The sequence below is a fragment of the Mycobacterium lehmannii genome, assembly GCF_001499925.1.
GTDB lineage: Bacteria > Actinomycetota > Actinomycetes > Mycobacteriales > Mycobacteriaceae > Mycobacterium > Mycobacterium lehmannii.
Genome location: NZ_LQIR01000001.1, coordinates 1 through 57302, shown reverse-complemented (window position 1 = coordinate 57302; position 57302 = coordinate 1). Strand labels below are relative to the sequence as shown.

The window sequence follows — 57302 nt, the reverse complement described above, 5'->3', positions numbered from 1 at the left end:
CGCGCATTCTCAGCGCGTTCGAGCAGGCGGAGCGGTCCAGTGACCCGGCGCGACGCGAGAAGCTGCTGACGTTCACCGTCGTGGGCGCGGGTCCGACCGGCGTCGAGATGGCCGGTCAGATCGCCGAACTGGCCGATCACACCCTCAAAGGTGCGTTCCGCCATATCGATTCGACCACCGCACGGGTGATCCTGCTCGACGCCGCACCCGCCGTCCTGCCCCCGATGGGCGAGAAGCTGGGCAAGAAGGCGCAGGCCCGGCTCGAGAAGATGGGCGTGGACATCCAGCTCGGCGCCATGGTGACCGACGTCGACCGCAACGGCATCACCGTCAAGGACTCCGACGGCACGATCCGGCGTATCGAGTCCGCGACGAAGGTGTGGTCGGCCGGTGTGCAGGCCAGCCCGCTGGGCCGGGACCTCGCAGAGCAGTCCGAAGGTGAGGTCGACCGGGCCGGGCGCGTGCTCGTGAACCCTGACCTGACGCTGCCCGGCCATCCGAACGTGTTCGTGGTCGGCGATATGGCCCATGTCGAAGGTGTGCCCGGCCAGGCGCAGGGCGCCATCCAGGGTGGACGGTATGCCGCCAACGCGATCCGGGCCGAGCTCAAGGGCGCGGACCCCACGCAGCGCGAACCGTTCCAGTACTTCGACAAGGGCTCGATGGCCACGGTGTCGCGGTTCTCCGCCGTCGCCAAGATCGGCCCGCTGGAGTTCGGCGGCTTCATCGCCTGGCTGGCCTGGTTGGTGCTGCACCTGGTGTATCTGGTCGGCTTCCGCCGCAAGCTCACCACGCTGGTGTCGTGGACGGTGACGTTCCTGTCGACGCAGCGCGGCAACCTCACGATCACCGAGCAGCAGGCCTACGCCCGCACCCGAATAGAGGAGCTTCAGGAGATCGCCGCGGGCGTGCGCGACACCGAGAAGGTCGCAGGCTAGAGCCGCGCGCCCTGCCAGGTCGCCAGGCAGCCACCGGCGGCAAGTGCCAGCGGTTCACCCGCCGTGTCGACGTCGGCGTCTGGATAGCTCAGTTCACTGATCGCGGCCATCTGTGCGCCGATCTCGTCGTCGGTGACCGAACCCCTGCCCAACTCGATGCGGTGCCGCAGCAGTGCCGTGCCGTCGACGTCGGCGTGCAGCGACCCTGACCAGAACCCTTGGTGCTCATGGGATCTGCCGATCTGCACCCGCTCGCGGAGCCTGACACGTCCATGTGCGCCGACATCCAGGCGGACCGAGGTGTGGTGACGCGAGTCGGCTGCCACGATCGTGGGTTCGGGGTCGAGGTCCAGCTCTCCGGCGATGTTGAGCTCCCAGATCGAGTGAGAGTCAAGGGTTTTCGCCCCGGGGAGGGCCACCGTCGCGGCGGCGGTGCGTATCCGCAGCCGAGCGTCCGGTTCGACGACGACGCGGAAGTGGAGGACGTCGCCACCCAGCGGGGTCGCCGCCGCCGACACCAGATGGACGGTATCGGGCCCGGTGAGCCGGGCGGCAAGACCGCCGGCGCACTCGAGGCGCGGCCGGCGGTCCCGCCGCGCGACGATCAGCACCTCGGACCGCATTAGACGGGTACCCGGAGTTGGGCACGCACCCAATTCAGCACCGCGGTGGCCGCGGGGTCCTCGGTCAGCGAGAGCATCACGAACGGGCGCGCACCGCGCACGGCCGTCGCGTCGCGCCGCATCACCTCGGGGTCGGCTCCGACCAGCGGAGCGAGGTCGGTCTTGTTGATCACCAACAGGTCTGAGTAGGTCACGCCGGGACCGCCCTTGCGGGGAACCTTGTCGCCGCCTGCGACATCGATGACGAAGATCTGGACATCGACCAGCCCCGAGGAGAACGTCGCCGTCAGATTGTCCCCGCCGGACTCGACCAGAATGAGGTCCAGCCGGTCGTTTGCGGCGATGAGGTCGTCGATCGCGTCGAGGTTGGCGGTGATGTCGTCGCGGATCGCGGTGTGCGGGCAGCCGCCGGTCTGCACCGCGGTGATCCGCTCGTCGGGCAGCACGGCGTGGCGCCGGAGGAAGTCCGCGTCTTCGGTGGTGTAGATGTCGTTGGTCAGCACGGCCAGCGACACCTCGTCGCGCAGCTGTCGGCACAACGCGGCGACCAGTGCGGTCTTCCCCGAACCGACCGGACCGCCGACGCCGATGCGCAACGGCTCCCCCTGGCGGCGCGCGCGCTTGGGTCGTTCGAGGTGGTGGTGTGGCTCGCCGTCGGTGAAATGCGGTGGCATGACGATCCTTTCGGGGCGGATTACGAGACGAAGAGGGGGCGCTCACGCCTGCTGTGGCGCTGGGCCAGCACGTCGAGCAACGGGTCGGACAGGTCGGCCAGTTCCTTTGCCGCGGTGGCCGCGGTCTGGTCACACAGCGCCGACAGCTCGAACGTGAGCGCGGCGACGTCGGCGGGATCGAGCGCGAGCAGGCGCTGCGCGGCGGTCGCCGAACCGGTCATCGTGGTGTAGACCATCGAGAGCGCGGTCTGCTCAGCGGTCAGCCCCGCCGCGCGTCCGGCCCATCCCGCCGCGACCGACAGGTGTGGGGTCGCGCCGAGCGCATCCCACTCCTCGTCGGGCCACACCCGGCGGCCCAGTCGCACAAGGCCTCGGCCCTGTCCTCGTGAGGCCTGGCGGGCTGCGGGCGCCGGTGTGCGGGCATCGGTTTCGCGGTCGGCCTGCGCGGGCCCGAGAGCCCCGGTGTGCACCGCCGCGGCCAGTGAGGCGGTCACGAGACCCTGGGTTCGAATGCGTCGCCGCAGGTATGCCCGCAGCGTGGGCACATCGGCGACCAGCCCGCTGGCGACCGCCTCCTCGACACCGCCGGAGTGCACATGCCCGCCGGTCGGCAACCGCGAGTCGGCCAGTGCGAGAAGCGTGGTCAGGTTCGTCATCGGGTTCAGAAGAGGAAATACCGTTGTGCCATCGGGAGTTCGGCCGCCGGTTGTTCCTGCCAGACGTCTCCGTCGATGCGGACCGTGAAGGTGTCGGGATCGACCTCGATGCGTGGCAGCGCGTCGTTGAGCGGCATATCGGCCTTGCCGACGCCGCGGACGTCCTTGACCGGTACGAGGCGACGCTTCACGTCGATCCGGTCGGCCAATCCGTCGTCGACGGCCTGCTGCGAGACGAAGTGCACCGACGTGGCGGCGGCGGCCGGCGGCGCCGCGCCGAACATGGGGCGCGGCAGCACCGGCTGCGGGGTCGGGATCGACGCGTTGGCGTCTCCCATTGCGGCCCAGGCGATCATGCCGCCCTTGAGTACCGAGTGGGGGCGCACACCGAAGAACGCGGGTTCCCACAGCACCAGGTCGGCGAGCTTACCCACCTCGATCGATCCGACCTCGGCGTCGAGACCGTGCGCGATCGCCGGGCAGATCGTGTACTTGGCGACGTAGCGTCGAGCGCGGTTGTTGTCGGCGGCCCTGGCCCCCGAGGTGTCGCCGTCCAGCGCACCGCGCCTGCGTTTCATGACGTGCGCGGTCTGCCACGTGCGGATGACCACTTCGCCGATGCGGCCCATTGCCTGCGCGTCGCTGCCGATCATCGAGATCGCGCCGATATCGTGCAGCAGGTCCTCGGCGGCGATGGTGGAGGGCCGAATGCGGCTCTCGGCGAACGCGAGATCCTCGGGGACACTGGGGTTGAGGTGGTGGCACACCATCAACATGTCGAGGTGCTCGTCGAGCGTGTTGACCGTGTGCGGGCGCGTCGGGTTGGTCGAACTGGGCAGCACGTGCGGTTGTGCGGCGACGGTGATGATGTCGGGAGCGTGCCCGCCGCCTGCACCCTCGGTGTGGTAGGCGTGGATCGACCGGCCCGCGATCGCGCCGACGGTGTCCTCGACGAAGCCGGCCTCGTTGAGGGTGTCCGAATGCAGTGCGACCTGTACGCCCGACGCGTCGGCAACGGTCAGGCAGGCGTCGATCGCGGCAGGGGTGCTACCCCAGTCCTCGTGCAGCTTGAATCCCGAAGCGCCACCGCGTAATTGCTCCCACATGGCCTCGGTGCTGACCGTGTTGCCCTTACCGAGCAGCGCGATGTTCATCGGCCAGGAGTCCAGCGACTCGAGCATGCGGGCCAGATGCCATGCCCCGGGGGTGACCGTGGTGGCCTTGCTGCCTTCCGCCGGGCCGGTTCCGCCCCCGATCATCGTGGTGATACCACCGCCGAGCGCTTCGGCCATCGTCTGCGGGCAGATCAGGTGCACATGGCAGTCGATGCCGCCTGCGGTGATGATGCGGCCGTTGCCCCCGATGATCTCCGTCGACGGCCCGACCACGAGGCCGGGATGGACGCCCGACATGATGTCGGGGTTGCCGGCCTTGCCGATCGCGACGATACGGCCATCACGAATGCCGATGTCCGCCTTGATGATTCCCCAGTAGTCGAGGATGACCACACCGGTGATGACGGTGTCGGGAGCCCCGTCGGCACGTGTTGCGCGTCCCTGCCCCATGGATTCGCGCAGCACCTTGCCCCCGCCGAAGACGGCCTCGTTCCCTGCGAGTTCGGGTCCGCCGCTGCGGTCCTCGGTGATCTCGATGAACAGGTCGGTGTCGGCCAGTCGGATCCGGTCGCCGGTGGTCGGCCCGAAGAGGGCGCCGTACCTGGCGCGTGGCAACCGGGTCATCGGGCTCCTCTGCTCTCGGCGGGCGTGCTCATCGGTTGTTCAGACGGCCGGGCGGGTCCAGCCGACCGGGCGGGTCCAGGTTCAGCCCGTGCACCTCGCGCGCGCCTCCCAGCGGGACGAGCGAGACGCTCTGGGCGACACCGGGTTCGAACCGCACCGCGGTCCCGGCGGGGATGTCGAGCCGGCGGCCGTGCGCGGCTGTGCGGTCGAAGGACAGCGCGGCATTGGCCTGCGGCAGGTGGACGTGGCTGCCGACCTGCACCGGCCGGTCTCCTGTGTTGACGATCTCCATCGCGAGCCGCTCGGCGCCCACGTTGATCTCGATGTCGCCGTCCCCGTACAGGATTTCGCCGGGCACCATCGGTCCGGTCACGGGATCGGGTGGTGGACGGTGACGAGCTTGGTGCCGTCGGGGAACGTCGCCTCGACCTGGACGTCCTCGAGCATTTCGGGCACGCCTTCCATGACGTCGTCGCGGCGCAGCACCTCGCGGCCACTGGCCATGAGCTCGGCGACCGTGCGGCCGTCGCGGGCACCTTCGAGGAGATGGTCGGTGATCAGCGCAACCGCTTCGGGGTGGTTGAGCTTCAGGCCACGGCCCTGTCGGCGCCGGGCGAGCTCGGCTGCGTAGGAGATCAGCAGGCGGTCCTGCTCATGCGGGGATAAACGCATAGTGGGCGATATTGCCACGGAGCGCGGCGATCAGCAGCGCACGCGAAGTCTTACGCCGCCGGCATGTTCTGCAGCCGCACCTGTCCGCGCGCGACGAGCTTGTCGTCCTCGGCGGTGATGGTGATCTGCCACAGCTGCTGACGCCGGCCGCGGTGGATCGGGGTGGACACCGCGGTGACTGTTCCCGAGGAGATGGCCCGCAAAAAGTCGGTGTTGTTGTTGACGCCGACGACGTTGCCGCCGCCGTTGTCGGCGAGCCAGACCGCGGCGGACACGCTCGCCAGACTCTCGACGACCGAGCAGTACACGCCGCCGTGCACGATGCCGTAGGGCTGAAGCAGCTTGTCCGTGACTGTCAGCTGTGCGCGGCCGCCGTCGGGACCGAGTTCGAGATAGGTCAGGCCGAGCTCGGTGTCGAAGCCCTTACCCAGGTCGGAAGGCAGGTCGGAAGTCACGGATCGTGTCTACACGCTGTCGAACACCGTGACCGCGCCGGGTGCGCGGAGTTAGGGTCAGCCATGGCCAAGACCGCGAAAGACCTCGTTGAAGCCGCCAACGCCGTGGTGCCCAAGATCTCCCACGGCGAGGCGAAGGAATTGATCGACAAGGGTGCGTTGGTCGTCGACGTCCGCGACGCACCCGAACTGGAGAAGAGCGGCAAGGTGGCGGGCGCTGTGCACGTGCCCCGCGGCATGCTCGAGTTCCGTGCCGACCCCGAGTCGCCGTATCACGATCAGAACTTCGCCAAGGACAAGCCGGTGATCGTGTACTGCGCATCCGGTGGGCGCTCGGCGCTCTCGGGGCAGGCGCTCAAAGAGCTCGGTTATCCGGACGTGTACAACCTCGGTGCGTTCGGCGACTGGGCCGACAGCGGTGGCGCCGTCGAAAATACCGCCGGCGAAAACGCCTGACGCCCAAGGCATTCGGTGCACACGCGGACGAGCCCCGCACCTATGGTGCGGGGCTCGTCCTCCGTGTGGACCGGGGGTCTCTGCAGCCCTCAGGACTCCGGCGCGGTCCGGTGGTTCATGTTGATCTCTGGTCGATAGAATAGGCAAGGCTTGCCTAATTTAGCAAGACTTTCCCCGCGATTGGTCGTGAAGTGCCCCGGACCGGAAGTCCGAAGCCGACGAGCGCGTCGAGCACGGCCTGCCCGCGCCGCATGCTCGTCCACTCGCTGGAGCCGGCGAGCAGCGGAACCTGCGTGGCGGCGCTGACGACCGCCCCGCCCACGACGTGCCACATCGAGGCGACCGACATCGCTCCCCCGCTGATCTCGACCAGCTTGGCGAACAGCGGCGCCAGCGCGCGGTGGCTGCGGTGCGCGACCCACGTCGTCAACGCCGCCTCGCTGGGCAGCGCCACGATGCCGTCGCGCGTCGAGCTTCCGGCGCGGTTGGACCTGTGGTCGAAGTGCGGATCGTCGGGAAGGGCCCGCAGTGTCGGGTCGACGACGCCGACCCAATCGATCGCACCTTCGGAATCCACGTGCACCCACAGGTTCTCCAGGCCGGTGTCCCATGCGCGGCCTTCGAGTACGACCAGCGGCACGACGCGGCCGACGACCACGTGGGCGAGGGTGGCCGCCAATTGGTGTGCCACGGCGGCGCGGCTGTCGGTCTCCTCGGCGGCCAGATCGAACATCGTCTGCAGGCGGTCCGTGCTCAGCGCGTCGGCCAGCGGCCACCACCGCCGCCGGGACAGGTCCCGCATGACCGCGACTCCGTAGACCCGCGGACACTCGGGATAGAGCTCACGGAGTCGTCGACTCGACTCATGCAGCGGCAACGTCCTGTGGATCGCCATGCTCGCGATGAGTGGATCGTCGACCAATACCGTCATAGGGCCTCCCATATTCAAGTTAGGTAAGGCTTACTATAGCTAGGCGCGTCACGACGACCAGACCCTGTGACTGCTTTCACACCACCCTTCGAGTGGGGGGTGACCACGGGCGGAGGTTCGGGCCGGGCGTCGGTGGGCCCTTGTCCGCCAGGCGAAATACGACGCACCGTAGTAAGACGTAGTACGCTGGATCAATAGCCTCTAGGAGATGAACGGACCATGGCGAAGTTGACGCGTCTGGGGGAACTGGAACGCGCGGTGATGGATCATTTGTGGTCCTCTCGCGAACCCCAAACCGTGCGCCAAGTTCACGAGGCGCTCGCCGCCCAACGCGACTTGGCGTACACCACGATCATGACCGTGCTGCAGCGGCTGGCGAAGAAGAACCTCGTCGTGCAGCACCGCGATGACCGCGCCCACCGCTACGCACCGACCCACGGCCGCGACGAACTCGTCGCGGGCCTGATGGTCGACGCGCTCGACCAGGCCGCCGACTCGGGCAGCCGGGAAGCCGCGCTGGTGCATTTTGTCGAGCGGGTCGGCGCAGACGAAGCCGCGGCGTTGCGTCGCGCGCTGACCGAACTGGAGAGCAAGGTTCGCGTTGCGCCGCCCGCTGGTAATTCGGGCACCGGCTGAGAGAGACTGACGGCGTGTCCGCGCTGGCCTTCACCGTCCTGGCGCTGGTCCTGTCGGGACCGGTGCCCGCCGTCCTGGCGCGCGCGTCGTGGCCGTTCCGCGCACCGCGAGCGGCCATCGTGCTGTGGCAGGCGATCGCGCTGGCCGCCGTCCTGTCGGCCTTCTCGGCTGGAATCGCCATTGCGAGCAGGCTTTTCGCGCCGGGTCCCGACGGTCGGCCGACCGCCACCATCACCAGCGAGATCGCCGTCATGGGCTGGCCGGTGTGGATCGCCTACGTCGTGGTCTTCGCGCTGACGCTGGTGATCGGTGCGCGGCTTATCGCGGCGGTCTTGCAGGTGGCCATCGCGACGCGGCGCCGTCGCGCCCACCACCGGATGGTCGTCGACCTCGTGGGCAAGTCGCAGAAGTGGGCGCACGCCCACGCCGGTGACGGGTTGCGCATCCTGAACGTGGACCAGCCGCTGGCGTACTGCCTGCCGGGCGTGCGCAGCCGCGTCGTGGTCAGCGAGGGCACGCTGACGACGTTGGCGGACAACGAAGTTGCGGCGATCCTCACCCACGAACGCGCGCACCTGCGCGCCCGGCACGATCTCGTGCTGGAGATGTTCACCGCGGTGAACGCGGCGTTCCCGCGCTTCGTTCGCAGCGGAAGCGCGCTGCACGCGGTGAGACTGCTGGTCGAGATGCTGGCCGACGACGCGGCGGTGCGCATCGCCGGTCCCACTCCGCTGGCCCGCGCGCTCGTCGCGTGCGCGGCCGGTCGTACGCCGTCGGGTGCGCTGGCCGCGGGCGGACCCACCACCGTGCTACGGGTACGTCGGCTCGGAGGCCGGCCCAACAGCCGCGTGCTGGCCGCAGGCGCGTACACCGCCGCGGCCGCGGTGCTCGTGGTGCCCACCTTTGCGGTGGTGCTTCCGTGGCTGACCGAACTGCAGCGGCTGTTCACCGCTTAGGGACAAGCCGCGCGAACGAGGCGTTCACAACAAAACAACGAAAGGCTGCCCGCATGAGCTCTGACGCATCTGCTTCCGCGACCACCGGTACCGCTCAGATCGGGGTGACCGGGCTTGCCGTCATGGGATCCAACATCGCGCGCAACTTCGCCCGGCACGGGTACACCGTCGCGCTGCACAACCGCTCGATCGCCAAGACCGACGCGCTGCTCGACCAGCACGGCTCGGAAGGCAAGTTCGTGCGCAGCGAGACCATCGCCGAATTCCTCGACGCCCTGGAGAAGCCGCGACGGGTGCTGATCATGGTCAAGGCCGGGGACCCCACCGACGCGGTGATCAACGAACTCGCCGACGCGATGGAGGAAGGCGACATCATCATCGACGGCGGCAACGCCCTCTACACCGACACGATCCGCCGCGAGAAGGCGATGCGCGAACGCGGGCTGCACTTCGTGGGCGCCGGCATCTCCGGCGGCGAGGAGGGTGCGCTGAACGGGCCGTCGATCATGCCCGGCGGCCCGGCCGAGTCCTACAAATCGCTGGGTCCGCTGCTCGAGGAGATCTCGGCGCATGTCGACGGTGTCCCCTGCTGCACCCATATCGGCCCCGACGGCGCGGGCCACTTCGTGAAGATGGTGCACAACGGCATCGAGTACTCCGACATGCAGCTGATCGGCGAGGCCTACCAACTGCTGCGCGACGGGCTGGGCAAGTCGGCCGGCGAGATCGCCGACGTCTTCGACGAATGGAATTCCGGCGATCTGGACAGCTTTCTGGTCGAGATCACCGCCAAGGTGTTGCGCCAGACCGACGCCAAGACCGGTGAGCCGCTCGTCGACGTCATCCTCGACGAGGCCGAGCAGAAGGGCACCGGACGTTGGACGGTGAAATCGGCGCTCGACCTCGGCGTCCCAGTGACCGGTATCGCCGAGGCCGTGTTCGCGCGCGCTCTGTCGGGATCGGTGGCCCAGCGCAAGGCCACCACCGGCCTGGCCTCCGGCGACCTCGGTGAAAAGCCCAGTGACGCCGAGAACTTCGTCGAGGACATCCGCCAAGCCCTGTACGCGTCGAAGATCATCGCCTACGCGCAGGGCTTCAACCAGATCCAGGCCGGCAGCGCCGAATACGACTGGGGCATCACCCCCGGCGACATGGCCACCATCTGGCGCGGCGGCTGCATCATCCGGGCCAAGTTCCTCAACCGGATCAAAGAGGCCTTCGACGAGAACCCCGACCTGCCGACGCTGATCGTCGCGCCCTACTTCCGCAGCGCGATCGAGGCGGCGATCGACAGCTGGCGCCGCGTCGTCATCACCGCCACCGAGCTGGGCATCCCGATCCCCGGTTTCTCCTCGGCACTGTCCTACTACGACGGACTGCGCCAGGAGCGCCTGCCCGCTGCGCTCACCCAGGGCCTGCGGGACTATTTCGGCGCGCACACCTACGGCCGCATCGACACCGACCCCGCCAAGCGGTTCCACACGCTGTGGAGCGGGGACCTCAGCGAGGTCGAGGCCTAGCGTTCTCTCGGCAGGGAACCGGGCGCCGTCGGGCCACTAGACTTGGACCGACATGCGATTTCTGGACGGCCACCGGCCCGCTTATGACCTGACCTACAACGACGTCTTCATCGTCCCTGGACGCTCGGATGTCCAGTCCCGGATGGACGTCGACCTGTCGACCGCCGACGGCTCGGGCACCACGATCCCGGTCGTCGTCGCGAACATGACCGCCGTCGCCGGCCGGCGGATGGCCGAGACGGTGGCCCGTCGCGGCGGCATCGTCGTGCTGCCGCAGGACTTGCCGATCTCCGCGGTGAAAGAGACCGTCGACTTCGTCAAGAGCCGCGACCTCGTCGTCGACACCCCCGTGGTGCTCTCCCCCGACGACTCGGTGTCCGATGCGACCGCGTTGATCCACAAACGTGCCCACGGCGTCGCGGTCGTCGCCTTCGAGGGCAGGCCGATCGGCCTGGTCACCGAGGCGAACTGCGAGGGCGTCGACCGGTTCACCCGCGTGCGCGACGTCGCGGTCTCCGACTTCGTCACCGCGCCGGTGGGCACCGAGCCGCGCAAGGTGTTCGACCTGCTCGAGCACGCACCGGTCGACGTGGCGGTGCTCACCGAGAGCGACGGGACGCTGGCAGGCGTGCTGACGCGCACCGGTGCGGTCCGGGCGGGCATCTACACGCCCGCGGTCGACGACAGGGGCCGCCTGCGGATCGCTGCCGCGGTTGGGATCAACGGCGATGTCGGCGCCAAGGCGCGCAGCCTGGCCGAGGTCGGGGTGGACCTGCTGGTGATCGACACGGCCCACGGACACCAGGTCAAGATGCTCGATGCGATCAAGGCGGTCTCGTCGTTGGATCTCGGGCTGCCGCTGGCTGCGGGCAACGTGGTCTCCGCCGAGGGCACCAGGGATCTGCTCAGCGCAGGCGCGTCGATCGTGAAGGTGGGTGTCGGGCCGGGCGCGATGTGCACCACCCGCATGATGACCGGCGTGGGGCGGCCTCAGTTCTCCGCGGTTGTCGAATGTGCGGCTGCAGCAAGGCAATTGGGCGCTCACGTATGGGCGGACGGTGGTATCCGGCATCCGCGCGATGTCGCATTGGCATTGGCCGCGGGCGCCGCCAACGTGATGATCGGCTCGTGGTTCGCGGGCACCTACGAGTCCCCCGGCGACCTGATGCGCGACCGCGACAACCAGCCGTTCAAAGAGAGTTACGGGATGGCGTCCAAACGCGCGGTGGCCGCGCGCACCGCCGGTGACGGGTCGTTCGACCGGGCCCGCAAGGCGCTGTTCGAGGAGGGCATCTCGACGTCGAGGATGGGCCTGGATCCGTCCCGTGGAGGTGTCGAGGACCTGCTCGACCACATCACATCCGGGGTGCGCAGCACCTGCACCTACGTGGGCGCGGCGAATCTGGCTGAACTGCACGAGAGGGTGGTGCTCGGCGTGCAGTCGGCGGCCGGCTTCGCCGAGGGGCATCCGCTGCCCACGGGTTGGTGATCCCTCCCCCGCAAGATCACCCGTTACCATGGGTTTCCTTCAGTCCTCTACGCGAAAGGGATCCCGTGCCGCAGGCACCCGTCGAGGCCCGGGTTGCAGAGGGGGCCCACCGGGCCGAGCGGCCCGAGCCTCCCGACGCCGAGCCCTCCTCTAGACGGCCGGACAACAGGTCCGGCACCAGCGCGAGGACACCCCGATGAGCATCGCCACGACGGTGCTGTCGCTGCTCGCAATCGTATTGCTGACGGCGGGCACCGCGGTTTTCGTCGCCGCCGAGTTCTCGCTGACCGCGCTCGAGCGCAGCACGGTGGACGCCAACGCACGCAGCGGGCACCGCCGCGACAAGATGGTCCAACGGGCGCACCGCACGCTGTCGTTCCAGCTGTCCGGGGCCCAGGTGGGCATCTCGATCACCACGCTCGCGACCGGCTACCTGGCCGAACCCGTTGTCGCGCGCTTGATCCACCCCGGCCTGGATGCGATCGGCATCCCCCCGGCCTACACCGGCGGGCTGGCGCTGGTGCTGGCGATCGCGATCGCCACCTCGATCTCGATGGTGTTCGGCGAGCTGGTGCCCAAGAACCTCGCAGTCGCCCGGCCCGTGCCGACGGCACGCTGGTCGGCCGGACCGCAGCTGCTGTTCTCCGCGCTGTTCACCCCGCTGATCCGGCTGACCAACGGGACCGCCAACATGATCCTGCGTCGCCTCGGTATCGAACCCGCCGAGGAGCTGCGCTCGGCGCGCTCCCCACAGGAACTGGTGTCGTTGGTGCGCAGCTCGGCTCGCAGTGGCGCACTGGATCCCGTCACCGCGGTCCTGGTCGACCGATCCCTGCGGTTCGGCGATCGCTCCGCCGAGGAGCTCATGACACCCCGACAGAAGATCGAGGCCCTCGACGCCGACGCGACCGTTGCCGAGCTCGTCACCGCCGCGATCAGGACCGGGTTCTCGCGGTTCCCGATCATCCGCGGAGACCTCGACGAGACGATCGGGATCGCGCACGTCAAGCAGGTTTTCGAGGTGCCGATCGACCAACGCGCGACCACCCGGCTGGCCACGCTGGCGCTGCCGGTCGCCAAGGTGCCCTCGACTCTGGACGGCGACACGGTGATGACCCAGATCCGCGCCAACGGCCTGCAGACAGCGCTGGTGGTCGACGAGTACGGCGGGACGGCGGGCATGGTGACCGTGGAGGACCTGATCGAGGAGATCGTCGGCGATGTCCGCGACGAGCATGACGACGAGGCCCCCGATGTGGTGCCCGCGGGACGCGGCTGGCGAATATCGGGCCTCTTGCGCATCGACGAGGTCGCAAGCGCTACCGCGTTCCGCGCCCCTGAGGGCGACTACGAGACGATCGGCGGCCTGGTCCTCGAGAAGCTCGGGCACATCCCCGACGAAGGCGAGTCGGTCGAGCTTGAGGCGTTCGACCCGGACGGTCCGCTCGAGGATCCGAACCGCTGGCTGGCCACCGTGCTGCGGATGGACGGCCGCCGCATCGACCTGCTGGAGCTGACCGAACTGGGCCGCAGCGGCGAGGCCGACGGGAGGAGCGTCGATGGGTGACCTCTTTGGCGTGCTGCTGACGGTGGTGCTGCTCGCCGTCAACGCGTTCTTCGTCGCCTCGGAGTTCGCGCTGATCTCCGCGCGGCGCGATCGCCTGGAGGCGTTGGCCGAACAAGGCAAGAAGAGCGCCGTCACCGTCATCCGCGCCGGTGAACACCTGTCGCTCATGCTCGCGGGCGCTCAGCTGGGCATCACGATCTGCTCGATCCTGCTCGGTCGCGTCGGCGAACCCGCCGTCGCGCATCTGCTGGAGAAGCCGTTTGACGCCGTCGGTGTGCCCGATGCCGTGCTGCACTCGGTGTCCTTCGTCGTCGCTCTGGCCATCGTGGTCGTCCTGCACGTGCTGCTCGGCGAGATGGTGCCGAAGAACATCGCGATCGCAGGCCCGGAGTCGGCGGCCATGCTGCTGATACCGACGTATCTGGTGTACATCCGCGTGGCACGCCCCTTGATCGCGTTCTACAACTGGTGCGCCAACGTGACCCTGCGAGTGTTCGGGGTGGAGCCCAAGGACGAACTCGACGTCACGGTGTCCACCGTCGAGTTGTCGGAGATGATCGCCGAATCGCTGTCCGAGGGGCTGCTCGACCCCGAGGAACACAGCAGGCTCACCCGCGCCCTACAGATCCGCGACCGCGCGGTCAAGGACGTCGCATTCCCGCTGCGCGACATTCGGACGGTGTCGGTGGCGCGCGAAGGGGCGGGGCCGACCGTCGGCGCCGTCGAAGAGGCGCTCGCCGAGACCGGTTACTCGCGCTTCCCGATCACCGACGCCTCCGGCACCTACCTGGGGTACCTGCACATCAAGGACGTGCTGGCGTTCGTCAACGACCCCGACGCCGTGCTGGACCTGTCGATGGTGCGCCCGCTGCCGGTGGTTCCGTCGTCGCTGCCGTTGCCCGACGCGTTGTCGCGGCTGCGGCGAACCAACAGCCACTTGGCGCTGGTGACCGCACCCGACGGCAGCGTGGAGGCGATGGTCGCGCTCGAGGATCTCGTCGAGGACCTGGTGGGCACCGTGCGCGACGGGACCCATCGTGTCTGACGTCGCAGTGTGCGCCGCTGCCGTGCTCGAGGAATCGGACTGGAGCACCCGCGAGCAGGCGCATCAGCGGCGCGCCGACGCGTTCTGCGCACCGCACCGTCGTCGGGCCCGTTGCGGCGAGAAGCACCCGGTCTGGGACTTTCTGTTCACCTACTACAGCCTGCGGCCCGCCAAGTTGCGGGTCTGGCACCCCGGCTTTGGCTTCGCTTTGGCCGGGGGCGCACAGCGCTTCCTGGGCCGGACGGGGTACGCGAGTGACCACCACGGTGTGACGGTGAGCCCGGAGTATCTGGCGGCGCGGATCGACACCGTGCGGTTCGTCGGCCGGCTGTTGCGGTCCACGGCGGCGCGCCCGGCCCGGCTGAACTGTTTCGGGCTGCACGAGTGGGCGATGGTCTATCGGTCGTCGACGGTGCGCCACGACCGGGTGCCGCTGCGGCTCGGCGCGGCCGGCACCGACGCGGTCGTCGAGTCGATGCCTCTGCGCTGCAGTCACTTCGACGCGTTCCGCTTTTTCACCGAACCGGCCGCCGGACGCAACGCCGAACAGCTGACCCGGCAGAGCCAGGTCGCCACCGAACAGCCTGGCTGTCTGCACGCCGCGATGGATCTCTACAAATGGTCGTTCAAGCTCGGCCCGCTGGTCAACTCGGAGTTCGTGATGGACTGCCTCGAGCTGGCCGCCCAAGCCCGCGAACTCGACATGCGGGCCAGCCCCTATGATCTCCGCGAATACGGATTCGAGCCGATCGCGATCGAGACACCGGCCGGTCGAGCCGAATACGTGCGGATCCAGCAGACCATTGCGGAGCGGGCCGCGCCGCTGCGGGACGACCTCGCCGATCGGTGCGAACGGCTTCTTACCGCAGCAGCCCGGGACGGCTGACCAGCCGGCTGCGGATAAGCCGGGTTACCGCTGGGTAAGCTGGGACGACAGTTCGAGGAGGAATGATGACCGATCGCGTGACGGTGGGAAACCTGCGCGTGGCCCGGGTGCTGTACGACTTCGTTAACAACGAGGCATTGCCCGGCACCGACATCGACCCCGACACCTTCTGGTCCGGCGTGGACAAGGTCGTCGCCGATCTGACGCCCAAGAACGAAGAACTGCTGGCCAGACGCGACGACCTGCAGGCCCGCATCGACAAGTGGCACCGGCAGCGGGTCATCGAACCGCTCGACCATGACGCGTACAAGGCGTTCCTCACCGAGATCGGCTACCTGCTCCCCGAGCCCGACGACTTCACGATCACCACCGCGGGCGTCGACGACGAGATCACCACGACCGCCGGACCTCAGCTGGTGGTGCCGATCCTCAACGCCCGGTTCGCGCTGAACGCCGCGAACGCCCGCTGGGGTTCGCTCTACGACGCGCTCTACGGCACCGACGTGATCTCCGAGGACGACGGCGCCGAGAAGGGTTCCAGCTACAACAAGGTTCGCGGCGACAAGGTCATCGCCTACGCCCGCCGATTCCTCGACCGAGCTGCGCCGTTGGCCTCCGGCAACTGGAGCGAGGCCACCGGTCTGCGCATCGACGACGGCCAGCTGCTTGTCGACCTGGGCGACGACAACGCTTCGTCTGCTGACTCCTCGCGCGAGCGCTCGTCGGTCGGGCTTGCCGAGCCCGAGCAGTTCGTCGGTTACACCGGAGACCTCGGCTCGCCCCAGTGGTCGGTACTGTTGCGCAACAACGGATTACACGTCGAGATCCTCGTCGACCCGGAATCGCCCATCGGTTCGACCGACGCCGCGGGCATCAAGGACGTCGTCCTGGAATCCGCGGTCACCACGATCATGGACTTCGAGGATTCGGTCGCCGCCGTCGACGCCGAGGACAAGGTGCTCGGTTACCGGAACTGGCTGGGCCTCAACCGCGGTGACCTCACCGAAGAGGTGAGCAAGGGCGGTAAGACCTTCACCCGCAAGCTCAACGAGGACCGCACCTACACCACCCCGGGCGGCGAGGGCGAGCTGACGCTGCCCGGACGCAGCCTGTTATTCGTGCGCAACGTCGGACACCTGATGACCAACGACGCGATCGTGAGAACCGACGGCAATGGCGAAGAAGTCGAAGTCTTCGAAGGCATCCAGGACGCGCTGTTCACCAGCCTGGTCGCGATCCACGGCCTGAAGTCCGGGGACGGCAACGGCCCGCTGGTCAACAGTCGCACCGGCTCGGTGTACATCGTCAAGCCCAAGATGCACGGCCCCGACGAGGTGGCCTACACCGTCGAGTTGTTCGGCCGCGTCGAGGATGTGCTCGGGTTGCCCGCCAACACCCTCAAGGTCGGCATCATGGACGAGGAGCGCCGCACCACCGTCAACCTGAAGGCCTGCATCAAGGCCGCCGCCGACCGGGTGGTGTTCATCAACACCGGCTTCCTCGACCGCACCGGCGACGAGATCCACACCTCGATGGAAGCCGGCCCGATGATCCGCAAGGGCGCGATGAAGAGCACCCAGTGGATCCAGGCCTACGAGGACCAGAACGTCGACATCGGGCTGGCGACCGGTTTCTCCGGCAAGGCCCAGATCGGCAAGGGCATGTGGGCGATGACCGACCTGATGGCCGACATGGTCGAGCAGAAGATCGGCCAGCCCAAGGCCGGCGCCACCACCGCGTGGGTGCCGTCGCCGACCGCGGCCACGCTGCACGCCATGCACTACCACGAGGTCGACGTTTACGCGGTGCACAAGGAGCTGGAAGGCGAAAAGCGCACCAGCGTCGAGCAGCTGCTGGCCGTGCCGCTGGCCAAGGAGCTCGCGTGGGCGCCCGAGGAGATCCGCGAAGAGGTCGACAACAACTGCCAGTCCATCCTCGGCTACGTGGTGCGCTGGATCGACGCGGGGGTCGGCTGCTCCAAGGTGCCCGACATCCACAACGTCGCGCTGATGGAAGACCGTGCGACGCTGCGCATTTCGAGTCAGCTGCTGGCGAACTGGCTGCGCCACGGCGTCATCACGCCCGACGATGTGGTGGCCAGCCTCAAGCGGATGGCCGCAATCGTCGACAAGCAGAATGAGCAGGATCCCGAATTCAAGCCGATGGCAACGGATCCGGACCACAACATCGCATTCCAGGCCGCGCAGGAATTGATCCTCTCGGGCGCCGAACAACCCAACGGCTACACCGAGCCGATCCTGCATCGCCGCCGCCGCGAGTACAAGGCCGAACACGGCGGTGCGTGATCCGGTGACCGGTCGGCGTCGCAAGTAGAGGGCGGAAGTGGGCAGGCACAGTAAACCGGATCCCGAAGATTCGGCAGGCGGGGAGTTCGGCGATCGTCACGACGACTCGGAGACTGAACGCTTCGGTTATCTTGGCGACCGTCCGGAACCGGGACCCGGGAGCTATGACGCGGGCTATGGCTCCGAGTACGGCGACGTCGACCGTCCCGATTATGCGGATGGGCCGGAAGACCCCGGTTACTCGGATTTCGAACGCAACTACTCGGAGCCCGAGACCGGCGCATCGACTCCCCCGCCGGGAGTCCCGCCGCGCTCGGGCCCGGCGCACAGCGGTGAGTGGGAGGGCGGCGAGTGGACCGGTAGCCATCGCGCGGTCACCCCGGGCAGGCGTGGTGTCAGCGTCGGCGTCATCGCTGCCCTGGTCGCGGTCGTGGTGCTCGTCGGCGCGGTCATCCTGTGGCGATTCTTCGGTGACGCCTTGTCCGACCGCACCGATCAGGCCGCCGCGCGGTGCGTCGACGGTGAGCTGTCCGTCGCGGTGGTGGTCGACCCGAACATTGCCGAGCCGATCCAGTCGCTGGCCAACCGGTACAACGAGACCGCCGCCCCGGTGGCCGACAAATGCGTGAAGGTCGGCGTCAAACCGGCCGAATCCGACCAGGTGGTCAACGGTTTCACCGAGGCGTGGCCTAAAGAGTTGGGCGATCGTCCCGCATTGTGGGTGCCGGGCAGCTCGGTCTCGGCGGCGCGGCTCGAGGCTTCGTCGGGTGCACAGGCGATCATCGACAGCCGGTCACTGGCCACGTCGCCGGTGGTGCTGGCCGTTCGGCCGGAGTTGAAGAACGCTCTGGCGCAACAGAACTGGTCGACCATTCCGGCATTACAGAGCAATCCGGCTTCATTGGACGGGCTGAATCTGGCCGGCTGGGGCGCGCTGCGGCTGGCGCTGCCACTGAGCGGCGACAGCGATGCGTCGTATCTCGCCGCGGAGGCGATCGCGGCCGCGTCGGTGCCCGCCGGTGCGCCGGCCAGTGAGGGCATACGCGCGGTGAACACCGTCGTGGCGGGCCAACCGCAGCTGCCGGACAAGAAGACCTCGACCGCGTTCGACGCGCTGGTCAACGCATCCGATCCGGCGGCGGCTCCCGTGCACGCCGTCGCCATCACCGAACAGCAGCTGTATCAGCGCAGCGCCAGTCTGCCCAATGCCGCGGGTGCGGTCTCGGGATGGCTGCCGCCCGGTCCCGCGGCGGTGGCCGATTACCCGGCCGTGTTGGTGTCGGGCGATTGGCTGTCGCAGGAACAGAAGAGCGCTGCCAGCGAATTCGCCCGGTTCATGCGCAAACCCGAACAGCTCGCGGAGTTGGGCAAGGCCGGTTTCCGCACAGAAGGCGGAACGCTGCCCGACAGCGACGTCGTGGACTTCGGGCCGGTGCCTGCTCCGATGTCGGTGGGCGACGACCAGACACGCGCGCAACTGGCCAACGCGCTGACCGCCCCGGCGGCCAACCCGGCGGTGACGATCATGCTTGACCAGTCGATGCCCACCGATGAGGGCGGACGGTCTCGGCTGCAGAACGTCGTTGCCGCGCTGAACGCCCGGTTGCAGGCGTTGCCGGCCTCGTCGGCGGTGGGCCTGTGGACGTTCGACGGCACCGCGGGCCGTTCGGAGGTGAGCACCGGACCGTTGAGCGACCAAGTCGACGGCCAGCCCCGCTCGGCGGCGTTGACGTCAGCACTGGACCAACAGTCCGCCTCCGGAGGGGGTGCGGTCTCGTTCACCACGCTGCGGCTGGTCTACACCGAAGCGATGGCGAACTTCCGTGAAGGACAAGAGAATTCGGTCCTGGTGATCACCACCGGGCCGCACACCGACCAGACCCTCAACGGAGAAGGCTTGCAGCAGTACATCCGCGGCGCCTTCGACGAAGCCAAGCCGGTGGCCGTCAACGTCATCGACTTCGGGTCGAACTCCGATCGCGCGACCTGGGAGGCCGTTGCCGACATCAGCGGCGGCACCTACCAGAACCTCGCCAGCTCCGACTCCCCGGAACTGACGGCGGCGATCGCGAACTTCCTCGGTTAGCGCCCGGCGAACACCCGACTCACACGCCGCGCCCCTAGTCGCCGAACGTGGGTTACCGGCACACTTTTCTCGCTCTGGCGTGCGGGTAACCCACGTTCGGCGGGCAGTTGAGTGGTTACGCGAACGCCTCGACTGGCGGGCACGAGCACACCAGGTTGCGGTCGCCGTACGCACCGTCGATGCGACGCACCGGCGGCCACACCTTCGGGCGGTAGTTCTTGCCCAGCGGATAGGCCGCCTGCTCGCGGGTGTAGGTGTGCTTCCAATCGTCGACCAGCAGGGACTCCGCGGTGTGCGGTGCGTTGCGCAGCGGGTTGTCCTCGGCGGGCCAGGTGCCGTCGCCGACCTTGTCGATCTCCGCGCGGATCGCGATCATCGCCTCGCAGAACGCGTCGACCTCGGCGAGGCTTTCGCTCTCGGTGGGCTCGACCATCAGCGTGCCCGCCACCGGGAAACTCATGGTGGGTGCGTGGAAACCGTAGTCCGCCAGTCGTTTTGCCACATCGTCGACGGTCACGCCGGTCTGCTTGGTGATGGTGCGCAGGTCGAGGATGCACTCGTGGGCGACCATGCCGTTCTCGCCGGTGTAGAGCACCGGGTAGTACTCGTCGAGGCGGCGCGCGATGTAGTTGGCCGACGCGATGGCGGTCAGCGAGGCGGCACGCAATCCGGCTGCGCCCATCATACGGATGTAGGCCCAGCTGATCGGCAGGATCGACGCCGACCCGTACGGCGCCGCCGACACCGTGTACGCATCCGGCAGCTCCTCGGCGAGCGGATGGCCGGGCAGGAACGGCGCCAGGTGCGCGCGCACCGCGACCGGGCCGACGCCGGGGCCGCCGCCGCCGTGCGGAATGCAGAACGTCTTGTGCAGGTTGAGGTGGCTCACGTCGCCGCCGAACCGGCCGGGCCGGGCCAGGCCAACGAGCGCGTTGAGGTTGGCGCCGTCGACGTACACCTGACCGCCCGCGTCGTGGACCGCCGCGCAGATGTCGGCGATGTCGTGCTCGTACACCCCGTGCGTCGACGGGTAGGTGATCATCAACGCCGACAGTCGATCCGCGTGCTCGCTCACCTTTGCGCGCAGGTCGTCGAGGTCGACGTCGCCGTTGGGTCGGCACGCCACCACCACGACACGCATGCCCGCCAGCGCAGCCGAGGCCGCATTGGTGCCGTGCGCGCTGGACGGGATGAGGCAGACGTTGCGGTCGGGCTCACCGCGCTCGGCGTGATAGGCCTGGATCGCCAGCAGGCCGGCGTACTCGCCCTGCGAGCCCGCGTTGGGCTGTAGCGACACCGCGTCGTATCCGGTGATGTCAATCAGCCACTGCTCCAGGTCGGCAATCAGCTTCCGCAGCCCCGGGGTGTCGGATGCGGGTGCGAACGGATGCTGGCGCGCGAACTCCGGCCAGGTGATCGGTTCCATCTCGGCGGCCGCATTGAGCTTCATCGTGCACGATCCGAGCGGAATCATGCTGCGGTCCAAGGCGATATCCTTGTCGGCCAACGACCGTAGGTAACGCATCATCTCGGTTTCGGTGCGATACCGCGTGAACGCCGGATGGGTGAGGAACTCCGAGGTGCGCGTCGCGATTCGGGGGCCGTCGAACTCCGAATCGACCGGCGTCGCCGAGAAGGCCGACAGCACCGCCTCGACATGCGCGGCGGTGGTCGCCTCGTCACAGGACACCGAGACGTGGTCGTCGTCGACCAGCCAGACGTTGATGCCGCGCGCCTTGGCCGTCTCGCGCACCGCCGCCGCCCGGCCGGGCGCCTTGGCCAGCACGGTGTCGAAGAACTCGCGGTGTACGACCTCAACCCCTGCTGCCGTCAACCCGGCCGCCACCGCGCGCGCCCGCTGGTGCACCCGATCGGCGATCCCGGTCAGGCCGTCGGCGCCGTGGTAGCTGACGTACATCGCGGCCATCACCGCGAGCAGCACCTGCGCGGTGCAGATGTTGCTGGTGGCCTTGTCGCGGCGGATGTGCTGTTCGCGGGTCTGCAACGCCAGCCGGTACGCCGGCGCGCCGTCGGCGTCGAGCGACACCCCGACAAGGCGGCCCGGCAGCTGGCGCGCGTGCTTGGCGTGCACGGCCAGATATCCGGCATGGGGTCCACCGAAACCCATTGGCACACCGAACCTCTGGGTGCTTCCGAACGCGACGTCGGCGCCGGTCTCACCGGGCGGGGTGAGCAGCGTCAACGCCAGCAGATCCGCACCGATCGCGACCAAAGCGCCGCGGTCATGGGCTTGGGCGACGAGATCACTCCAGTCCACGACGGCGCCGCTGGCCCCCGGCAGTTGAGCGATGACGCCGAAGAAGTCGCCGTCGGGCAGTCCCCGGGTCAGATCGGCGGTGACGATCTCGATGCCGAGCGGTTCGGCGCGGGTGGCCAGCACCGCGGCGCTCTGGCGGAACAGGTCGGCGTCGACGGCCAGCCGGTTCGACGGTCCGCGCACTGCGCGGTGCATCAGCGTCATCGCCTCGGCGGCCGCCGTGCCCTCGTCGAGCATGGACGCGTTGGCGACCTCGAGGCCGGTCAGATCGGTCACCATCGTCTGGAAGTTGAGCAGCGCCTCGAGGCGGCCCTGGCTGATCTCCGGTTGGTACGGGGTGTAGGCCGTGTACCAGGCGGGGTTTTCAAGGATGTTGCGGCGCAACACCGGTGGGGTCAGCGTGTCGTAGTAGCCCTGGCCGATCATCGACACGGCCACGGTGATCGTGTCGGCGAGCGTGCGCAGTTCGGCCAGCGCCTCGTCCTCGGAGGCGGCCGCGGGTAGCCGGTCGAGCCCCGGGGCCAAAGCGTCGGCCGACAGCGGGTCGAGGATGCCCGACGGCAGCGCTTTCTCGGCGAGTTCGTCGAGTGAGGAGACGCCGATCGTCTCGAGCATGGTGGCGACGGCGTCGGCATCCGGTCCGATGTGGCGGTCGGCGAAATTGGGCTGATGGTGATCGAACACTCGGGCTACTCCAGACGCGTTCAGGCAGAGGACCGCTGGGTTCCTCCCCCTCTGTCGTCGACCCGGTGCGGGCGCCTGAGAGATTCGGCGATCACGACGGTGCGAGATTCGCCTTTCCCCATGGGCGGGCGAGGGCGGCCGGGCGGACCCGACCGGAGAGCTCACCGCTTTCCAGAGGCATCGGGGTCTCGTGCGGTCCTGGGTGCCTGAGAGGTTGACGGAGAGGTGTTGCTCCTTCGGCGTCCGTGACTGGCCGCCACGAAACTCTCCCGCACAAGCGCGATGCGTTCACGAGTTTACCGTCAGAGGCGCTGGCCTCGGCAGCGAGCGGGTGCGTGGCCCGAAATGTCAGCCGATCTTGCGGTCGCGGTGCTTGCGCCGCGAGGCCAACTCGTCCTCGGGAGCCGCGATCGACTCGCCCCCGTCGGCGCGCTCACCGGGGAAATCGGCGATAGCGCCGGTCAACTCCCGCATCGCACCCGAAACCGCGATGCCGAACACGCCTTGACCGCCCTGCAGAAGGTCGACGACCTCTTCGGCCGACGTGCACTCGTAGACCGTGGTGCCGTCGGAGAACAGCGTGATGTTGGCCAGATCGCGAACCCCGCGCTGGCGCAGGTGGTCGACGGCGACGCGGATGTTGTGCAGCGAGATACCGGTATCGAGCAGGCGTTTGACGATCTTGAGGACCAGGATGTCCTTGAACGAGTACAGCCGCTGGCTGCCGGAGCCTGCCGCGCTTCGGATGGACGGTACGACCAGCGACGTCCGAGCCCAGTAGTCGAGCTGGCGGTAGGTGATGCCGGCGATCTGGCAGGCGCTGGGGCCGCGGTAGCCGACGAGCTCGTCGGGAACGGAGTCGTCGGGGAACAGCCCGGCCTGGACGGGTTCTCCGGCCGGCTCCGGAGTGGTGGTCAGTTCCGAATCCGCGGGGCCGCTAGCAGCGGTGAGGTCCAGCTGCTCCTGACGTGGCGTGTCTCCCACTTCCAGATTCCTCTCGCCGATCGAACCCGCCTCTGTGACCTACGTGGGCACACATTTGCCAAGCCCGAGTGTGTCGAGCATACGCTTCTCGCCGTCCGCGGACTGCCCATCAGTGGTCCGGCCCCCAAAGTATGGCTGCCCGATTCGCCGACGGGGAAACCCCGCACCGCGTGTCGAGGGGACGAGACGTTTCCGTGACAAACCCGCAGGACGACGGCCGCCTCTAGGTGGCCTTGAAGTCGTCCGGAGAGACCGAATCCAAAAACTCCTTGAACTTCTCGACCTCGTCCTCGCGCACTGCGCCCGCCGCTTCGTCGTCGTTCTCGTCGGGAATGATCAGCCCGGCCTCCGCCAGCACCGCTTCCTCGACGTAGATCGGCACCCCGACCCGCAGCGCGATCGCCACGGAATCCGACGGACGCGCCGACACCTTGATGTCGCGGTCGAAGATCAGGTCGGCGTAGAAGGTGCCCTCCTGCAGGTCGACGATGCGCACCTCTTTGAGCGAATGGCCAAGCGCGGCAATGACATCTCGGATCAGATCGTGTGTCAGCGGCCGGGCCGGCTCGACCCCCTGCTGTTCGAGCGCGATCGCGGCGGCCTCCGACTGGCCGATCCAGATGGGCAGATACCGGTCGCCGTTGGACTCCCTCAGCAGCAGGACCGGCTGGTTCTGCGGTTGCTCCACGCGAATGCCGACCACACGAACCTCACCCATCTGTGTCTGCCCTCCGCACCGAAGAAGCGAGCTTCATAGCCATCGCTTCGAGTCTAATCCTCAGCGATCCAGTACGTCGCGCACAGCCGACTTGATCAACGATGTGTGCAATGTGATCGCCAAGGCCGCCACTTCACGTGCCAGATCGTCGGCCCGGTCGCGGGCGCCTGCCTTGTTGGCCTTGACGATAGGCCCTGCGATCTGGGCGATCAGATCGGACTGCCGATCGGCCGCCGACCGGAACGCCCGCAGGTGCCGGGGCTCGACGCCGTAGTCCTCCAGAGCGCGGGCGCACTGGGCGATCACCACGGAATGCTCGTCGAAGAATCCGCCTCGTCCAGGCGTGATGACGCCGGCCTTGACGAGCGCGCCCAGCAGTTCTTCTCCGACGCCCGAGCGGGCCAGCAGATCCTCCCGCGACAGGCGCACCTGCGTTGGGGCCACCGCCGCCGCACCCCCGTGAGCGTCGGCGCCCTCTGTGCCGTCTGAGGACACCGGAACCAAACGCGGTACGCCGTATGCCGATCCGTTCTGGGGCAGCTCGCCGTCGGGCTGTGCGTCGAGCTGTGCCTTGATCACCTTCAGCGGCAGGTACTGGTCGCGCTGGGCGGTGAGGATGAACCGTAGACGTGCGCAGTCGTAGGCGGTGAACCGCCGGTAACCCGACGCGGTGCGCTCGGGGGTGACCAGGCCTTCGGCCTCCAGGAACCGGATCTTGGAAATGGTCACGTCCGGGAAGTCCGGTCGTAGCAGATCGAGGACCGCTCCGATCGACATCCCAGTGAGCGCGGGAGTGTCGGGTGCGCCCATGGTTACTCTTCGCGCATGCGTTGGTCGACCACTAGCCGGCCTGACCGCTGTCGTCGTTCTTCGGGCCGGTGAGAAACACCAGGCGGAACTTCCCGATCTGCACCTCGTCGCCGTTGGCCAGCACCGCCGAGTCCACCGGTTCGCGGTTGACGTAGGTGCCGTTGAGGCTGCCGACGTCGACCACCTGGAACTCACCGCTTTCAAGGCGGAACTCGGCATGCCTGCGGCTCACCGTGACGTCGTCGAGGAAGATGTCGCTGTCGGGATGCCGACCGGCCGACGTGGTGGGCTGGTCGAGCAGGAACCGCGATCCCGCGTTCGGCCCGCGCTTGACGACCAGCAGCGCCGATCCGGCGGGCAGACCTTCGACGCCCGAAACGGCGCCCTCGGTGCCAGCCGTGGCCGGGGCGTCCAGTTCGTTGAGGAAGTCGGCGCGGAAGACGGACGTCGTTTCCACGGTGACTTCGTCAGACGTCTGGTCGGTCCCAGAGTTCTGGTCGTTTTCCGTCACCCGCTGCTCCTAACTGGCTGCTGTGGCGATACCGCGTCTGATGTCGACCGTACCGCGCGGCGAGCGCGATTGTGCCCACCACCGCCGGATCCGCCCTAGTTGGCGTCCGGTCTGCAAAACCCTAACAACCCGTCACTCGCTCACTGTGCTGCGGTAGCCGTCGGCGTCCAGCAGCGTGCCCAGCCCCTGCTCCAGGGCGGCGGGGTCGGCCTGCAGCTCGACCAGCCAACCCTCCCCGTAGGGATCGGAGTTCACGAGCTGGGGACTCCCCTCGAGATCACCGTTGACCGCAACGACTTTCGCGGTGACGGGGGCGTACAGGTCCGACACCGACTTGGTGGACTCCACCTCGCCGAACGACTCGCCGGCAGTCACCTCGGCACCGACGTCGGGCAGCTGGACGAACACCACGTCACCGAGCGCCGACTGGGCGTAATCGGTGATACCGACGCGCACGGTGTCGTCGCCGGTGCGCAACACCCACTCATGTTCTTCGGTGTAGTGCAGGTCGGCTGGGATTTCGCTCACGGCGCTCCTCGTTGTTCAGCGGTTCGGCCCGGGTTGGCAACTGACCCTCATTTGACTGGCTGAGCGTATTGGCGCTGTTTCGGTTGCCGCAAGGCGGTCACGTCGACGCGGTCGGACTGCTGCACAGCCATGCTGCCGCCGACCCGTTCGACGCTGTCCATGGCGCCACCGGGAATGGTCATGGCGGCGGCCAGGGTGGGCGGATCGCCAATGGCCAGAACCGAATACGGCGGGCTCATGGTGACTTCGTCGATCACCAGCGCGCCCGGGTTGCCGACGACCCAGGTGTCGACGCCGACGCGCACCGCGGTCTGCGCGTCGGCTCCCCCACCCCGGATCTCCATTGCCTCGGCGCCTGCGTTGCGCAGTTCGTTGATCACGTCGAGCAGCGTTTCGGCGGGCACGCCGGGCGCGGTGTCGGTGATCGTCAACGTCACACCAGGCCCGGTCGCGGGAACCGTGCCGATCAGGATGGACAGCGCGGCCAGACGGGCCTGGGCGTTCTCGATGGCGGCCTGGTCGCTGCTGCCGGACGCCTGCAATTGCGCCAGGGTGCGCTGCAGATCGTTCACCTCGGTGTTCAGCGCAGCCTCCCGCTGTTGCAGCGAGTCCAGCAGCACCAACAGGTCAGCGGGCCGGGCGGTCTCGAGCGAGTCACCGGACTCGTTCTGCCGAACCTGGGTCACGATCGCCACACCGAGCAGTACGCACAGCACCACGGCCAGCGCCCCGAACACCACCTGGGAGCGGCCCCTCCGCATCACCCCGCCGATTCCGCCCGCGCGCAGATCGCCGATCTCCTGAGACGGCTCGTCGGTCGGCAGTTCGTGGCGGCCGCCGCCGGCGCGACGGTCGTCGTTGTCATCGGGTAGGGAATGCTGCGGTGTGTGCTCATTCATGGGCATGCCTCGTCATCACGCGCCGAACAACCTGCGGCGCAAAGCGGCTGCGTTGCCGAAGATCCGGATTCCGAGCACGACGATGATCGCCGTCGACAACTGCGTGCCGACCCCCAACTGGTCGCCGAGGTAGACGATCAGCGCGGCGACCAACACGTTGAATACGAACGACACCACGAACACCTTCGAGTCGAAGATGCGCTCGAGGTACGCGCGCAGGCCGCCGAAAACCGCGTCGAGCGCGGCGACCACCGCGATCGGCAGGTAGGGCTGGACGAACTCGGGCACGTCGGGGTGGAACACCAGGCCGAGCACCACGCCCGCGATCAGTGCGGCGATTCCGATCATGTGTCTGACTTCATGTTCGTGTCATTGCCCAATCTGCTTGGCGAAGTTCAATTCTCGAACCGAGCCCGCGGGCAGCTTCAGCCCGTCGCCGGTACTCACGCTCACCCCGACACCGTAGGAGGCCTCCAGCAGCCGCAGCCGCTGCAGGCCCGGGCTGCGGTCGAACACCTCCTGCATCGCGTGCGGCGGTCCGATCGCGAGGACGACATAAGGGCTGCTGATCGGTTGATTGTCGACCAGGATGCCGCCGCCCGCCTGTCGGATAGTGACATTGGGGCCGATCCGCACGCCGCCGACCGACAGCGCTTCGGCGCCGCTGACCCACAACGAGTTGACGACCAGTTGCAGGTCGCGGTCGAGAATCACCTGCCTGCTGCCCGGGACCCGTTCTTTGGACACGTCGCTCAGGTTGGCCGACGACGCGCCCGGGTCGGTGACGGTGATCGTCAGCCCGGGCCCGATCACGGGCGTGGCCGCGGCGGCGAAGCTCGCCTCGTCGAGGCGGCTGAGCAACTGCTGGCCCCGTGCGTCGCCCTCCAGGCGCCTGCGGCGTTCGTCGTCGACCTCGGCCGCCAGCGTGTCCCGGCGCTCGGCGGCCGCGGTGGTGTCGGCCTGCGCCGTCCGCACGCTGCCCGCAAGCACATGCTGCGTCTCCTGGACACCGGGTGCGGTCGCGCGCGCCTGGGCCACCGCGGCGGCGAACACCACCACCAGCAGCAAGGCACCCGCCAGCTGCCAGGCCCACTGTTGCCACCTCGGCCGCTCGCGGCCGGCGGCCTTCGCCTCGGCGGCCGCGGCGTACCCCGGATCGAGGTGATCGGTCAACAGCGACCGCAGCAGCGACGGCACCGGAATCTTGGTCGGCCGGTTCGCCTCGTGAGCGTTGCGGCCCGACTCCGGGTCATAGCCGCCGAGGGTGTTGCGGAAACTCTGCGTCATCGCGACACCTTCGGCAGTTGGCGCATCACCATGCCCACCTGGATCAGGTAGAGCACCGCTGACCACAGGTACATCAGCAGGCCCCAGATCAGAAAGCCCCACCCGATGGCCAGCACCACCCGGCTCCACGTGGCGTCCCACTGCCCCAACAGGATCAGCGGCAGACCCGACATCAACGCGAACGTGGCGGCCTTGCCGATGTAGGTGACCGGCAGCGCGGTCAGGCCACGGCTGCGCAGCAGCGGCAGCGTCGCGGCCAGCACGGCGTCGCGCCCGATCAAGGTGAGCACAATCCACCACGGCAGCGACCCGTGCAGCCCCATGGCGATCGGGACCGTCAGCATGTAGATGCGGTCCACGGCGGGATCGAGCAGCTCCCCCAGCCGCGATGACTGGTTGTCGACCAGCCGGGCGATCTTGCCGTCGGCCCAGTCGGAGAACCCGCTGAACATCAGCACGGCCACCGCCCAGGCGTTGGCATGCACCACGAGCAGCAGCCACAGGAAGACCGGCACCAGCACCAGTCGCACCGCGCTGAGCACGTTGGGCACGGTGAGCACCCGGTCGCGGGCCTGACCCGCCCCCTCCGGCGGCGAAGGCACCTGGCCATGCGCCTCGGTCATGGGCTAAACCTAGCGGAACACGCCCGGCAGGCTCAGCGCCGAGAGCGAGTCGTCGGCCAGTGGGTTGTCGTGCACCATGTACGTCCACGTCGAGGTCGGCCGGGCCAGCTTCGACAGGTCCACGCCCGGCTCGTCCTCGATCGACGGCGCGGTTTCGAACGTCTGCTGGGCCGCCTCTATCGCGTCGGCGGCCAGCGATGCGAACGCGTCGACGGCCATGCGGTGGAACTCGTCGATCGGGGTCTGGTTGCCCAGCGCCCGCAAATGGATGCTCTCGCGGATGTCGGCCAGGTATGCCAGGTGGTCGGCCCAGCCGCGGTCGAGGTGGTACAGCATGATCAGCCGGCAGATCGTCTCCAGCTTCTCCTCACCGAGCCGTTCGACGACCTCCTCGTAGCGTTTCGGCGACAGCTCGGCGAGCTCCTCGCGCGCTGTGGGTGTGCGCAGCAAGGTGTTTCGTCGCTCTACGATGATCGCGCGCTGCTGGGCGATCAGCTGGTTGTAGCGCCAGTTGGTGGCGTGGATATCCAGCATCCGGCCTTCGGCGACGCGCTGTGCGTGGTCGAGCAGGCTGGCGGCCTTGGGGCTGACGACGCGGCCGTCCTCGTCGGTCTCCATCGGCAGCTTGTTGGGTTCGAGATGCGCGACGACGACGTCGTCTTCCCAGCTGGAGAAGAACACCGACGAGCCGGGATCGCCCTGGCGCCCGGCGCGGCCGCGCAACTGGTTGTCCAACCGCTCGGTGTGGTGGCGGCCGGTGCCGATGACGTGCAGCCCGCCGAGTTCGGCGACCTCATCGTGGTCGGCCTCGTCTGAGCCCCCGAGCCTGATGTCGGTACCCCGGCCTGCCATCTGCGTGGACACGGTGACGCTGCCCAGCGTGCCGGCCTCGGCGATCACCGCGGCCTCCTCGGCGTCGTTCTTGGCGTTCAGCACGACTGCGGGAACACCGGCCTTGACCAGTTTCTCGTGCAGCTCTTCGGATTCCGCGACGTCGCGCGTGCCGACGAGCACCGGCTGCCGGGTCTGGTGAACCTCCTTGATGTGCTCGACGACCGCGTCGTTCTTGGCGGCCGCGGTGACGTACACCCGGTCGGGCTCGTCCTCGCGGATGTTCGGCTTGTTCGGCTCGATCGGTGACACGCCGAGCTTGTAGAACTGGCGCAGCTGTTCGCCGGCCGCCAGCGCGGTGCCGGTCATACCGCACACCGTCGCGTACCGGTTCACCAGCGCCTGGACCGTGATGGTGTCGAGTACCTCGCCGGTTTCGGTGGTCTCGATGCCCTCCTTGGCCTCGACCGCGGCCTGCAGGCCGTCGGGCCAGCGCTGCAGCTGCGCGATGCGACCGCGCGAGGCGTTGATCAGGTGTACGGCGTCGTCGCGGACGATGTAGTGCACGTCGCGTTGCAACAGGACGTGGGCGTGCAGCGCCACGTTGATCTCGGTCAGCGTGCCGCAGACGTGCTCCTCGGAGTACAGGTCGATGCCGCCGAGCTTGGCCTCCATCTTCTGGGCACCGATCTCGGTGAGATGGACGTTGCGGCTGTCGGTGTCGGTGTCGTAGTCCACGCCGGGAGTGAGTTCGCCGACCATGCGGATGATGTCGACCTTGGGGGTCTCGCGGTGGGTGGTGCCGGCCAGCACCAGCGGAACCAACGCCTCGTCGACCAACACCGAGTCGGCCTCGTCGATCAGCGCGACGTCGGGGTTCGGCGAGACCAGATCGGCGACGTCGGTGACCAACTGGTCGCGCAGCACGTCGAACCCGATCTCGTTCACCGAGGCGTAGGTGACGTCGCACTGGTAGGCCGCGCGGCGCTCCTCGGCCGTCGAACTCTCGGTGATCCAGCCGACGGTCAGGCCCAGCGCCTCCAGAAGCGGGCCCATCCATTCGGCGTCGCGGCGCGCGAGGTAGTCGTTGATCGTGATGACGTGCACGCTGCGACCGCCCAGGGCGTAACCGGCCGCCGCGATCGCACCCGAGAGCGTCTTGCCTTCACCGGTCGCCATCTCGACCACGTCGCCCGCGAGCATGCGCAGGGCACCCAGAAGCTGAACATCGAATGGCCGCAGCGAAGTTTTGCGCTCGGCGGCCTCGCGGGCTATCGCCAGAAACTGCGGCACGTCGCTCGACTCGGCGAGGTCATCGAGGTTGAGTAACTTGGCGGCCTTGGCCAACTTTTCGTCGTCGAGCGCCGCGGCCTTCTCGTCGAAGTCCGCCGAGCTGCGCACTTGCGCCATCGATTGCGCCTGGCTCCGGTCGGTACTGGCGCCGAGCAGCTTCCAGAACCTATTGCTGACACGACCTGAAGTGCGGGTCTTCGTCTTTGCCACACCGCTACCGTACGCGCAGCGCTCCTGGCCGTGAGCGCACGTGCCCGCTTCGCGACACGCCGTGTTTCGGCGGCTGTCTGCGCACGTCCCCTACTCACGTGTGGGCCCACAGGGTTGGTCGACCGTGCGGAAGTCGATGCGCGCGAAATCGCACACCGGCTCGAAGCCGATCTTTCGATAGATCGCGTTCGAGGTCGGGTTGGCACGATCGGTGAACAGCACCACCGCCGCGTCGGCGCGCTCCAGCGAGGACTGGGAGGCCGCGGCGGTGAGGGCCGAGCCGTAGCCATGGGCCCGGTGCGCCGCCGGTGTGAACACCGGACCGATGCGCGACACCCCCGCCACCGGCGCATGCAGCAGTGCCGTGCTGACCGGTGTGCCGTCGACGTCCCACATCAGGAACCGGTCGCCCCGGACGGCGGCGGTGTCGACGAAGCGAGCCCTCGCGGCGTCGTCGCGGGGGTGGCCGAACGTCTCGCCGAAAAAGCGCTCCATCCAGTCGGTCAGGAGGGCGCGATCGGTCTCGTCGGCCCATCGCGGCGCTCCGGCAACGCCGGTCGGCGGCTGCAGGGTCCCCAGTCGGTAGAGCCGCTCTTCGAGCGTGACGGTGCCGGGATGCCCGCCGTGCGACTGCCAGGCGTCGGCGATTGCGACGGCGACCTGACGGAGCCCGCGCACCCCGGTCAGATCGGGTCGCCTCTGGAGGAGACCGCGGGCGACGACGTCGGCGCAATCTATCGGAATACCGTTGCACACCAACGGGTATGACGGTGTTTGCATTGCGACAGCGACGACGTCCGAGTTCTGCCACACCGACATCAGCAGTGTGTCGTCGGGGATCGCCGCGGCAAGGACCGTCAGCTCGACGGTGTTGGCGACCGGGTCGCGCCGGTACACCGGTTCGGCGAGTGCGCGGAACTCGTCGGCGGAATTGTGAATGTGCACCTGCATGAGTCCAGCATGGCCCGAACGCCGAACGGGTCGAGCGATTTTCGTCGCGTTCGCTGCGGTGTGAGGGTGCGCAAAGTGCTGAGATTTCGCGGCGTGTCGTGGGCAGACACGCGCGCTCGCGGAAAATAGGGCTAGGCCAGGTTGGAGCGACGGGGGTAGGCCACCGTCGGATCGGTCAGCACATTCACCACCGCGGGCAGCGTCGAGGAGAAGGCGCGCTCGAGGGCGGGGCGCAGTTCGGCGGGTGTCGACACCAACTCGCCGTGTCCGCCGAGCGCGGTCACGACCTCGTCGTACCGGGTGCCCGGCCGCAGGTCGGCCACCACCGAATACCCGTAGATCGCCTCCATCGGATGCTTCTCCAGCGCCCAGACACCGTTGTTGCCGATCACCGAAACGACCTGAATCCCGTGACGCACCAACGTATCCCACTCCATGCCCGAGAACCCGAACGCCCCGTCGCCCTGGAGCAGGATCACCTGGCGATCGGGCCGGGCCAGCTTGGCGGCCAGGGCGTAGCCCGGTCCGGAACCCAGGCAGCCGAACGGGCCGCTGTCGAGCCAGGCGCCGGGCACGTAGCTGTCGATGACGCGGCCGGCATAGGAGCCGAAGTCGCCTGCGTCGACCACCACGATCGCGTCGCGGTCGAGCATGGCGCTGATCTCGGCGTACACGCGCATGGGGTGCAGCGGCGTGCGGTCGTCGCACAGTTCATCGGCCTCGGAGGCACGCATCGCGGTCTCGGTGGCACGCAGGTCGGCGATCCAGGCTTCGTGATCGTTGGCGCCGGCCGCCGACAGGGCGGACAACGTGGCGCTGATGTCGCCGTACAGGCCGGCGGCGACCGGTCGAGGCTGCGGTCGATCCGGGGGGCAACGGTCGACGGCGATCAGCACGGTGTCCGCGCCGAACACACCACCGAAGCCCAGACGAAAGTCCATCGGCACGCCGATCACCAGCGCAACATCTGCCTGCTTCAACGCCTTTGACCGCGCCCGGGAGAACGCGAGCTGGTGGTCGGCGGGGACCGCGCCGCGGGCCATCCCGTTCATCAGCACCGGAAGGCGCAGCGCCTCGGCCAGATTCAGCAGCGCCGTCTCGGCATGACCCCACCAGACGTTGGTCCCGGCCATGATGACCGGCCGTTGCGCCTCGGCGAGCAGGCCCAGCGCAGCGCCCACGGCGTCGCCGTCGGCCTGCACCACCGCAGTCGGTTGACTCAGCGCTCCTGGCGCGCCGGCGTCCGCGGCCTCGCTGAACACGTGGTCCATCGGAAAGTCGACGAACGACACACCCGAGGGCCCGCCCGCCGTCCCGGCCGCGGCGCGCAACGCGTCATCGACCAGTCCCGCAACGGCATCCGGCGCCTGGGCGGTCGCGGCGAAGCGGGTCAACGGCGCGACGAACGGGACGTGGTCGATTTCCTGCAGGCTGCCCTGCCCCCACCGCATGGCTGGCGCGCGACCGCCGAGGATCACCAGCGGTGACTGGTTCTGCTGCGCGGCGGCCATCGCGCTCATGCCGTTGGTGACGCCGGGCCCGGCCGTCAACGCCGCGACACCCGGTACCCGGGTCACCTTGGACCAGCCCTCGGCGGCGAACGCGGCGCTCTGCTCGTGGCGGGTGTCGACCAACCGGATGTCCTCCGCCCGGCAACCGTCGTAGATCGAGAACAGGTGCCCGCCGGAAAGCGTGAACACCGTGTCGATCCCGCTCGCCCGCAACCGCCGAGCGATCAGATGCCCTGCGTTCACGGTGACCGGAGCGTCGCTGCTCATGTCGGCAGCTTACGCAGGCGGATCACCGGTAAGGACCGTCGCCGACTTCTGCAGGAGGGTCGCGGATCCGGCCGTTCCACAGCCCTGGCGCAGAAATCGGCGGTGCTATCGGCGAAGGTGAGGCTGAGCGACGCGTCGGCCCGGCGCGACCCTTTGGACGGTCGCACATGGGTTGTCGCGGTACCTTGCCGGAGTGAATGAGGGAATGTTCACCCCGACGCTGGACTGGGGCAGTGAACTGTGGATATCGCTGGTGTGGATCGCCCGGGCCTGGGCGATCACCGCGGTGTGCACTCTGATCGTCTTGGTGCTCATCGCGAAGTTCACCGAGTGGGGCCGTCAATTCTGGCGCATCACCGGCGACTACTTCAAGGGTCCGGAGAGCGTCAGGATCTGGCTGTGGCTGGGCACGCTGCTGCTCTCGGTGATCATCGGGGTCCGCCTGACGGTGCTGTTCACCTTCCAGGGCAACGACATGATGACCAGCTTCCAGGTGGTGGCGTCCGGCCTGGGCACCGGCGACGACGCCATCCGGAACTCCGGCAGGGACGGGTTCTGGTTGTCGATGATGATCTTCGCGATCCTGGCCGTCATCCACGTCGCGCGGATCATGCTCGACCTCTTCTTGACCCAGCGGTTCATGTTGGCCTGGCGGGTCTGGCTCACCGACCGGCTCACCAGTGACTGGTTGGACGACAAGGCCTACTACCGCGGCCGATTCATCGACGACACCATCGACAACCCCGACCAGCGCATCCAGTACGACATCGACATCTTCACCGCCGGCGTCGGCGGCCTGCCGAACACACCCAACAACACCTCGACGGCCACGCTGCTGTTCGGCGCGATCAGTGCGATCGTCTCGATGGTCTCCTTCACCGCGATCCTATGGAACCTGTCGGGGACGCTCACGCTGCCGTTCATCGGCGACGTGCCGCGGGCGATGTTCTGGATCCTGTTGGCGTACGTGCTGCTGGCTTCGGTCTTCGCGTTCTGGATCGGCAGGCCGATCATCTGGCTGTCGTTCTACAACGAGAAGTTCAACGCCGCCTTCCGCTATGCGCTGGTGCGCCTGCGCGACGCGTCCGAGGCGGTCGCCTTCTACCGCGGCGAGATCGCCGAAAGATCAGGGCTGCGGCGGCTGTTCGCGCCGGTGGTCAGTAACTACAAGCGCTATATCAACCGCATGATGGGCTTCTACGGCTGGAACCTGTCGATGGACCAGATCATCGTCGTGCCGCCCTATCTGCTGCAGTTCCCCCGGTTCTTCACCGGTGAGATCACGCTCGGCGCGATGAGCCAGACCGCGGCGGCGTTCGGCAACATCGAGGCCGGCCTGTCGTTCTTCCGCAACGTCTACGACCAGTTCGCCGGTTACCGGGCGGCGATCATCCGGCTGCACGGCCTGGTGGTCGCCAACGAGGAGGGCCGGGCGCTGCCCGAACTGACTACCGCGCCGTGCGTGGACGGCACCGTCGAACTCTCCGCCGTCGAAGTCCGCACTCCCGATGGCCGACAACTGATCAGACCGCTCGACATGCGACTGGAGGTCGGTGACTCGTTGGTGGTCACCGGTAAGTCGGGCAGCGGCAAGACCACCCTGCTGCGCAGCCTTGCGCAGCTGTGGCCGTTCACCTCGGGCCGACTGACTCGCCCGTGTGGGCCCAACGAGACGATGTTTCTCTCGCAGATGCCGTATGTGCCGCTGGGCGATCTACGCACCGTGGTCAGCTACCCCAACGAAGTCGGCGAGATCGATGACAGGACGTTGAAACACACGCTGCACAAGGTGGCGCTGCCGCATCTGGCGGACCGCCTCGACGAGGTCGACGACTGGGCCAAGGTGCTCTCCCCCGGCGAACAGCAACGGATCGCGTTCGCCAGGATCCTGTTGACCAAACCCAAGGCCGTGTTCCTCGACGAGTCCACGTCGGCCCTGGACGAGGGCCTGGAGTTCATGCTCTATCAGTTGGTTCGCACCGAACTGCCCGACACCATCCTGGTCAGCGTGAGCCACCGCAGCACGGTCGAACAGCACCACACCCACGAACTCGAGCTGCTGGGCGACGGCGACTGGCGACTGGGTCGCGTCGAGGGTGACGAACCGGCGAAGGTCTAACGCGCCACAGCGTGTGCGCCCGCGCGCCTGGCTGCGTGCTCACCCGCCCGCCGCCCGAAGAACGACCCTTCGCCGAGTTGGGTTCCGCTGGCGTAGCCCTTGCCGTCCTGGGCGATGTTGGACGCGCACGCTCCCGCCGCATAGAGGCCTGAGACGGCGGAGCCGTCCTCGCGCAGGACCTCTCCGTCGATCGACACCGCCAGCCCGCCCATGGTGAACCCCGAGTACATCGCGCGCCCCAGCGACAGGTCGAACGCCGCGAACGGGCCGGTGTCCTGGGGTGCGACGTAGTCGGGTTGTTTGTGGAAGTCGGGATCCTCACCGCGAGCGGCGAATTCGTTGTACCGATTCAGGGTCGCGACCAGGTTGCCCTGCGGAATACCCAGCGCCGCTTCCATTTCCTCCACGGTCTCCCAACCGTCGATGAACTTGATCAGCGGCATCTCGGGCATCTCCATGTGGGCCTCGTCGACGACGAGATAGGCCGTCTGCTCAGGCTGTTCGAGCACGAAAGCCGAAGTGCGCGAATGGTATGAGTCCTCGGCGACGAAGCGGTGGCCGTACTTGTTGACTATCACACCGGTGAGCAGGATCTCCGGCGGATACGCCGCGGCGGTGATGAACAGCTGATCCATGTTCTTGGCGACGCCGCCCGCCGAGATGCCCATCCGGATGCCCAGGCCGTCGTCGTTCGGATTGCCCAGGATGTAGGGCTCCACCTCGCCATGGTGCTTGGTCTTGCGCTTCTGGCCGAGCGCCGGCGTGAGCTCGGCGACCATCTCGGGGTTCATCGCGAATCCGCCCGCGGCGATGATCACCGCCTTCGCCTTGATCGCGCCCGTCTCGCCGAAGTGCTTCCAACGCACGCCGGCCACCGACCCGTCGTCGACGACCAGGTTGGTCACCCCGGTCTCGTAGCGGATCTGCACACCGAGCTCGGTGGCGCGCTTGACCAACAAGTCGATGACCATCGCGGCTCCCCCGAGCTCACCGGGCACCGGCACCGAATGGCCGCGCGGTGCCGGTTTGGCCTGTTCGCAGAACGGCCACACCTTCTCGTTGCCCGTATACGAGAGGCCCTCCGTGCCCGGCGGCACCACCACCTTGCCCGGGTAGTAGCTGCGCTCGAACTGAAAACCCAAGTCCTCCAACCAGTTGAAGTGTTCGACGCTGCCGTCGCAGTAGGCGCGGATCTTGTCGAGCTCCGGATCACGCGACACCGCGACCAAGTAGGAGTACATCTCGTCGGCGCTGTCCTCATGACCGGTGGCCTGCTGCACCGCGGTCCCGCCACCCAGATAGAAGTGTCCGCCGGCCATCGAGCTGGTCCCGCCGGCGTCGGCGGCCTTCTCCAGCACCAGCACCCGAGCGCCCGCAGCGGAGGCGCTGACCGCTGCACACCCGCCTGCGATACCGAATCCGACCACCACGACATCGAATTCGCCGGACCACGACGCGACATCGGCGGCGTCGACGGTGTCGGGAATTTCAATGGTGCTCACTGCTGCTCCTGTTTGATGTAGTCGAAGAATGCCCTGATCTCGTCGGGGATGTGGGCGATCTCCAGGTACGGCACGCCGGCGGCCGCAATGTAGGCGAACTCCATGCCGCCGGGCATCACGCCGCGCTGCACCGCCTCGGCTTTCCGTTCGGCCAGTGCCGCTTCCACGTCGTCGACCTCGATGCAGATGTGGTGCATGCCGGGGCCCGCGGTATCGAGGAAGTCGGAGTAGATGTTGCGCCCGGAGACCGGTGCGATCAGTTCGAGCTGCATGTCGCCTGCATAGCTCAGCGAGATGTCGGCCACGAAATCGGCGGGCTCGCCGCGATACGTGCACGCCTCCTGGGCGAAGTGGACGCCGGGCATGCGCACCCACTTCTTGGCGCCCAACATCGAGGTGAGCGCGCTCTCGGTGGCCTCGAGGTCCCGCGTCACCCACGCGATCTGGACAGGTGTCTGGGCAAGCATCGCGTCGAGAATATCCGCGCGCTGCTCACTTGGCTAGAACGTGTTCTAGTTCAGGCCTCGCCGTAGTACGCCTTCAGGCACCGGTCGGCGGCTGCCCGCGCGGCGGCGGGCTCGGCGCCGGAGGCGATGTTCGCCTCGTACCAGGCGTCATTGGACAACGCCAGAAAGCGTCGACCCTCGGCGGTGGTGACCCACTGTTCCCCGAACTCCGGGTCGACCGCCTCCCCGGTGGACAGATGCAGCGCCAACCCGAGCACCATCGAGTCCCAGCCGATGCCCACGGCGCCGGGGCCGAACTGCAGCGACATCTCGTCGCCGACGACGGCGATGTGCTCGATGACCAACTGTGCCCGGTCCGCGCCCTGGTCGCCGACGCTGACCTCGATCCAACTGGTATTGCCGCCGTACTCCCAGGTGGCGGTGAAGCTCTTCGGCGGGTCGCACGTCAGGATTGTTCCGCCGGCGTTGCCGTGCAACTGATAGCTGCCACCGACCTTCAGATCGCCCGAGATCGGCATCAACCACCGCGGGATGCGCTCGATGTTGGTCACGGCATCCCACAGATCCGCCTGATCGGTGTCGTAGGTCTGCTTGATGGTGACGACGTGTGCCTCGCCCGCGTCGATCGTGCGTTTCCCGACCGTGCGTGCGACGGCACTGATCTGGTGGTCCACGTCGATCTCGGTCATGTTGCCTTCTTTCGTCGTTGTCGCTTACCGCGCGCGATCTCGGTGCCGAGCGCATCGAGCTTCGGTGACCAGAACCGCCGAAAGCCGGCGAGCCACTCGTCGGCGTCGCGCAGCGCTGCCCCGTTGACCGCGTAGAGACGGCGCTGACCGTCCGGCCGCACCGAAGTGAACCCGTTGTCGCGCAACACTTTGAGATGTTGCGAGACCGCGGGCTGGGTGATCGCGAACTCGTCGCCGATGGTCTCGGCGATGGCTCCTGCGGGCTGCTCGCCGTCGGCCAACAGCTCGAGGATCCGGCGGCGCACCGGATCGCCGAGGACGTCGAACGCGTGCACCCCTACAAATTAAAGCCTCTACTTATATAAGTCAATACTTATCCGATTGCAGTGCGTCGATCAGCAGGCCGATCTGCAGATCGAAGAGCGCCGCGGGATCGGTCAGCGTATCGGGCCCGTACTGGCCGAACACCTCGAGGCTGATCGCACCGACCAGTGCCGCCCATGCCAGGAAGCTCCTGGCGATCGCACCGTCGTCGCCCCCGAAGTCGAACTCGACGCGCAACGCCTCGAAATCCGACGACAACGGTTCGTCGACAACCGATTTCGACGAGGGGATGTCGCCGGCGGCGATACCGGCGTCGACCACGTCGAACAAGGCGCCCACGACGCGGGTTCCCGGGCCCACGGTGCGTTCTCGGGGCGCCTGGTATCCGGGCACCGGGGTGCCGTAGAGCAGCGCCCACGAGGCGGGTCGGTCGACCGCCCATCCGCGTGCGGCGTGCGCCATCGCGCGTAACTGCTCGTGCCACGGTGCGCCTTCGCCGCGGGCGTGGTCGACGTGATCGGCGAGTTCGGAATATGCATCGACCAGCAGCAGCGTCAGCAGATCGTCGCGGCTGGACACGTAGCGGTACACGGCTGACGACACCATGCCGAGGTCGCGGGCGATCGCCCTGACCGAGAGCCCGGCCGCGCCGTCGGTCACGAGGTGACGCCGACCCAACTCGATGATCTGCGCCTCGATCCGCTGCCGGCTCTCGGCCCGTTTGCCCATGTGCCGAGTGTGACACAAAGCGAGATCAGTGCTCTTGAATTCGGTGTCGCGAGGTGGCACGCTGAGTGCGAGAGCACCGCTCTCTGATTGAGGAGGTCCCCTGTGACTACAACGCGCTACGACAAACCGACGCGGGCCGCCCGCGTCGTCAACCACGTCTTCCGCTGGCTGGCCGAGGCCGGTGTCAGTGTCGCCGGGACGAAGGCGCTCTCGGTGCGAGGCCGCAAGACGGGCAAGCGCCGAAGCGTGGTGGTCAACGTGCTCACGGTCGGCGGTCGCGACTACCTCGTCTCCCCGCGCGGTCACACCCAGTGGGCCCGCAACGCAAGGGCGGCCGGCGTCGTCGACATCGGTCCCCGGTGGCGCCGCCGCGAGGTGCGGATCGCCGAGGTGCCCGACGAGGTCAAGCCCGAGCTGCTCAGCCGCTACCTCGACCGCTGGTTCTGGGAGGTCAAGGGACACGTCGGCGGCCTGACGCCGACGTCCTCACCGGAGGAGTTGCGCGCTGCGGCGCCGTCGATTCCGGTGTTCGAGCTCGTGCGTTAGGGCAGGGATACGGAGCCGACGTTGGCGGATGCGGCCGAGATGACAGCCTCGCTGGCCTGCTGGCTCGCCGTCTGCCAGGACACCGCGGCCGGGTACGTGCCCCAGGTGCTGTTGAACATGCCGATCAGCACCGCCCGGTTGTCGGGGGTGATCACGTACACCGGGCCGCCCGAGTCGCCCTTCTGGCTGACCACACCGTTGGCCATCGTGAACCAGCCGTTGTTGACAGCCTCGACGTTGCCGCAGCTCTCACCGGTGACCACGCCGAAGTGGCACACCGGCTGCCCGGCCGTCGGCACGACACCGGGGTCGGCCACCAGCACCTTGCCGCCCGGCAGCACGTTGTTGACCGCGACGTCGGGTGCGAGCGCGATCGCCTCCCAATCGGCGATCTGGTGATTGGTGTCGACGGTCGCACCGTTGGGGGTGTTGTCGCGGTACACCGTCTGCATCCCGATGAGGTTGCCGTTGCGGTCGCGCACCGGCCCACTGCCTCGGCAATGGCCTGCGGTGAACGCGATGCGGGTCGCCGGATCGACATAACCCAGCGTGCAAACGTTGTTGTCCTGGCGGATCTCCATGCCGGGGTAGACGAGGACGCCCGGGTTGGCATGCGCGGGCGCCGACATCAGCGCGACCGCGGTGATCGGGGCGGCCAGCGCCGCCAGTACCCGTAGCGAATGTCGGCGCACTCTCGTCTCCGCTCGTCGAGCCGATAAAGGTTCGGAACCGGCGCCTTGCGAGCCGCCTACCGGGTCGGGAGAGCTGACAATCCCCGCCCGACCAGGAGCAACCACTCGACGATGGTCCCGTCACTTGCCCATCGGTGAAGGTCACAGAGACGTTACGCCCCGGCCGCGGTTTCGGCACGGGACAGCTACGAATCGAAACCGAGGCCTAACGCATCCAGTGTCCGCAGATAGGCGTTCCGGCGTCCGGCGGCGTGGTCGGCGCGGTCGAGTGACCACCGGGTCGCCTGGATGCCGACGCTGGCCAGCGGCTCAGGAGGGAACGGCAGCGGGCGCTCGCGCACCATCTGCAGTTCGGTGCGCGGGGTGGGTCTGCCCTCGAGCAGGTCCAGGCACACGTCGGCGGCGAACCGGGAAGCGCCAACACCCAGTCCGGTGAAGCCGTTGACGTATGCGACGCGGCCGTCCCTGGCCAGTCCCCAGTGCGCGCAGAACCGGGTGTTGGTGTCGATCGCGCCGGCCCACCGATGACTGAATCGGACGTCGTCGAGTTGCGGGAAGGTCAAAAAGAAGTGCTCGGCCAGCCGGCGGTAGCTCGCGGGCCGGTCCTCGTAGCGGGGCCGCACTTTGCGCCCGAAGTGGTAGACGGCGTCGTACCCGCCCCAGACGATCCGGTTGTCCGCGGTCAGGCGGTAGTAGTGGAACTGGTTGGCGCAGTCGTCGATTCCCTGCCTGCCGCGCCAGCCGATGCGGCCCAGCTGGTCGTCGGTGAGCGGTTCGGTGGCCAGTACGTAGTCGTACACGGGCACTGTGTACAGCCGGTTGCGCTTGAGCAGGCTCGGATAGGCGTTGGTCGCGAGCACCGCTTGCCGGGCGGTGACGACGGCCTGACCGGTCTGCACGCGCAACCCGACGCCACCGGAATCCAGCCGGGCGGCGTTGGTGTGCTCGTAGATGCGCACGCCCGCGTTCTCGCATGCCCTGGCGAGCTCGAACACCAGCTTGGCCGGGTGCACGATCGCGCAGGTGTGTGCGTCGATCAGGCCGGCAAGGTAGGTCGGTGAGGCCACCTCGTCGCGAACCTGGGTGGTGTCGAGGAACTCCCCCTCGCCGTCGGCCGCGGCCTGGCGCAACCACTCGACCTGATGGGGTTCGGTGGCCACCGTCAGCGTGCCGGTGCGCTGCCAGTCGGTGTCGAGGCCCAGCTCGGCGATCTCGCCCTGCATACCGTCGAGATTGTCCAAGCCCATGTCTTCGAGAACGTCGAATTCGTTGAACCAGCGTGCCTTTCCGTTCGCAGCACCGTGCGTCAGGCTGGCCTCGACGAAGCCTCCATTGCGGCCCGAGGCCGCCCAGCCCACCCGGTTGGCCTCGATGAGCACGATGCGCTGACCGGGGTCGCGTCGCGCGGCGTGCAGCGCGGTCCACAAGCCGGTGTATCCGCCCCCGACGACGATCAGGTCACAGGTGACCGGCTTCGTCAGGGCGGGGAACTGCGGCCGCGGCGGGCCGACGCGCTCGTCCAGCCACATCGAGCCCAACGTGCTTGTCGCCAGCGAACGTTCGACCAGACCGGCGTCGACCGGGGCGTCGAAGACGGTTTTCACACAGCGCAGACTACGGCGCGCAGAGGTGCTGCGTGGCTCAGGCGCTGACGGGGGCCGACGGCTGCTCCGCCACGAGCGGCGGTCGCGCCGGCGTCCAACCGGGCGGGCCGAACATGTAGCCCAGCCTGTCGCGCCACCGCCGCGCCTGGCGGACGTCGCGCGCGATGGCCACGTACTCGTGTGTCTGCAGCGTCCAGATGTTGTAGGTGTCGACCTGCTTGGTCAGCCCGTAGTGCGGGCGGACCGTCTCGGCCTGGAAGCTGCCGAACAGCCGATCCCACAGGATGAAGATGCCGCCGTAGTTCTTGTCGAGGTACTGCTGGTCCATGCCGTGGTGCACCCGGTGGTGCGACGGCGTGTTGAAGACGAATTCGATGGGGCCCCAGAGCTTCCCGATGCGTTCGGTGTGGATCCAGAACTGGTAGATCAGGTTGATCGAGAAGCTGGCGAAGACGATCCACGGCGGTACGCCGAACAGCGGCAGCAGCGCCCGCAGGAATACGTCACCGCTGATGTTCCACTTCTGGCGCAGCGCGGTGGCGAAGTTGAAGTACTGGCTGGAGTGATGCGCTTGATGGGTGGCCCAGATCAGCCGCACCCGGTGCGCCATCCGGTGATAGACGTAGTAGAGCAGGTCCACCCCGACGATCGCGATCACCCACGTGTACCAGGCGTTCGCGGGTAGCTGCCACGGCGCGACGTAGACGAACAACGCCGCATAGCCCAGCAGCGCGATGAAGTTCAGCACCCCGCTCGTGCCGATCGAGACCACGCCCATCCAGATGCTCGCCCACGCATCGGAGCGCTGGTACGCACCGGCCGGTGCACGCTCGGCCTCCTCGTGGGCCAGTTTGCGGGCGGCCGCCCACTCGATGACCAGCAGCAACAAGAAGAACGGCACCGCAAAGACCACGGGATCGTGCATCAACGGTGGCAATACGTGCGAGAAGGCGCCACTCACATCCACTTCGAAACCTCCGGGCCCAGCATACGTCTCAGCGAAAGCTCAGCACCTGATCGCCCCACGCGGTACGCAGATCGTGGTCGAGGTCGTCGACCACCCTGTCCTCGGCGTCGATGAGCAAGGTGGCGCGATCGGAGGTGCGGTACGGCCGCCACACCGGGTCGCCGGCGAAGCCCGCGGGTGTGCCGTCGACGGCGAAGTTCACCCAGCGCCGCCGGATGCGCGCCGAGACCTCCTTCCCCGTTTTCAGCCCGCCGAGCTTGAAGGTCGGGTCCTTGGGGCCGGCGACCAGATTGCCCCAGATGTACGGCAATTCGGTCGCGTGCGCGGCTCCGAGCCGCAGCAGCCGCAACATCGGGGTGGCGAAGTCGAATCGGTAGAGGTACACGGGTGCGACCTCGCGATGACCCTCGGCGAACCAGACCGAAGGCATCCGGAACCCGATATCGCGCGCGACGCCCATACCGATGGTCTTTCCTCGGCCCCGGTATGCGGCGCGGATCTGCTGTTCGTCGGGCAGCTCCAGGTCGGGTTGTTCGGCGGCGATCTCCGCGAACATCGCCCGGATCGCCTTGGGTGTGATCGGCATCAGGGGCGACTTCATCCAGCGAAAGAGTGCGGCTTCGTGCTTGTTGGTGCCGATGATCAGCGGCACCGGGAGGGTGCGCCCATCCCGGGCGAGCTGGACCGGATGCGCAGGCACCACATCGCCGTCGATGATCGGCGCGAACGCCAGCGTGCCCGGGGTGCTCACCGGGATGTGGTCGAACACGTGCTTGGAGGCGGTGATCAGCGCGGAAGTGGGCACCGAAACCATCTGCTGGGCCTCGCTGAGACTCAGCCCGAGCCGGTCGAGCAACAGCGCCGCCACCCGTTGCGAGCGCTCGCGGTCGTAGACCGAGGTCGCCGGTGAGCTCTGCGCGATCGCCGCGCCGAACAGGCCGGCGGCAGCCGGGCTGGCCAGCAGTGTGGTGATGATCCCGCCACCGGCGGATTCTCCGAAGACGGTGACGCGGTTCGGGTCTCCCCCGAAACCGGCGATGTTGTCGCGGACCCACTGCAGCGCGAACAGCACGTCGCGCAGGCCGAGGTTGGTCGCGAAGTCGTCGCTCACCGCCGACAGGTCCAGGAAGCCCAGCGCCCCGAGGCGGTAGTTCACCGTGACGATCACGGCGTCGCCGTCGGCGGCGAGCGTGCGGCCGTGATACAGCGGCTGCGCCGACGAACCGAGCACGTAGGCGCCGCCGTGCACCCACACCAGCACCGGTTTGCCCGCGCCTGGCTCGATGTTCGATGCCGCCCACACGTTCAAGCTCAGGCAGTCGTCGCTCTGCGGAGCGCCGAGGTCGATCGGGATGCGCGGGTCCGTCGGCTGCGGGCACACCGGGCCGAGCCTTGTGGCGTCCACCGGTTCGGACCAGCGCTGTGGCGGTTCGGGCGCCCGCCACCGCAGCTCACCCGCCGGCGGGGCGGCGAACCGAATCCCCTTCCACACCCTCACGGTGCCGTCGTCGAGGCCGCGGACCGGTCCATACGCGGTGTCGACGACGAGCGCGTCGTCGCTGCCCCGTGCCCCTGCGGTCACCGCAACTCCACGTCGTACGGCATGGGACTCCTCCATCGATGGAATACAGCGAGTTCAGGCTACGCGCGCGTCCGACCGAGTCGTCTGGTCAGCGGTTCCGCTCTCGCCGCACGGGCAAAGCCCACCGGTCGGCTAACTTGATCGCGTGCAGAAGTGGGCGCTGCTGGCCGGTGCGATCATCGTCGAGGTCGCCGCGACGCTGTCGCTGCGGGCGTCCCAGGATCATTCGGCGTGGCTTCTCGTCGTCGTCGGGGGCTACCTCGCGGCCTTCGCATTCCTGACGCTGGTGTTGCGCGCGGGAGTGCCGGTCGGGGTGGCGTACGGAATCTGGGGAGCGGTCGGCACGGCGGGTACCGCGGTTCTGGCCGCTGTCCTGTTCGGTGACCCGTTCACCTGGCCGATCGTCGCCGGCATCGGCCTGATCATCGCCGGTGTGCTGCTGATCGAGTTCGGTTCGCACGGGGCGGTCGAACAGCGGTGATGTACTGGACACTGGCCGGCGCGATCGTCTTCGAGGTGTTCGCGACGCTGTCGCTGCGGGCTTCGGAGGGGTTCCGCAAGAAGGCCTGGATCGCACCGATCGTCCTGGGTTACCTGGCGTCGTTCTATCTGCTGTGGCTGACGCTGGCGCTCGGGATGCCGGTCGGCATCGCCTACGGCGTGTGGACCGCGTGCGGCGTGGCGCTGGTCGCGGTCATCGCGCGCTTCGTGTTCACCGAACCACTGACGTGGATGATGGCTCTGGGTATCGCGCTCGTCGTCGGCGGTGTGCTCACGATCGAACTTGCCGGCGTCGCGCACTGAGCACACCCGACAACAACACGACCACGATGCCGGCGATCGGCACGACGAGCAGGCCGGTTCGCAGGCTCGTCGCGTCGGCGATCACCCCTATGAGCACCGGGGCGACGAGGAACCCGATGCGCATCAGCCAGGTGAGGATCGTCAGGCCGCTGCCCGGTCGCAGGCCCGGCAGCTGATCCGCGGCGTGCATGGCCGACGGCACCAGGGTGGCCGCGCCGAGGCCGGCCATCGCGAAACCGGCGATCGTGCCCGGAACGGACGGGAACGCGAGGGCGAGGCCCATACCGATCGCGGTGATCGAGCCACCCGTGCGTACCACGGTGCGTTCCCCGAACCGGTCGACTAGGCGGTCACCGACCAATCGCCCGATGAAAAGGAATGTGACCACGGCGATGTAGCCCGAGACCGCGATCGGCCCGGGCGCACCGAGCGCGTCCCGCAGATACAGCACGGCCCAGGAGTTGCCTGCGTCCTCGACCATCGCACCGGCCACCGCGATCAGCACCAGCGCGAGCAGTGCGGCGTACACCCCGCCGCCGGCAGGGCCCGGACGGTCGGCGCGCGCCTGCCGGTGGTCGTCGTGATCGGGCCCGGGGAGTAGAAAGCGGTACGCGACGAGCACGACCACGCTGCACAGCACCGCCGAGAAGCCGAGATGCGGCGCACGCGGAATACCCAACGCGAGCGCCGTCCCGCCCATCACACCGCCGATGATCGCGCCCGCCGCCCACACCGCATGCAGCGAGTTGATGATCGACCGACCGTAGATGCGTTGAACCCGCAAGCCGTGTGCGTTTTGGGCGACGTCGGTCACCGCATCGCAGGCGCCCGCCGCGAACAACCCCGCGGCCAGCAACACCGGAGACGTCGCCACGCCCGCGAGCGCCACGAAGACGCCGATTCCGACGGTGCCGACGACGGCCACCCGCGACGATCGGTAGCGCCGGATGAGCGCGGCCGCGGTCAGTCCCGCCGCCAGCGCCCCCGCCGAGAACGCCGCGACCGCCGCCCCGTACGCCGAATTGGACATACCCAGATCGGTCTTGATCTCGGGGTAGCGCGGCAGCAGGTTCGCGAACACGGCGCCGTTGGTCAAGAACAGCGCTGCCACGGCGGTTCGGGCCCGTCGACTCTGCGGCTCCGCCGTCTCCTGTCGGTCGGGCGCCATACCGGCCGACACTACCCACCAGGTCCGAGCCCGGATTCAGCGCCGGTTGACTTCGCGCAGATCGGGTATGAGCGAGCCTGTGATGAGACGTCGTGACCGATTCCGGGCAAGATTGGCGACATGACAGGGCCCGCCGCGTCGCTAGTGGAGTTGGCGCGACGCTACGGTGTCGCAACCGATTACGAAGACTGGACGGGCACGCGCATCGCCGTGGCCTCCTCGACGCTGATCTCGGTGCTGGCCGCGTTGGGTGTCGATGCGGGCACCGAGGACGACCGCGCCGCCGCACTCATCGCCCACGACCGCGAGTACTGGTCACGCCACCTTCCGCCGACGGTCATCGGGCGCACCGGTGCCGCCTCGACGTTCTGGGTGCACGTCACGCACGGAAACCCGGTGTCGCTGCGGATCCGACTGGAGGACGGGTCGATGCGGACGGACCTGCCCCAACTCGAAAACAACAGGTCTCCTTACGATTTGGACGGACGACTGGTTGGCGAGGCGACCTTCGAGACACCCGCCAACCTGCCGATCGGATACCACCGCCTGGAGCTGCATGCCGACGGGGCGGAGTTCAGCACCCCGGTCATCGTCTCCCCAGCGTCGCTAGTTCCCCCCTCCGGCAGGAACTGGGGCCTGGCCACCCAGCTCTACAGCGTGCGGTCCGAAAAGTCCTGGGGTGTCGGCGATCTGACCGATCTGACCGACCTGGCAATATGGTCGGCCGCCCAACATGCCGCGGGATTCATCCTCGTCAATCCGCTGCACGCGGCCGCTCCGGTCGCGCCGATGGAGCCCTCGCCGTATCTGCCGACCTCGCGCCGGTTCGTCAACCCGATCTATCTGCGGGTCGAAGCGATTCCCGAATACGCCTATATCCGCCGCCGCAACCGGTTACGGAAACTGCGCGAGGCCGTGCAGTCGCGTGCCGACCGCGCCGAGAAGGTCGACCGTGATGCGGCGTGGAAGGCGAAGCGCTCGGCGCTGGAAGCGGTCTACGAGGTACCCCGCTCGGCGGGGCGGGACCTGGCCTACGCCGCCTACCGGGAGCGCGAGGGCCGCAGCCTCGACGACTTCGCCCGCTGGTGCGCGCTGGCCGAACGGTACGGCGCCGATTGGCACCAGTGGCCGAGGCAACTGCAGCATCCTGCGGGTGAGGCCGTCGCTGAGTTCGCCGCCGAGCACGCCGACTCCGTGGACTTCCATCGCTGGCTGCAGTGGCAGCTCGACGACCAGCTCACCGGGGCGCAGGCCACCGCGCTACAGACCGGGATGAGCCTGGGCATCATGCACGATCTCGCCGTGGGCGTGGACCCCAACGGCGCGGACTCGTGGGCCCTGCAGGATGTGCTCGCGCTCGGCGTCACAGCGGGCGCTCCTCCCGACGAGTTCAACCAGCTCGGCCAGGACTGGTCGCAACCGCCCTGGCGGCCCGACCAACTCGAGCAGCTCGCCTACGAGCCGTTCCGCGCACTCGTCAACTCGGTGCTGCGGCACGCGGGCGGCGTGCGGATCGACCACATCATCGGGTTGTTCCGGCTGTGGTGGATTCCGAACGGGGCGCGGCCCACCGACGGCACGTATGTGCGCTACGACCACGAGGCGATGATCGGCATCGTGGCGCTCGAGGCCCACCGGGCAGGAGCCGTCGTCGTCGGCGAGGACCTCGGCACCGTCGAACCGTGGGTCCGCGACTACCTCAATGAGCGCGGTCTGTTCGGCACCTCGATCCTGTGGTTCGAGGCCGACCGCGACGGCGCCCAAGGACCGGCGGGGGCCCCGCTGGCCGCCGAGCGGTGGCGCGAGTACTGCCTGTCGGCCGTCACCACGCACGACCTGCCTCCGACCGCCGGCTATCTGGCCGGCGAGCACGTCCGCCTGCGCGACGAACTCGGGCTGCTGACGCGGCCGGCCGCCGAGGAGTTGGCCGACGACCGCGAGCAGCAGAACAGCTGGCTGGACGAGCTGCGCCGCGTCGGGCTCCTGGACGGCGACACCGAGGCGGACGCCGCGCAGATCGTCGAGGCCCTGCACCGCTATCTCGGTCGCACGCCGTCGCGGTTGCTGTCGCTGTCGCTGGCCGACGCCGTCGGCGACCTGCGCACCCAGAATCAGCCGGGCACCACCGACGAGTATCCGAACTGGCGAGTGCCGCTGGCCGGGCCGGACGGTAAGAAACTGCTGCTCGAGGACGTCTTCGACGATGTCACCGCGGCGCGGCTCGGCGAGGTCATGCGGAAAGCGGTGCGCCCGGCGGTGTAACGCCGACGCCGTCTGCTCCGGTTTCACATTCGTCACGGCTGCGATATGTTCGCACCGCACCGACCTGAGGAGATCACGTGAACAAGCTTGTTGTGCTCAGCGGCGGGTTCGTGGCTGTCGGTTCGGCGGCGCTCGTTGGAGCCGGCATCGCGATGTCGCAACCGAGCAGTCTGAACGTGGTCGGCGAACCGTACAACCGGGCGCTGCAGATCCTGAAGTCCCAGGGCGTCAAGGCCTACTTCGGCGGTTCGGTCGGCAGCGTGCTCCCCCAGGCGGAGTGCCTGGTCGACCAGCAGAAGATCACCTCGGGCGGCCGGATGCTGCTGATGCTGGACTGCAGCCAGAAGGCGGCGGACTTCATCGCCGAACAAGGTCCCTCGGGCGGTCCGACGGTCGGTCGAAACGGCGTCACCACCGTCACTCCGACCCCGGTGGTGCCGATCCAGGGCGCTCCCGGCGCGGGCACCCCGCCGCCGGCCCCGGCCGGCTAACGGTCAGCCCTCCACCATCTTGCGCAGATTGGTCAGCGTCCGCCCCATCGTGCGGCCGACCTGGCGCGCGGCCACCCGGTCGGCGATCAGGCCCAAAACGTTGCCCGCGGACTCGTAGGACAACCGGAACGTCACCTTGGTGCGGCCGTCCCCGGTTTCGCGCAACCGGAACCGGCCGCGTTGTGAGACCCCGGTGAGGCCGATCCAGGACACCTCACGCGGCGCGTCGAACTCGACGACCTCCACGGTGCCGCCGATCGGCACCGAACCGACCTTCCAGTGCACGGTGTAGCGGGACCCGAGGCCGGCGGGCGGATCGGTCATCGTCTCCCAGCGCTCCAGGCTGGCCATGAAGTCCGGATAGCACTCCGGGTCGCTGACCACCTTCCACACCTGGTCGCGGTCGGCGTCGATGACGCATTGGCGTTGAACTCTCATCGTCGTCAGCCCAGAACCGGGAAGCGTCGTGTGGCGGCCAATTTGTCGACTCCTGCCTGCAGGCTGCTCAACACCTTGTCGTTGATGACGTCGTCGTCGCTGGCCGCGATGTCGTCGGCATCGATGGGATCCTGCACCTCGATCGCGATCTTCGTCGGCAGGGGCAGCCGCGGGATGAAGTCGCTGACGGTCAGCCCCCACGGCGGCGCCAGCAGGATGGGCACGCTCTTGAGGCGGGCCAGCCGGTCGGCCCTCAGCAGTCGCGCCAACCACTGGCCCCGGTCGAGGAACAACGCGGCTTCCTGACCGCCGACGCTGGCGACGGGCACAATCGGCACACCGGCGTCGCGGGCGAGTTTCACGTAACCCTTGCGACCGCCGAAATCGACTTCGTGTCGGTGCCACGACGGGCGGAACACCTCGTAGTCGCCGCCCGGGTACACCAGAAGCGCCCCGCCGGACTCCAGCGCCAGCTTGGCGTTCTCGTGGTTGGCGGCCACGGTGCCGAACTTGCGCAGCGAACCCAGGCCCGGCATCGAGACGACGAGATTGTGTGCGAGTTGATAGAACGGCCGCTCGACGCCGAAGTAGGAGCTGAACGCCAGCGTGAACACGAACGTGTCGGGCGGGAGATTGCCACCGCTGTGGTTGCCCACCAACAACACGGGACCGTCGGCGGGGATGCGGTCCAGGCCGCGGACGTCGGCGCGGAAGTACAACGAAGCCAGCAGCCACAACCCCGGCAGCTGCTCACGGATGTAATCCGGATCGCGCTGGTCCAGGTCGGCCTTCGGAACCCGGTCGGCCACCTGCTGCTTGGCCCATCCGAGAACGTCGTCGATCGCAGCCATGAACGTGTTATAGACGCGCCCCGCCTACCGCAAACCTGCCTTCTGACCTACCGCACGTAGACTGTGCGGCACGAAGGAGGAGCCGAGATGGCACTATCGCCGGCCCGCACTGGGGGCCATTTGCCGGCTCAGCCGGTGGAAGCCCTACGTCCACGCCGTTTCGCACACGAGGTCGACCCCGGCCCGGTCCAGATCCAGGCCCGCAAGGTGCATTTCGACCTGTCCGGAGTGCCCCTCGAGTGGATCCCCGGCCATCCGGTGGCCTCCACCATGATCAACCTGTTCAACGTGGTGCTGCCCGCCGCCGAGCACTGGTTCGTCCGCACCTACAACGAGGCGCTGCCCTTGGTGAGGGACCCCAAGCTCGCCGACGACATCCGCGGCTTCATCGGCCAGGAGGCGACGCACGCCGCAGCCCACGATGACGTGATCTCCGATTTCCTCATCGGCAACGGGGTCGACCCGAAGCCGATGCTGGACCTCATCGGATACATGTTCGAGAAGGTCTTGGCGCCAAAGCATTTCGACGACCCCGAACGGCGCCTCAGCAACCTGTGCGAGCGGCTGTGGCTGATCGCGGCGATCGAGCACTACACCGCGGTGCTCGGTGACTTCGCGCTGAACTCCACCTGGGACGACCACGGCGCGGACCCGACCCTGGTCGACCTGTTCCGCTGGCACGGCAGCGAAGAGGTCGAGCACCGTTGCGTCGCCCACGACGTGGCGGTCTACTTCCACGACAGCTATCCCGACCGGATCCGGGCGATGACGGTCGCTGCGACGGCGATATTCACCTTCTTCCAACGCGGCACCTGGTACCTGCTGAGGTCCGATCCCAGCAGCGACATCGGCTGGTTCCAGATGCAGCGCATGCGGATGCGCGACTCCGAACTTGGCCTGCTGCCGAAGTTCCGGACCCTGTTCGGGGCGAACACGCTGTCCTACTTCCGCCCCGGCTACTCGCCAGAGGACATGGGGTCGACCGCCCAGGCCGTGGCCTACCTGGCCACCTCACCCGCCGCGCGCGCCGCGCACCGTTGATGGGTCTGCGCGAGCGCTACCGGCAACTGCCTGCCCATCCGCTGCGGCCGGGACGGCGCTACGCGATGATCGGCATCGCCGACGTCGTGATCAACTCAATGGAAGCGTTGGCCGGCGCCGTCCGCAAGGTCACACCTCCCCGCGAGCTCGACCGCACCCTGATCCTGCGGGTCGCCGAGCGCGAGGTGGTGGCCCGCGACGAGAACGTCGTGGCGCTGACGCTGGTCGCCGCCGACGGCGAACCGCTGCCCCGGTGGCATCCCGGTTCGCACATCGACATCACGCTGCCCAGCGGGCTGGTGCGGCAGTACTCGCTGTGCGGCGATCCCGCCCGCGCCGACAGCTACCGCATCGCCGTGCGGCGCATCCCCGACGGCGGCGGCGGTTCGATCGAAGTGCACGAGGGGCTGCACGCCGGCGCGACCGTGACCTCACACGGGCCCCGTAACGCGTTCCCGTTGACCGTTCCCGGCTACGGCTCCCCTACCCGGCGCCTGCGGTTCGTCGCAGGCGGCATCGGCATCACCCCGATCCTGCCGATGCTGCGGTTGGCGCAAGCGCTCGGTGTGGAGTGGTCGATGGTGTACACCGGCCGCAGCCACGACAGCCTCCCGTTCATCGAGGAAGTCGCATGGTTCGGCTCTCGCGTGCAGATTCGCACTGACGACGTCGACGGACTGCCTGCCGCCGACGACCTGCTCGGCGACTGCCCCGACGGCACCGCGGTCTACGCGTGCGGTCCGGCGGCGATGCTGACCGTCATCCGCGAGCGGCTGGTCGGGCGCGACAACGTGGAACTGCATTTCGAACGGTTCGCCGCCCCGCCCGTCGAGGACGGCACGAACTTCTCGGTGACGGTGGCCGCACACGGCCAGACCATCGACGTCGGCGCCGAGGAGACGCTGCTCGCAGCGCTGCGCAGATCCGGCGTTCAGGCGCCGTATTCGTGTCAGCAGGGCTTCTGCGGTACGTGTCGCACCCGCGTGCTGGCCGGCGCCGTCGACCACCGCGACACGCTGCTCACCGACACCGAACGCGACGGCGGGCTGATGCTGATCTGCATCTCCCGCGCCGCCGAAGGTTCCCATCTGACACTCGAGCTGTAGTCGTCTCGTACTATTCGCCCATGCCGTTGGCCGAGGGGGAGACTTTCGCCGGATACACCATCGTGCGACTACTCGGCTCCGGCGGAATGGGCGAGGTCTATCTGGCCGACCATCCGCGCCTGCCCCGACGCGACGCGCTCAAGGTGCTTCCCGCGTCGGTGTCGGCCGACGACGAGTACCGCAGACGGTTCCAGCGTGAGGCCGACATCGCGGCCACGCTGTGGCACCCGCACATCGTCGGGATCCACGATCGCGGCGAGGCCGACGGCCAGATCTGGATCTCGATGGACTATGTCGACGGCACCGACGCGGCGCAACTTTTGAAGGAGCACCATCCCAACGGCATGCCTCCGAGGGAGGTCGCCGCGATCGTCGCCGCCATCGCCGACGCCCTGGACTACGCCCACCAGGGCGGCCTGCTGCACCGCGATGTCAAACCCGCCAACATCCTGCTCACCAGGCCCGAGGCAGACGATCGGCGAATCCTGTTGGCCGACTTCGGCATCGCCCGCTGGGCCGACGATGTCAGCGGTCTGACCGCGACCAACATGACGGTGGGCACGGTGTCCTACGCCGCACCCGAGCAGTTGATGGGCGAGACGCTCGACGGCCGCGCCGATCAATATGCGTTGGCCGCCACCGCATTTCATCTGCTGACCGGGTCGCCGCCGTTCCGTAACTCGAACCCGGCCGTGGTCATCAGCCAGCACCTGTCGGCGGCGCCGCCCGCGATCGGCTCCCACCGACCGGACCTCGCGAACCTGGACCCCGTGCTGGCCAAGGCGCTGTCGAAGAACCCCAAAGAACGGTTCGAGCGTTGCGCGGACTTCGCCAGGGCGCTCAGCCACCACCTCGGTGTCGACTCGGCGGACCCCGACAGCACCCGCCTCGCCGTGGCCGCCGCTCAACCGAAGAAGTCGTGGCTGCGGCCTGGGATCATGGTGCCCGCGGTACTCGCGGTGCTGCTGGTCGCGGCGGTCGTGGTGGCAGCCTTCCTGTTCGGCGAGGAACGCGCGAACGCCCCGGGCAGGTCGGCGACGGCTGCGTCGTCGACACCGCCGGCCGCACCTCCTCCGCCACCGCCACCGCCACCGCCGGCGACGCCGACGACCAGCGACACTCCCACGACCACCGCAACCGAGGACGACGCCGCCACCACAACGGCGCCGTCCACGCCCGCCGACGACTCCGCCGCGGTGATCGGGGCCAACTGCTCCCCCGAGGGCGCGACCGCCCAGACCGCCGACGGTTCGACCGCCTACTGCTCGACACTGCAGAGCACTGGCGCCACGATCTGGTCACTGACCGAGGGCGACGTCCCGAGCCCGACGGTCACCACCGAGGTGACCGAGCCACCGCTGCCGGTCGCCGAGGAATCGCCCGTCCGAGTGTGCATGGAGCAGACCGGCCAGACCCGCCGCGAGTGTCGCAGGGACATCCGGGAAAGCAACGGTTTGCCGCCGCTGCCATGAAATACGCCGTCGTCGCGCCCGTTGCGGCGGGCGTCACCGCAGACCCCGCCTTCATGGCCGCGTTCGCCGTGCACATGGAGGCCTGCGGGTTCGAATCACTGGTCGTGGTCGAGCACACCGTGCTGATGTCGGAGTACACCAGCGTCTATCCCTACGACGAGTCCGGCCGGGTCGAACTACCCGCCGACTGCGACGTGCCCGATCCGCTCGACCTGCTCGCCTTCCTGGCCGGTCACACCCGGCGACTGGGCCTCGCCACCGGCGTGCTCGTGCTGCCCAACCATCACCCCGTCGTGTTGGCCAAGCGGGTGGCGACCGTCGACGTTCTCTCGGGCGGACGACTGCGGTTGTGCGTGGGAACGGGTTGGCTCCAAGAGGAGATCGAGGCGTGCGGGGCCGACTTCGGCAGCCGGGGCCGGCGCGCCGACGAGCAACTCGCCGTGCTGCGGCTGCTCTGGCAGGACCGCCCCGAAGGAGCCGACTTCCACGGCGAGTTCTTCGATTTCGACAACGCCATGAGCTATCCGAAGCCCGTGTCGCACATACCAATTCACATCGGAGGGCACAGCAGGGCGGCGGCAAGGCGAGCGGGTAGGCTCGGCGACGGGTTTCAACCGCTCGGTGTCGGCGGCGCAGAACTGGCCGAACTCGTCTCGTTGATGCGCGAGGAGGCCGAACGGTTCGGGCGTGACCCCGATGCGCTGGAACTTTCGCTCGGGCATCTCGTCACCAAGATCGACAGTGAGCGGGCGGCCAAACTGGAGGCGCGCGGTGCGGACCGCTTGATCCTGGCCATGCCGCCGACGGCCGATATCGACGAAGCGCGCGACGCATTGTCCGCATGCGCGCAGCGGCTGGGGCTTGGCGCATGAGGCTGCGCACCGCCGACCGACTGGCGCTGGCCGACCTGGTGCACGTCTACGCCTCCGCCGTCGACGACCGCCGCTTCGACGATGTCGCCGAGCTGTTCACCGAGAACGCCGAGCTGCGGCTGCCGGACCCGCCGCGGGCGCTGGAGCCGGTGCGCCGCCTCCAAGGCCGCGACGGGGTGCGGGCGGCGATGGCCTCATTGGCCGCGGTGCCCAGGACCGAACACGCGATCGTCGGTGAGGTGTACGCCGCGGCCGACGAACCCGACTACGCACTCGGCCGCATCACCTGCATCGCCCACCACTGGACGGTCAGCGACGGTCAGGCGTCGGATCTGGTGTGGCATCTGCGCTATGACGACGAGTATTTGCGGACACGGGCCGGATGGCGGATCCACGGCCGCGCGTTGACGATCAATGCGATCGAGACTCGACCGGTGCGTCGTCTGCGATTGCCGCCAGCAGATGGTCCAGCAGGACCCGCTGACCCTTCAACAGCTTGGACCGAGCCTGCGCCACGGAAAACCAACCCACCCGGTCGATTTCGGGAAACTCCCTGATCGTGCCCGACCCTTTCGGCCACTCCATGGTGAACGTGTTGGAGAAAGTGTCTTTTAGGTTGAGGTCTCCGCGCACCGCGAATGCGGTGACAATCTTGCCGCTCGGCTGTTTGACGGGTGCGAACTCGATGCGCGGGCCTTCCGGTGGGCGCTTGCCCAGTTCCTCTTCGAATTCCCGGCGCGCGACGGCCCACGGGTCCTCGCCCTCGTCGTATTCGCCCTTGGGGATCGACCAGGCCCCTTCGTCCTTGCGCGCCCAGAACGGTCCGCCCGGGTGGCCGATGAGCACCTCGACTGTGCCGTCTCGCACCCGGTAGAGCAGCAGTCCCGCACTCAGCTTCGGCACGCCCTCATTTTTCCTTCCGCGAGCGACCGTAGTAAGAGAACTATGTCGCGTGTTGTGCGTGGTAAGTGCGACGTCCCCCTGTTGTCGTTAGAGGGCTTGGTGTCCCAAGACAACGAGGAGGACGTCGTGTCTAAGAGTAGGGCTTTGTCGCGTGGAGATAAACGCCGTAACGCCCGATTGGCCCGGTTGCGGGAGTTGGTGCCGGTTGGTTATGCCGTGTTGGGTATTGATCTGGCTGATGTGAAGCAGGTGGTGGTGCTCACTGATTTGGATTCGCGGGTGCTGGCGCGTCAGCGGGTCTCGGCTAAGGCCTGGGATCTGGGGCCGGTGCTGCGATGGGCCCGTCGGGTGGCCGTTCAACACGGATTTGCCGGTGTGACGGTGGGTTGTGAACCGACCGGTCATCGTTGGCGGGTACTCGAACAGCTTGCCGCCCAACATGACATGCCTTTTGTGTGTGTGAATCCGATGTTGGTGGGCCGGGCCCGCGAAACCGAGGATTACACCCGCGATAAAAGCGACGACAAGGACGCGATGGTGATCGCGCGGCTGGTGGCCCAGCTCAACTGTTACATCCCTGAACGTGCCGACCAGATCTGGGCGCGGCTGCGTCAGCTCGGAGCACGCCGCGAACGGTTGATTACCGAGTCGAC

The 57302-nt window shown here is 68.1% G+C and carries 56 protein-coding genes, 1 pseudogene and 1 riboswitch (1 of these 58 running past the window's edge); of the genes and pseudogenes, 23 read left to right on the top strand and 34 right to left on the bottom strand.

Going from position 1 to position 57302, the window contains the following annotated elements; genetic code table 11:
* Positions 1-938 carry the 3' portion of an NAD(P)/FAD-dependent oxidoreductase gene (locus tag AU192_RS00280; RefSeq protein ID WP_064393723.1) on the top strand. Its footprint begins 436 nt before the window's first position, so only the last 938 of its 1374 coding nucleotides appear in the window; its start codon lies beyond the left edge, outside the window; its stop codon occupies positions 936-938.
* Here AU192_RS00280 and AU192_RS00275 read toward each other — a convergent pair.
* The 7 genes from AU192_RS00275 to AU192_RS00245 are packed head-to-tail and all read right to left on the bottom strand — an operon-like array spanning position 935 to position 5757.
* The gene (locus tag AU192_RS00275) at positions 935-1561 is read right to left on the bottom strand and encodes an urease accessory protein UreD (protein WP_064393722.1); all 627 of its coding nucleotides are present in this window, start codon (positions 1559-1561) and stop codon (positions 935-937) included. The two genes, AU192_RS00280 and AU192_RS00275, sit on opposite strands and share 4 nt — an antisense overlap.
* On the bottom strand, positions 1561-2235 hold the full coding sequence (ureG, locus tag AU192_RS00270) for an urease accessory protein UreG (protein WP_064393721.1): 675 nt from the start codon (positions 2233-2235) through the stop codon (positions 1561-1563). Before ureG ends, AU192_RS00275 begins: the two co-directional genes overlap by 1 nt.
* Before the next feature lie 20 nt (positions 2236-2255).
* Complete coding sequence (locus tag AU192_RS00265) at positions 2256-2891, bottom strand: urease accessory protein UreF (protein ID WP_064393720.1); 636 nt, start codon at positions 2889-2891, stop codon at positions 2256-2258.
* 5 nt (positions 2892-2896) lie between these two features.
* Positions 2897-4630 carry an urease subunit alpha gene (locus AU192_RS00260; protein ID WP_064393719.1) on the bottom strand — a complete coding sequence of 578 codons (1734 nt, stop codon included), beginning with the start codon at positions 4628-4630 and terminating at the stop codon, positions 2897-2899.
* Positions 4631-4658: 28 nt separating this feature from the next.
* Positions 4659-4991 (bottom strand): urease subunit beta, encoded by a 333-nt coding sequence (locus AU192_RS00255; RefSeq protein ID WP_064394141.1) that lies wholly within the window; start codon positions 4989-4991, stop codon positions 4659-4661.
* An 8-nt stretch (positions 4992-4999) separates the two neighbouring features.
* On the bottom strand, positions 5000-5302 hold the full coding sequence (locus AU192_RS00250; RefSeq protein ID WP_064393718.1) for an urease subunit gamma: 303 nt from the start codon (positions 5300-5302) through the stop codon (positions 5000-5002).
* A 50-nt stretch (positions 5303-5352) separates the two neighbouring features.
* Positions 5353-5757: a PaaI family thioesterase gene (locus AU192_RS00245; protein WP_064393717.1), complete on the bottom strand. Its 405-nt coding sequence runs from the start codon at positions 5755-5757 to the stop codon at positions 5353-5355.
* Positions 5758-5820: 63 nt separating this feature from the next.
* On the opposite strand from AU192_RS00245, the gene AU192_RS00240 reads away from it, so the two are divergent.
* Positions 5821-6213 (top strand): rhodanese-like domain-containing protein, encoded by a 393-nt coding sequence (locus AU192_RS00240; RefSeq protein ID WP_064393716.1) that lies wholly within the window; start codon positions 5821-5823, stop codon positions 6211-6213.
* Between the two features lie 154 nt (positions 6214-6367).
* Here the strand turns inward: AU192_RS00240 and AU192_RS00235 are convergent, their stop codons facing one another.
* Positions 6368-7144 carry a hypothetical protein gene (locus tag AU192_RS00235; RefSeq protein WP_064393715.1) on the bottom strand — a complete coding sequence of 259 codons (777 nt, stop codon included), beginning with the start codon at positions 7142-7144 and terminating at the stop codon, positions 6368-6370.
* A 219-nt stretch (positions 7145-7363) separates the two neighbouring features.
* Between AU192_RS00235 and AU192_RS00230 the strand changes: the two genes are divergently transcribed.
* The 9 genes from AU192_RS00230 (at position 7364) to AU192_RS00190 (ending at position 19635) form a co-directional block, all read left to right on the top strand.
* Complete coding sequence (locus tag AU192_RS00230) at positions 7364-7780, top strand: BlaI/MecI/CopY family transcriptional regulator (RefSeq protein WP_064393714.1); 417 nt, start codon at positions 7364-7366, stop codon at positions 7778-7780.
* Between the two features lie 14 nt (positions 7781-7794).
* Positions 7795-8736 (top strand): M56 family metallopeptidase, encoded by a 942-nt coding sequence (locus AU192_RS00225; protein ID WP_064393713.1) that lies wholly within the window; start codon positions 7795-7797, stop codon positions 8734-8736.
* A 53-nt stretch (positions 8737-8789) separates the two neighbouring features.
* Positions 8790-10256 carry an NADP-dependent phosphogluconate dehydrogenase gene (gene gndA, locus AU192_RS00220; protein ID WP_064393712.1) on the top strand — a complete coding sequence of 489 codons (1467 nt, stop codon included), beginning with the start codon at positions 8790-8792 and terminating at the stop codon, positions 10254-10256.
* A gap of 52 nt (positions 10257-10308) precedes the next feature.
* Positions 10309-11745 carry a GuaB1 family IMP dehydrogenase-related protein gene (locus AU192_RS00215; RefSeq protein ID WP_064393711.1) on the top strand — a complete coding sequence of 479 codons (1437 nt, stop codon included), beginning with the start codon at positions 10309-10311 and terminating at the stop codon, positions 11743-11745.
* Positions 11746-11941: 196 nt separating this feature from the next.
* Complete coding sequence (locus AU192_RS00210) at positions 11942-13312, top strand: hemolysin family protein (RefSeq protein ID WP_064393710.1); 1371 nt, start codon at positions 11942-11944, stop codon at positions 13310-13312.
* Complete coding sequence (locus AU192_RS00205; protein WP_064393709.1) at positions 13305-14357, top strand: hemolysin family protein; 1053 nt, start codon at positions 13305-13307, stop codon at positions 14355-14357. The genes AU192_RS00210 and AU192_RS00205 overlap by 8 nt, the downstream gene beginning before the upstream one ends.
* Positions 14350-15243, top strand: a complete 894-nt coding sequence (locus AU192_RS00200) for a 3-methyladenine DNA glycosylase (RefSeq protein WP_082694858.1) — start codon at positions 14350-14352, stop codon at positions 15241-15243. Before AU192_RS00205 ends, AU192_RS00200 begins: the two co-directional genes overlap by 8 nt.
* A gap of 65 nt (positions 15244-15308) precedes the next feature.
* The gene (locus tag AU192_RS00195) at positions 15309-17549 is read left to right on the top strand and encodes a malate synthase G (protein WP_064394139.1); all 2241 of its coding nucleotides are present in this window, start codon (positions 15309-15311) and stop codon (positions 17547-17549) included.
* Positions 17550-17586: 37 nt separating this feature from the next.
* On the top strand, positions 17587-19635 hold the full coding sequence (locus AU192_RS00190) for a substrate-binding domain-containing protein (protein ID WP_064393708.1): 2049 nt from the start codon (positions 17587-17589) through the stop codon (positions 19633-19635).
* A 115-nt stretch (positions 19636-19750) separates the two neighbouring features.
* Here the strand turns inward: AU192_RS00190 and gcvP are convergent, their stop codons facing one another.
* The 13 genes from gcvP to AU192_RS00125 all read right to left on the bottom strand — a co-directional run bounded on the left by gcvP (position 19751) and on the right by AU192_RS00125 (position 34020).
* Positions 19751-22597: an aminomethyl-transferring glycine dehydrogenase gene (gcvP, locus tag AU192_RS00185; RefSeq protein WP_064393707.1), complete on the bottom strand. Its 2847-nt coding sequence runs from the start codon at positions 22595-22597 to the stop codon at positions 19751-19753.
* A gap of 183 nt (positions 22598-22780) precedes the next feature.
* A riboswitch (glycine riboswitch) is annotated at positions 22781-22879 on the bottom strand.
* 66 nt (positions 22880-22945) lie between these two features.
* Positions 22946-23581 carry a MerR family transcriptional regulator gene (locus AU192_RS00180; RefSeq protein WP_064393706.1) on the bottom strand — a complete coding sequence of 212 codons (636 nt, stop codon included), beginning with the start codon at positions 23579-23581 and terminating at the stop codon, positions 22946-22948.
* 223 nt (positions 23582-23804) lie between these two features.
* On the bottom strand, positions 23805-24299 hold the full coding sequence (locus tag AU192_RS00175) for a bifunctional nuclease family protein (RefSeq protein WP_059098552.1): 495 nt from the start codon (positions 24297-24299) through the stop codon (positions 23805-23807).
* 60 nt (positions 24300-24359) lie between these two features.
* On the bottom strand, positions 24360-25109 hold the full coding sequence (gene ftsR, locus AU192_RS00170; RefSeq protein ID WP_064393705.1) for a transcriptional regulator FtsR: 750 nt from the start codon (positions 25107-25109) through the stop codon (positions 24360-24362).
* Positions 25110-25140: 31 nt separating this feature from the next.
* Positions 25141-25620, bottom strand: coding sequence for a glycogen accumulation regulator GarA (gene garA / locus AU192_RS00165; protein WP_064393704.1), 480 nt, complete (start codon positions 25618-25620; stop codon positions 25141-25143).
* A 132-nt stretch (positions 25621-25752) separates the two neighbouring features.
* Entirely contained in the window at positions 25753-26148 is a 396-nt protein-coding gene (gene gcvH / locus AU192_RS00160; RefSeq protein ID WP_064393703.1) for a glycine cleavage system protein GcvH, read from the bottom strand.
* Between the two features lie 47 nt (positions 26149-26195).
* Positions 26196-27047, bottom strand: coding sequence for a DUF881 domain-containing protein (locus AU192_RS00155; RefSeq protein WP_064393702.1), 852 nt, complete (start codon positions 27045-27047; stop codon positions 26196-26198).
* A gap of 15 nt (positions 27048-27062) precedes the next feature.
* A complete protein-coding gene (locus AU192_RS00150) occupies positions 27063-27395 on the bottom strand; it encodes a small basic family protein (RefSeq protein ID WP_064393701.1) in 333 nt (110 codons plus the stop codon).
* A 21-nt stretch (positions 27396-27416) separates the two neighbouring features.
* Positions 27417-28334 carry a DUF881 domain-containing protein gene (locus AU192_RS00145; RefSeq protein ID WP_064393700.1) on the bottom strand — a complete coding sequence of 306 codons (918 nt, stop codon included), beginning with the start codon at positions 28332-28334 and terminating at the stop codon, positions 27417-27419.
* Positions 28331-28957 (bottom strand): CDP-alcohol phosphatidyltransferase family protein, encoded by a 627-nt coding sequence (locus AU192_RS00140; protein ID WP_064393699.1) that lies wholly within the window; start codon positions 28955-28957, stop codon positions 28331-28333. The genes AU192_RS00145 and AU192_RS00140 overlap by 4 nt, the downstream gene beginning before the upstream one ends.
* Before the next feature lie 9 nt (positions 28958-28966).
* Positions 28967-31291, bottom strand: coding sequence for an accessory Sec system translocase SecA2 (gene secA2, locus AU192_RS00135; protein ID WP_064393698.1), 2325 nt, complete (start codon positions 31289-31291; stop codon positions 28967-28969).
* A gap of 90 nt (positions 31292-31381) precedes the next feature.
* Positions 31382-32242, bottom strand: coding sequence for a GNAT family N-acetyltransferase (locus AU192_RS00130; RefSeq protein WP_064393697.1), 861 nt, complete (start codon positions 32240-32242; stop codon positions 31382-31384).
* A gap of 131 nt (positions 32243-32373) precedes the next feature.
* Entirely contained in the window at positions 32374-34020 is a 1647-nt protein-coding gene (locus AU192_RS00125; RefSeq protein WP_064393696.1) for an acetolactate synthase, read from the bottom strand.
* 205 nt (positions 34021-34225) lie between these two features.
* On the opposite strand from AU192_RS00125, the gene AU192_RS00120 reads away from it, so the two are divergent.
* Entirely contained in the window at positions 34226-36139 is a 1914-nt protein-coding gene (locus AU192_RS00120; protein WP_064393695.1) for an ABC transporter ATP-binding protein/permease, read from the top strand.
* Here AU192_RS00120 and AU192_RS00115 read toward each other — a convergent pair.
* From AU192_RS00115 to AU192_RS00095, 5 genes are read right to left on the bottom strand one after another with little or no spacing between them, the layout of a single operon-like run.
* Entirely contained in the window at positions 36136-37641 is a 1506-nt protein-coding gene (locus AU192_RS00115) for an FAD-binding protein (protein WP_064393694.1), read from the bottom strand. The genes AU192_RS00120 and AU192_RS00115 overlap by 4 nt on opposite strands.
* Positions 37638-38108, bottom strand: a complete 471-nt coding sequence (locus tag AU192_RS00110) for a VOC family protein (RefSeq protein ID WP_064393693.1) — start codon at positions 38106-38108, stop codon at positions 37638-37640. The genes AU192_RS00115 and AU192_RS00110 overlap by 4 nt, the downstream gene beginning before the upstream one ends.
* A gap of 50 nt (positions 38109-38158) precedes the next feature.
* Complete coding sequence (locus AU192_RS00105) at positions 38159-38797, bottom strand: SRPBCC family protein (RefSeq protein ID WP_064393692.1); 639 nt, start codon at positions 38795-38797, stop codon at positions 38159-38161.
* Positions 38794-39132, bottom strand: a complete 339-nt coding sequence (locus tag AU192_RS00100) for an ArsR/SmtB family transcription factor (RefSeq protein ID WP_064393691.1) — start codon at positions 39130-39132, stop codon at positions 38794-38796. The genes AU192_RS00105 and AU192_RS00100 overlap by 4 nt, the downstream gene beginning before the upstream one ends.
* Positions 39133-39163: 31 nt before the next feature.
* Complete coding sequence (locus AU192_RS00095) at positions 39164-39850, bottom strand: TetR/AcrR family transcriptional regulator (RefSeq protein ID WP_064393690.1); 687 nt, start codon at positions 39848-39850, stop codon at positions 39164-39166.
* A 102-nt stretch (positions 39851-39952) separates the two neighbouring features.
* On the opposite strand from AU192_RS00095, the gene AU192_RS00090 reads away from it, so the two are divergent.
* On the top strand, positions 39953-40396 hold the full coding sequence (locus tag AU192_RS00090; protein ID WP_064393689.1) for a nitroreductase/quinone reductase family protein: 444 nt from the start codon (positions 39953-39955) through the stop codon (positions 40394-40396).
* Here AU192_RS00090 and AU192_RS00085 read toward each other — a convergent pair.
* The 4 genes from AU192_RS00085 to AU192_RS00070 form a co-directional block, all read right to left on the bottom strand.
* Entirely contained in the window at positions 40393-41088 is a 696-nt protein-coding gene (locus AU192_RS00085; protein WP_064393688.1) for an Rv1815 family serine proteinase, read from the bottom strand. The genes AU192_RS00090 and AU192_RS00085 overlap by 4 nt on opposite strands.
* A 185-nt stretch (positions 41089-41273) precedes the next feature.
* Complete coding sequence (locus AU192_RS00080; RefSeq protein WP_064393687.1) at positions 41274-42692, bottom strand: NAD(P)/FAD-dependent oxidoreductase; 1419 nt, start codon at positions 42690-42692, stop codon at positions 41274-41276.
* Positions 42693-42729: 37 nt separating this feature from the next.
* Positions 42730-43617, bottom strand: a complete 888-nt coding sequence (locus tag AU192_RS00075) for a sterol desaturase family protein (protein ID WP_064394138.1) — start codon at positions 43615-43617, stop codon at positions 42730-42732.
* A gap of 70 nt (positions 43618-43687) precedes the next feature.
* Complete coding sequence (locus AU192_RS00070) at positions 43688-45277, bottom strand: carboxylesterase/lipase family protein (protein ID WP_082694857.1); 1590 nt, start codon at positions 45275-45277, stop codon at positions 43688-43690.
* A 109-nt stretch (positions 45278-45386) separates the two neighbouring features.
* Here AU192_RS00070 and AU192_RS00065 point away from each other — a divergent pair, with 109 nt between their 5' ends.
* Entirely contained in the window at positions 45387-45722 is a 336-nt protein-coding gene (locus AU192_RS00065; RefSeq protein WP_064393685.1) for a DMT family transporter, read from the top strand.
* Positions 45722-46045 carry a DMT family transporter gene (locus AU192_RS00060; protein WP_064393684.1) on the top strand — a complete coding sequence of 108 codons (324 nt, stop codon included), beginning with the start codon at positions 45722-45724 and terminating at the stop codon, positions 46043-46045. Before AU192_RS00065 ends, AU192_RS00060 begins: the two co-directional genes overlap by 1 nt.
* Here AU192_RS00060 and AU192_RS00055 read toward each other — a convergent pair.
* Positions 46014-47213 carry an MFS transporter gene (locus tag AU192_RS00055; protein ID WP_064393683.1) on the bottom strand — a complete coding sequence of 400 codons (1200 nt, stop codon included), beginning with the start codon at positions 47211-47213 and terminating at the stop codon, positions 46014-46016. The two genes, AU192_RS00060 and AU192_RS00055, sit on opposite strands and share 32 nt — an antisense overlap.
* A 120-nt stretch (positions 47214-47333) precedes the next feature.
* Between AU192_RS00055 and malQ the strand changes: the two genes are divergently transcribed.
* Entirely contained in the window at positions 47334-49475 is a 2142-nt protein-coding gene (gene malQ / locus AU192_RS00050; protein ID WP_064393682.1) for a 4-alpha-glucanotransferase, read from the top strand.
* A gap of 77 nt (positions 49476-49552) precedes the next feature.
* Positions 49553-49966, top strand: coding sequence for a hypothetical protein (locus AU192_RS00045; protein ID WP_064393681.1), 414 nt, complete (start codon positions 49553-49555; stop codon positions 49964-49966).
* A 3-nt stretch (positions 49967-49969) separates the two neighbouring features.
* Here the strand turns inward: AU192_RS00045 and AU192_RS00040 are convergent, their stop codons facing one another.
* The gene (locus tag AU192_RS00040) at positions 49970-50404 is read right to left on the bottom strand and encodes an SRPBCC family protein (RefSeq protein ID WP_064393680.1); all 435 of its coding nucleotides are present in this window, start codon (positions 50402-50404) and stop codon (positions 49970-49972) included.
* Between the two features lie 5 nt (positions 50405-50409).
* Positions 50410-51255 (bottom strand): lysophospholipid acyltransferase family protein, encoded by an 846-nt coding sequence (locus tag AU192_RS00035; protein WP_064393679.1) that lies wholly within the window; start codon positions 51253-51255, stop codon positions 50410-50412.
* 87 nt (positions 51256-51342) lie between these two features.
* Between AU192_RS00035 and AU192_RS00030 the strand changes: the two genes are divergently transcribed.
* The 5 genes and pseudogenes from AU192_RS00030 to AU192_RS25845 form a co-directional block, all read left to right on the top strand.
* Complete coding sequence (locus AU192_RS00030) at positions 51343-52296, top strand: metal-dependent hydrolase (protein ID WP_064394137.1); 954 nt, start codon at positions 51343-51345, stop codon at positions 52294-52296.
* The gene (locus AU192_RS00025; RefSeq protein WP_064393678.1) at positions 52296-53402 is read left to right on the top strand and encodes a PDR/VanB family oxidoreductase; all 1107 of its coding nucleotides are present in this window, start codon (positions 52296-52298) and stop codon (positions 53400-53402) included. The genes AU192_RS00030 and AU192_RS00025 overlap by 1 nt, the downstream gene beginning before the upstream one ends.
* A gap of 20 nt (positions 53403-53422) precedes the next feature.
* The gene (locus AU192_RS00020; protein WP_064393677.1) at positions 53423-54874 is read left to right on the top strand and encodes a serine/threonine-protein kinase; all 1452 of its coding nucleotides are present in this window, start codon (positions 53423-53425) and stop codon (positions 54872-54874) included.
* Complete coding sequence (locus AU192_RS00015) at positions 54871-55746, top strand: LLM class F420-dependent oxidoreductase (protein WP_064393676.1); 876 nt, start codon at positions 54871-54873, stop codon at positions 55744-55746. The genes AU192_RS00020 and AU192_RS00015 overlap by 4 nt, the downstream gene beginning before the upstream one ends.
* Positions 55716-56135, top strand: a pseudogene (locus tag AU192_RS25845) (nuclear transport factor 2 family protein); the annotation flags it as partial. The gene AU192_RS00015 and the pseudogene AU192_RS25845, both read left to right, overlap by 31 nt.
* 22 nt (positions 56136-56157) lie before the next feature.
* Here the strand turns inward: AU192_RS25845 and AU192_RS00010 are convergent.
* Positions 56158-56649: an NUDIX hydrolase gene (locus AU192_RS00010; RefSeq protein WP_064393675.1), complete on the bottom strand. Its 492-nt coding sequence runs from the start codon at positions 56647-56649 to the stop codon at positions 56158-56160.
* A gap of 99 nt (positions 56650-56748) precedes the next feature.
* On the opposite strand from AU192_RS00010, the gene AU192_RS00005 reads away from it, so the two are divergent.
* Positions 56749-57302: IS110 family transposase (locus AU192_RS00005; RefSeq protein ID WP_165593256.1), on the top strand; the 554-nt coding region annotated here is incomplete at its 3' end.

Bases quoted from the DNA above. Each gene is read 5' to 3' on its own strand.
- AU192_RS00275 (WP_064393722.1), bottom strand. From the start codon at position 1,561: ATGCGGTCCGAGGTGCTGATCGTCGCGCGGCGGGACCGCCGGCCGCGC.
- ureG (WP_064393721.1), bottom strand. From the start codon at position 2,235: ATGCCACCGCATTTCACCGACGGCGAGCCACACCACCACCTCGAACGA.
- AU192_RS00265 (WP_064393720.1), bottom strand. From the start codon at position 2,891: ATGACGAACCTGACCACGCTTCTCGCACTGGCCGACTCGCGGTTGCCG.
- AU192_RS00260 (WP_064393719.1), bottom strand. From the start codon at position 4,630: ATGACCCGGTTGCCACGCGCCAGGTACGGCGCCCTCTTCGGGCCGACC.
- AU192_RS00255 (WP_064394141.1), bottom strand. From the start codon at position 4,991: ATGGTGCCCGGCGAAATCCTGTACGGGGACGGCGACATCGAGATCAAC.
- AU192_RS00250 (WP_064393718.1), bottom strand. From the start codon at position 5,302: ATGCGTTTATCCCCGCATGAGCAGGACCGCCTGCTGATCTCCTACGCA.
- AU192_RS00240 (WP_064393716.1), top strand. From the start codon at position 5,821: ATGGCCAAGACCGCGAAAGACCTCGTTGAAGCCGCCAACGCCGTGGTG.
- AU192_RS00235 (WP_064393715.1), bottom strand. From the start codon at position 7,144: ATGACGGTATTGGTCGACGATCCACTCATCGCGAGCATGGCGATCCAC.
- AU192_RS00230 (WP_064393714.1), top strand. From the start codon at position 7,364: ATGGCGAAGTTGACGCGTCTGGGGGAACTGGAACGCGCGGTGATGGAT.
- gndA (WP_064393712.1), top strand. From the start codon at position 8,790: ATGAGCTCTGACGCATCTGCTTCCGCGACCACCGGTACCGCTCAGATC.
- AU192_RS00215 (WP_064393711.1), top strand. From the start codon at position 10,309: ATGCGATTTCTGGACGGCCACCGGCCCGCTTATGACCTGACCTACAAC.
- AU192_RS00210 (WP_064393710.1), top strand. From the start codon at position 11,942: ATGAGCATCGCCACGACGGTGCTGTCGCTGCTCGCAATCGTATTGCTG.
- AU192_RS00205 (WP_064393709.1), top strand. From the start codon at position 13,305: ATGGGTGACCTCTTTGGCGTGCTGCTGACGGTGGTGCTGCTCGCCGTC.
- AU192_RS00195 (WP_064394139.1), top strand. From the start codon at position 15,309: ATGACCGATCGCGTGACGGTGGGAAACCTGCGCGTGGCCCGGGTGCTG.
- AU192_RS00175 (WP_059098552.1), bottom strand. From the start codon at position 24,299: ATGGGTGAGGTTCGTGTGGTCGGCATTCGCGTGGAGCAACCGCAGAAC.
- ftsR (WP_064393705.1), bottom strand. From the start codon at position 25,109: ATGGGCGCACCCGACACTCCCGCGCTCACTGGGATGTCGATCGGAGCG.
- AU192_RS00155 (WP_064393702.1), bottom strand. From the start codon at position 27,047: ATGAATGAGCACACACCGCAGCATTCCCTACCCGATGACAACGACGAC.
- AU192_RS00150 (WP_064393701.1), bottom strand. From the start codon at position 27,395: ATGATCGGAATCGCCGCACTGATCGCGGGCGTGGTGCTCGGCCTGGTG.
- AU192_RS00145 (WP_064393700.1), bottom strand. From the start codon at position 28,334: ATGACGCAGAGTTTCCGCAACACCCTCGGCGGCTATGACCCGGAGTCG.
- AU192_RS00140 (WP_064393699.1), bottom strand. From the start codon at position 28,957: ATGACCGAGGCGCATGGCCAGGTGCCTTCGCCGCCGGAGGGGGCGGGT.
- AU192_RS00130 (WP_064393697.1), bottom strand. From the start codon at position 32,242: ATGCAGGTGCACATTCACAATTCCGCCGACGAGTTCCGCGCACTCGCC.
- AU192_RS00125 (WP_064393696.1), bottom strand. From the start codon at position 34,020: ATGAGCAGCGACGCTCCGGTCACCGTGAACGCAGGGCATCTGATCGCT.
- AU192_RS00120 (WP_064393695.1), top strand. From the start codon at position 34,226: ATGTTCACCCCGACGCTGGACTGGGGCAGTGAACTGTGGATATCGCTG.
- AU192_RS00110 (WP_064393693.1), bottom strand. From the start codon at position 38,108: ATGCTTGCCCAGACACCTGTCCAGATCGCGTGGGTGACGCGGGACCTC.
- AU192_RS00105 (WP_064393692.1), bottom strand. From the start codon at position 38,797: ATGACCGAGATCGACGTGGACCACCAGATCAGTGCCGTCGCACGCACG.
- AU192_RS00095 (WP_064393690.1), bottom strand. From the start codon at position 39,850: ATGGGCAAACGGGCCGAGAGCCGGCAGCGGATCGAGGCGCAGATCATC.
- AU192_RS00075 (WP_064394138.1), bottom strand. From the start codon at position 43,617: ATGCACGATCCCGTGGTCTTTGCGGTGCCGTTCTTCTTGTTGCTGCTG.
- AU192_RS00070 (WP_082694857.1), bottom strand. From the start codon at position 45,277: ATGGAGGAGTCCCATGCCGTACGACGTGGAGTTGCGGTGACCGCAGGG.
- AU192_RS00060 (WP_064393684.1), top strand. From the start codon at position 45,722: ATGTACTGGACACTGGCCGGCGCGATCGTCTTCGAGGTGTTCGCGACG.
- AU192_RS00055 (WP_064393683.1), bottom strand. From the start codon at position 47,213: ATGGCGCCCGACCGACAGGAGACGGCGGAGCCGCAGAGTCGACGGGCC.
- malQ (WP_064393682.1), top strand. From the start codon at position 47,334: ATGACAGGGCCCGCCGCGTCGCTAGTGGAGTTGGCGCGACGCTACGGT.
- AU192_RS00040 (WP_064393680.1), bottom strand. From the start codon at position 50,404: ATGAGAGTTCAACGCCAATGCGTCATCGACGCCGACCGCGACCAGGTG.
- AU192_RS00035 (WP_064393679.1), bottom strand. From the start codon at position 51,255: ATGGCTGCGATCGACGACGTTCTCGGATGGGCCAAGCAGCAGGTGGCC.
- AU192_RS00030 (WP_064394137.1), top strand. From the start codon at position 51,343: ATGGCACTATCGCCGGCCCGCACTGGGGGCCATTTGCCGGCTCAGCCG.
- AU192_RS00025 (WP_064393678.1), top strand. From the start codon at position 52,296: ATGGGTCTGCGCGAGCGCTACCGGCAACTGCCTGCCCATCCGCTGCGG.
- AU192_RS00020 (WP_064393677.1), top strand. From the start codon at position 53,423: ATGCCGTTGGCCGAGGGGGAGACTTTCGCCGGATACACCATCGTGCGA.
- AU192_RS00015 (WP_064393676.1), top strand. From the start codon at position 54,871: ATGAAATACGCCGTCGTCGCGCCCGTTGCGGCGGGCGTCACCGCAGAC.